Origin of the sequence: Pseudobutyrivibrio sp. JW11 (genome assembly GCF_900115355.1) — a bacterium.
GTDB lineage: Bacteria > Bacillota > Clostridia > Lachnospirales > Lachnospiraceae > Pseudobutyrivibrio > Pseudobutyrivibrio ruminis.
In genome coordinates this window covers 403701-461371 of sequence record NZ_FOWB01000001.1, presented here as the reverse complement: position 1 = coordinate 461371, position 57671 = coordinate 403701, and the positions used below count along the sequence as shown (strand labels likewise).

Genomic DNA, 57671 nt, shown 5'->3' with positions numbered 1-57671 from the left:
AAAAAATAACTATTCAGCCTAATCTGATATACCCCAGATTATTCTGAATAGTTACATATTATCATTATAATAAATATTGTGGCCCTTACTTTTTGTGCCTTTAATGTAAGATTTTTTACATATTATAAATCTCTAGATTTTTCGATACAGATTCGTTCTGCTTCGATAACTGCACTTCTGAATCCTGCTGCCTCAAGAGCTGCAACAGCCTCGATAGTGGTGCCACCTGGTGAGCAAACTGCATCCTTGAGAACCCCTGGATGCTCCCCAGTTTCAAGAACCATTTTGGCTGAGCCAAGAACCGCCTGTGCGGCAAACTTGTAAGCTTGTGTGCGAGGCATTCCCTCTGCAACTGCTCCGTCAGCAAGTGCTTCGATGAACATATAAACATAGGCTGGTGAAGAACCGCTGATTCCAACTACTGCATCCTGAAGACGCTCTGGAATAATTTCTGCCTGTCCAAATGCTTCAAAAAGCTTTAATACAGTGGCTGCCTCGTCCTCTGAAACAAGCTCATTAGGGCTAAGAGCACTCATGCCTTCTCCAACAAGTGCTGGAGTATTTGGCATTACTCGGATGAGCTTGAGCTCCTTGCCAAACATTCCTGTAAGACGTTCCAATGACTGTCCAGCAGCAATACTAACAACAAGCTTATCACTGAAATCCATATCCTTGATGCCATCTACAACCTTAGCTAAAAACTGAGGCTTTACAGCAAGAAAGATGATGTCTGCAAATTCTACTGCGTCTCTGTTGTTAGTGCTTGTGTGTACTCCAAACTCTTCGCTGATTCTATCAAGTGCGGCCTGGAAAATATCTGTAGCAATAACATCAGTAGCTTCTACCATGCCTGAGGAAATGATTCCTCCCATCATAGCACTACCCATGTTACCTGTTCCAATAAAACCTATCTTCATAAAGAAACCTCCTATTCAGCCTTGGCCAAAATAAGCTTTTCAAGATATGCAATACGAGCACAAACTGTAAAGATTTTTGCTGCTTCCTCTAATTCTTCGATTGGTGGAAGAGATGGAGCAAATCTGATGATTGAATCGCTTGGATCCATGTGGTATGGGAATGGTGCACCGGCTGGTGTAAGCTTAACACCTGCCTCTGCTGCCAAATCTACGATACGTGTAGCTGTTCCCTTTGGAGCCTCAAATGTGATGAAGTATCCACCCTTTGGAGAAATCCATGAACCACATCCTGGGCCTGTTAAATCCTCTTCCATTGTCTTGATAACAAGCTCAAACTTAGGACGAAGAATCTTTGCATGTCTTTCCATGTGCTTTGATACAGACTCAACATCCTGGAAATATCTAGCATGACGAAGCATGTTGATTTTGTCGAATCCAATTGTCTGAACTGTAAGTGTCTTCTTGAGCTCCTCACGGTTGTTGTGATTGCATGCGATAGCTGCAATTCCACCACCTGCAAATGTGATTTTAGAAGTAGAAGCGAACTCAAATACGAGATTTGGATTGTCTGCTTCCTCACACTCGTGAAGGATATTTAAAATCTTGCTCTTTTCTTTGTATAAGTGATGTACCGCATATGCGTTATCCCAGAATACTCTGAAGTCCTTAGCTGCTGGCTTAAGATTTGCCATACGTCTAACAACTTCGTCTGAGTATACAATACCCTGAGGATTTGAGTACTTTGGAACGCACCAGATACCCTTGATTGTGTCATCTGCTGCAACAAGTCCCTCAACAACATCCATATCAGGACCATCCTCATTCATAGGGATGTTTATCATATCGAAACCAAAATGCTGTGTGATAGCAAAATGTCTGTCATAACCAGGAACTGGGCAAAGCCATTTAACTCTCTCAAGCTTGCACCATGGTGTGCAGCCATCAAAACCAAACATGTATCCACGAGCAACTGTATCAAACATGATATTTAATGATGAGTTGCCGCATACGATTACCTGCTCTGGCTGGCAATCCATGATTTCTGCCATAAGATGCTGAGCTTCTACGATGCCTTCCAACTGTCCGTAATTTCTAGTCTCAACACCATTCATGCATTTCATAAGAGACTTTCCATCAAGGATGTCGAAAAGTGGCATAGAAAGATTGAGCTGCTCTACAGATGGCTTTCCACGGCTCATATCAAGCTTTAAGCCCTTTGCCTGCCAAGCAACATACTCTTTTCTAAGTAGCTCCTTCTCTGCTTCAAGTTCTTCGGGTGACATTTCACTGTACTTTTTCATTGTTGGTCCTCTTTCATTTACTTTATTTATTATTTCGTACTTTATCTAAGTACTCATTAATAACTTGTTCATAACCGAGATTTCCTGGTCTGTAAAAATCTCCCCTTTCAAGTCCCTCTGGAAGATATCTCTGGTGTGAGAAATGGTTAGGATAATCGTGAGCATATTCATAACCTATGCCATGTCCTAGCTTTCCAGCAGACTTATAGTGTGCATCCTGCAGATGTGTTGGAATTGGTCGCGTGTGGTTGTTTCTCACCTCCTGCATGGCTAAATCAATAGCTCCGTAGGCTGAATTTGATTTAGGTGCACAAGCTACGTATGTAGCAGCGTGAGAAAGAATAATCTGACACTCTGGCATACCGATTCGTTCTGTTGCAAGGAATGCGCTGGTAGCAACTACCAGTGCCTGAGGATCAGCATTTCCTACATCCTCTGATGCACAAATACATATACGTCTTGCAATGAATTTGGGATCCTCTCCTGCGTAAAGCATTCGAGCCAAATAATAAACAGCCGCATCTGGATCTGAGCCTCTCATACTCTTTATAAAAGCAGAGATGGTGTCGTAATGATTATCGCCATCTTTGTCGTATTTGATAACTCTACGCTGAATGCATTCACTGGCAACATCTATGGTGATGTGGATTTTTCCATCATCGGATCTGTCTGTAGTGAGAACGCCAAGCTCAATAGCTGTAAGAGCGCTTCTGGCATCGCCATTTGCAATGTCTGCTAAAAACTCTAAAGCGTCATCATCGATAACAGCATCGTAGCTTCCGAGTCCCTTTTCTGAATCTGTTAAAGCTCTGTTGATGAGGGTTTTAATATCCTCTATATCAAGTGGCTTTAGCTCGAAGATGATTGAACGGGAAAGCAAAGCTCCGTTGACCTCAAAGTATGGATTCTCAGTGGTGGCCCCTATAAGAATGATGGTGCCATCCTCAACGAATGGGAGCAGATAATCCTGCTGGCCTTTGTTGAATCTGTGAATCTCATCGATAAATAGAATTGTTTTTTTGCCGTATGCACCAAGTGTCTGTTTAGCTCCCTCAACAACTGCCTCCATGTCCTTTTTGCCGGATGTGGTGGCATTGATGGAAGTAAACTCTGCAGATGTGGTGTGGGCGATTACCTGTGCAAGTGTGGTCTTGCCTGTACCAGGTGGTCCATAAAATATAATAGAAGAAAGCTTGTCCGCCTTAATGGCTCTGTAGAGGAGCTTGTCCTTGCCAATGATGTGCTGCTGACCAACCACTTCATCAAGTGTGGTAGGACGAAGCCTAGCGGCAAGAGGCGATTCCTTTTTCTTTGCTTCCTGTCTCATGTAATCAAATAGATCCATGTAAAACCTTCCTTATCTTGATACTATCGTACGCATTCATAATAGCACATTTGTTCTGTATAGGATAGAGCTTTCACATTCAAATCTACACAAAAAAAGTATCAAGAGGTCACTTTACTAAACTAAAGTAATCGCTCTTGATACTATACTATAATTTTTTCAGTATTACAATAAAAATTTTTCGTAGGACGGACATTTGTCCGTCGCTGGCAATAATCAATTTAGTTTAGATCGTATTTTGTAATGTTGATAACTGCATCCTCATTTGTGTTGAAATAGATGCCATCGCAAGATACATCAGTTGGAAGCGATGCTGTCATAACGTACATTCCATCCTCGAAGAATACTTCCATGCTGTATCTATCCATTACAATTCTAAGCTTGATTGTCTCGCTCTTCCATGGAATATGAGCTCTACGCTGATGCACTATTGCACGTCTCGAACCAGAAAACTTTCTGTCAATCTTTGCAATGTTTTCCTTTGGACGAAGAACGATATCTGTATGATACTTGTCATCTGCTGCAATTGAGATAACGAATCTGTCATACATAGCCTGAATATCCTTAGGCTTAACTTCTAATTCTAGATCTAAACATCTGCCATTAATGCCTTCTAATGAAACACCACCTGCAACGCTTTCGCTATCACTGTCTTTGATGTTCTTTGTAGCAGTAATATCGTAATTACGATACTCTACTTTATTAGAACGCATATCTTCTACTTCTTTAATTGGCCACTGGCATAATCTACCATCTCTGATAGAAAGCTCTCTTGGAAGTGACATCTGACCGAACCATGGCTCTGATCCATCATGGGCCCCCGTTGTATCCCAGTTCTGCATCCAACCAATCATGACTCTTCTGCCATCTTCTGTGAGAATTGTCTGCATAGCGTAGAAATCAATTCCGTAATCAACTGCCTGAACATTTTCTTCTGTAAATGTATCTGTTGCAGAATCGAAATCACCAATTATGCAGAGGTTACCATTGCCGTTGTGGAATTCAAATCCTTCAGGAAGCATATCCTGTGGACTTGTTAAAAGAACACCTTTGCCTTCTAATTCAAAGAAGTCTGGACATTCCCACATGAGACCATATCTGCGCTCATTCTTTGCAAATATTTTCTCGAACTCCCAGTGAATGCAATCTGCACTCTTAAATAGAAGTAAATGTCCACTTCCATCTGGTGCTCTGTTGGCAACTAAACATCTGTAGCTGCCATCTTCTTTTTTCCAAATCTTTGGATCTCTAAAATCTGTTTTGCTTGACCCATCAGGGATAAGGTCTGAATTAATAACAGGATTATTTTCGTATTTCTCGTAATCTAATCCATCACCGACTGCTATACACTGTGTCTGGAACTCTTTCATCTGACCATTTTCAGCTGTTCTTTTCATAACGCCAGTGTAGATAAGAAGATGTCTGCCATCCTCTAGAGTAATGGCACTTCCTGAGAAGACGCCATCCTTGTCATAGAACTCATCTGGAGCCAAAGCAACTGGAAGAAACTCCCAATGAAGCAAATCAGTACTTGTGGCATGGCCCCAATGCATTGGGCCCCAGTGTGCATCATATGGATGATACTGGTAGAATAAATGATACTTCCCTTCATAATAACTTAATCCATTAGGGTCATTCATCCAACCAACCCTAGGCGATAAATGAAACTTTGGTCTATTCTCCTCAGGTATTAATTTCTCATAGACCTCCTCGTATTTTCTCGCCTCTCTAAGTGTTTGACTGCTCATTGGTATTTCTAATTCCTTCCATGTTTTATTTCTTAATTAGCATAGAAATCATCAAAGTACTTCTGATAGATTTCCAAATATTGATCTAAGCCATAGCTATCAACCTGATCAAGGTATGACTGCCAAGTAGCATCTGTAATACCATCTCTGATAAACTCAGCCTTGCTTGAATTTAAGTATGATACTAAATCTGTCTGGATTGTTGAAAGCTGTTCTGTATCATCAGCTGACATAAATACCTTTGGATATACATACTTGCAGTTCATATCATCTGTGTAGTAGTCCTTAATCCAATCAAGACGATACTGAGCATCATCTGGGCATGTTACATAAACATCATAGTATTCATCCAATATTGCAAGTGGTCCACCTACGCACTCAGCCTCACGAACCTCAACAGGTGAAGCATCACCTAAAGCTGCATGCTTAAGCATTGGCTCGCCGTCTGCATTCTCGCTAAGCTCGAAGATATCGAAATCATCATCCTCGCCGTATGTACCCCAGTTGTTCTGTGGAGACTGGAATGGATCATACATCTGATCTAACCAAGCACATACTAATGCAGGGTTTGAACATACACTTGTTACTACGCAACGTCCTCTATCAAAACCAGAAGTGAATGAACCGTTCTGTGGAGTAACGCTTACTGTATCTGCCTTAAGAGCTGCAAGTGGTACATAGTCCTGAATGTTGTCGATGTTTGCAACATCCCATGAGAAGCATACACCATATCTGTGTGATTTACCCTTTGCAACGTATGTTGACCAATCCTGTGTGAAGCACTCTGGATCGATTAAGCCTTCGCTGTAAAGCTTATGTAACCATTCTACACCATCTCTAAAACCATCTGTAGTTGCAGTACATACAACTTTTCCGTCATCATTTACTGCAATATGCTGACCCATATCTACATCACCGATACCATCGCCAAAACCATTAATCAAAAGGTTTGGATCCTGATCATTTACGATGCAAGACATAGGAATGATGTCACCATCAATATTGAACTCTTTCTGAAGCTCACTTGAGTGCTCCTGGAAAGCTAAAAGGACCTGCTCAAACTCATCTACTGTTGTAGGTGTTTCAAGTCCAAGGAAATCTAACCACTTCTGGTTGATGAATGTCATGTTGTTACCAACAGTCTGGATAGCAGTCTTCTCTGAACCAAGCTGCTCAATCCAAGGCAATGCCCAAATGTGTCCGTTTTCATCTTCGCACATTGTTCGATATTCTGGATACTTCTCGAATACAGAGCTTAAGTTTGGCATGTACTCATCAATGTAATCCTCTACGGGAATGATAACGCCCTGATCAGCGTATCTTAAAAGGTCACTATCACTGAAGCCTGCGTTAAACACGAAATCTGTAAGTGTATTTACATTTGCCATGTTTAATGAAATCTTGTCACCCCACTGATCTGAAGAAATGGCTGTCCATTCAACATGTACATTTGTGTCATCCTCAAGTCTCTTGAAGATTGTACGATTGTTTGGCTCCTCCTCTGTTCCTACTGGATAGCTAGTCATACCTGTGATTGTTACCTTCTCATCCAAAGGAAATGATAGATTTGATACATCTACCTTGTCTGCATTGCTTGCGCTGTTACCCTTTGATCCACAGCCTGTGAATGCTGATGCTGCCATCGTCATTGCAAGAGCGGCTGCTGCGAATCTCTTTACATTTTTCTTCATTTTATCTCCTCCATTTAATATATATAATAGCTGCACGCTACTATTTACCCCTTAACTGAACCAACCATAATTCCAGCATCGAAATACTTCTGGAAGAATGGATACATAACTAAAAGTGGCAAGCTTGAAATAATGATTGTTGAGTATTTTAATAACTCTGCAAGTCTTGCTCTTTCTGCTGTTGACTGCATATCTGCAATCATTCCTGCATCTGGCTGATTCTGAATCAGAATAGCTCTAAGTACCAACTGTAATGGCTGCTTTGAAGCTGTGTTTAAATAAATCATTGCATCGAAGTAGCTGTTCCACATTCCAACGAACTGCCATAAGCAAAGCACCGCAATAACTGGTGTACATACTGGAAGTAGAATCTTGAAGAATAATGTGAGCTCATTTGCTCCATCAACTTCTGCTGCTTCTCTAAGCTCTCCTGGGATTCCTTTATAATAAGTACGTGCAATAATCATGTTCCAAACTGAGAAAGCACCTGGAAGAATTACTGCCCACATACTATCAAGAAGACCAAGATTGCTGATTAACAAATATGTAGGAATCAATCCACCGCCGAAGAACATTGTTATCATAAAGATAACGTTAAATACCTTTTTACCTTTGAAGTCATCCAATGACATTGGGTAGGCACATAGCATTGTAATGGCGACTGATAGGAAGGTAAACAACAACGAATAAATTACGGCATTTCTAAAGCCTACCCAAATCTGTGAATTGGAAATAACTCTTTCATATGCTGTTAATGTCCATTTATCTAAGTCAAATGTGATTCCTTGGTTTTGCAATGTAATTGGATCCATAAATGAAGCAATTACTATGTAAACCATTGGCACGATTATGGCCAATACAAATAATCCTAAAAGTACATATCCAACTAATAAGAATGTTTTATCACCAGCTGAATACTTGGCAAATGTACTTTTCTTCTTTTTCTTATTTTCCATCGTATCCTCCCAATTACAGGCCCTGGCCGTCGTTCATTTTCTCAACAACTTTGTTTACTGATAAAAGTAGGATTAAGTTGATGACTGTATTGAACAAACCAACCGCTGTTGAATAACTGTAGTTTCCATCCAACAAACCCTTTTTGTATACGTAAGTAGCAATGATTTCTGAAGCACCTAAGTTCAAGTCTGTCTGTAAAGCATATGCCTTTTCAAAACCAATGCTCATTATGTTACCAGCCTGTAAAATGAACTGGATGATTACCATATCTTTAATGGCAGGCCATTCAACTGCCTTAATCTGCTGGAAGATGTTTGCTCCGTCAATCTGAGCTGCTTCCTTTAATTCCTGACTAGCATTCGCAAGTGATGCTGTGTACATGATTGATGCCCAACCAGCACCCTGCCAAATACCACTTATAATGTAGATAGGTCTGAACGCCTCTGGAAGTGTAAGGAAGTTGATTGTTGTATGGAACAACATATTAACTGGTCCTGTTACTGAAAGAAGAATTCTTACCATACCGCAAAGTACAATTACTGATATGAAGTTTGGCATGTATAAAACAAGCTGAATCTTTTGTTTGATCTTGCTGCTCTCTATTCTATTAAGAAGAAGCGCAAGAATGATTGGAACTGGGAAGCCCCATAACAATCCAAATACACTAAGCTTTAATGTATTAACCAGATATGACATGAAATCTGGGGATGATAGGAACTGGCTGAAATATTCAAACCCAACCCATTCACTTCCGAAGAAGCCTTTGAAAGGACTGTACTTTTCAAATGCAATCAAAATACCACCCATTGGCAAATACTTAAAAATGATTGTAAGTAAAAGCGCTGGTCCCAAGAAGAAAACATATAGTCTCCAATGATGTGTCACATACGTAATCGTATTGTGAAATTTGCCTTCCTTTTCCATTTATCCTCCTCATATACACCCAAAACATTTGTGTGCGTTTGCACAACTTGTGTATGAATTTACTATACCATTTTTTACATTTGTGTCAATGCGTTTTTGTTTATTTGTAACATTATTACAATACTCTACTTTTCTTTTTGTAAAAATGAACCATCTCAATTTTTACATTTGACAAATATATTTTTACATTTTATAATTCTATCAACGGATTTAGACAATAAATCCTACAGCGGATTTTTACATAAAATAAATAGGAGAATATAATGGCAAACAAAGTTACGATTCAAGATATTGCCGATGCACTTGGCGTTTCAAGAAACACCGTATCAAAGGCAATCAATAACACTGGCATCCTCGCCGATGCCACACGTGAAAAGGTATTAGCAAAAGCTGTTGAAATGGGGTACAAACAGTTTTCATACGCAAATTCAGTTTCCGATATCTTCGGAGGAAGCATAGTAAAGAAGCCAGAGCACACTGGTGAAATAGCTCTTTTTACAGGAAGTTTTTTGGATAACTCCCATTTTGCTTCTACTATGCTTGATAAATTCCAGCACGAAATTACAGATTTGGGATATAGCATGTTGATGCATCGTGTTACTCCTGCCAATATTGCTGATATGGTTTTACCAGCCAGCTTTAACAGAGAGCGCACAAAAGGCATCATATGTGTAGAGATGTTCAATCAGAAATATTGCGAGATGCTTTGTAGCCTTGGCATCCCAATGCTATTTGTGGATGCACCAGTTGAAAGCTACAGCAATCAGCTTGAAGCAGATGTGCTTATGATGGATAATTCAGCGGGCTTCTTTAACTTGATTTCTAATATGAAAGAACGCGGTGTTAAAAAGATTGGTTTCGTTGGCCAGGCTAATCACTGCCGCTCTTTCTTTGAACGATATATGGCTTTTAGAAATGCAATGTATTTAAATGGACTTCCAATAGATGAAAAGTTCTGTCTTACAGATATTCATCCACATGGCCCAGAATATTTTGCAAATCTATTTAAAGTCATTTCAGCACTTGATGAGCTTCCAGAATTGCTTATCTGTGCCAACGATTTCATTGCAATAGACATAATCAACTGCCTCAAGGTTATGGGTCTTTCATATCCAAAGGATGTTATGGTTGCAGGCTTCGATGATTCAGCCGAATCAAAGGTTATGACACCAGCCTTAACCACCTGTCACATTCACTCACAGATTATGGGCTTTACTGCTGCCAATCTTTTGGTATCTCGTATCGAACAGCCTGATTTAAACTATCGCACTGTTTATACCGAGACAAACCTTATTTATAGAGAATCTACTAGGGATTAATTAGTAGGAGATTATATGAGAAATTTACTTAATTACGACGGTCCGGTTCTGACCTTTCTTACCAAGATTGTATACAGCGTCTGGCTAAATATACTTTGGTTTATTTGCTGTATACCAATTGTCACAATCGGAGCATCTACAACAGCTTTGTACTACTGCTGTCAAAAGATAGTAAAAGATGAAGAAGGCTATATTACCAAGGCTTTCTTTAAAGCTTTTAAGGATGATTTTAAGAAAAGCACTATTATCGGATTAATTATGACCTTGCTAGGATGCATCATCATCACAGATGGATACATTCTTTATCATCTTTGTTTTACATCAAAGCTTTGGACATTAATCAGTGCTGTACTTATCATAGCCTCTATCGCATATACGATAGTATTGCTTTGGATTTATCCTTTGCATGCCCACTTCGAAAATACGATAATCAACCTATTTAAAAACTCCATTATGCTTGGCATGCGTTTTATTTTTTGCACCGTCATAATGTTTGGCGTATTTCTAATTATGGGATACATCGTATATTATGTGTGTACACCATGCATCATCCTGGGTGTTGGCACATGTGCACTTATTAATTCCATGCTTATGAAAAATATATTGATTCAATGCGAGCTACAAAGCACTGAGAACTATGAAGAACAAAATTAATACATTTTCACAATTAAACAGAACACAAAAGCTGCAGTACATCTGGGATTACTACAAAATCCACATAATAGTCACTGCAGCTATTATTTGTATTCTTTTTTCTATCATTAGAACTGTACAGAAAAATCATGATATAGATTTATATGTGGCATATGTAAACATCGCCGCAGATGATAGTTTGCTTGAATCTATCGATGATGCGACAGGTCTTAACATTTCTAATTACACAAATCTACTTATCACTGAAGATCCAGCCAGCGACAATCTGGAGTATGCCTATGCATCTTCTATGAAGCTTATGTCTGCCATTAGTGCTGGCAAGCTTGATATTATTGTTGCTGATAGCTACGGCATCGAAATGGCTAATAACGCTGGATATCTTACAAATCCAAAGGATTATTTAGAGTCAAAAAATCCTGCTCTCGCAAACAAATTAGAGAACTATTACATAGAGGATGAAAGCTGTGTTCCATATGCTATCGATTTATCTTACTCTAATATATTTGTTCAAGCAGGTTTTTCTGAACATCTTTATGTTGGCATCGTCGCCTCTGAGGAGGTTTCCCCAGAGGTTTCCGATTACCTGTTATCACTCAACTGATTTGATATTTACCACTAATCTGCCTCCATCCCAGGCATCGTTGCCTTCTGGATCTATGGCAAATAGTATTACATCGCCTTTCTTTACATCTATTGTTTTATCAAATGTGGCTTCTCTTTCTGAATCAAAGTTTCCAGCTGTTTGATTTTCAAAGTATATCTCCTGTCCGTTGACTCTGATTCTCATGCAGGTTCCTGTAGCATTTTCATCTTCACTATTTGCAAACTTCACATAGCTTCCTGAAATATTGATTGTTCCATCTTCTGCTACTACCCATTTGTACGCTGCATTTCTACCATTACCTGGCTCTACAAAATCTGACTTAAGCTCTGGCTTGCCATCATTGTAGTATCTGTTTGCCCCTGAATCATAGCCTAACTCGCTAAAGTTTGCTCCGTCCCAGTCGCACATTCCATAATACCATCCATCAGAGCCCTGCTCACCAAATGCAGATGCAAGATTAGTATTATTTGTTCTGCCATCTGTTTCAGGTTCATCTGATGGCTCTGGGTCTGTGTTTTCACCTGGATTTTCTGGCTCATCCGGATCATCTGGAGTCTCTGGAGTCTCTGGCTCATCCTCCTCATCATTTCCTGTTCCATCAGAAATCTTGATTTCAAGACGTCCACCGTCATAACTATCGTTGCCCTCAGGGTTTACCGCAAATACGATTTCATCTCCTTCATGAACAACATATTCTTCATTGATATCTCTAGTGACTTCGCTTGAGAAGTTTCCTTGAACGCCAATAAACTTCTTTTCCTCACCATTGATAAAGATTCTGATAACTACACCATCTGCTGCAGGATCATCGCTGCTAACAAACTTAGTATATTTTCCTGTTATCTTAATCTTTCCTGTTTCACCTGCAACCCATTTGTATGCAGCGTTCTTACCATTTCCTGGTTCAACAAAATCTGCCTTAAGCTCTGGCTTACCATTGTTGTAGTATCTGTTGTTTTCTGTGTCCATTTCAAGCAATTCAAAGTTCTTGCCATCCCAATCGCACATTCCATAATACCAACCATCTGAACCCTGCTCACCGAATGCTTTTTTAAGGTCTGTATTATTTGTTCTACTTGATGCTGCTTCCTTTGCTTCGTATATGCTAACTGAAAGCTTACCAGCATCATATGCATTATTTCCTTTTGCTGAGATTACAAATGATACCTTGTCTCCTCTGTGAATATCCTGCTTAGTGAACATGAAATCGATTTTGTTATCATTTCCATCACCTGCAAATACTGCAACATCATGCTCAGTTAAAAGCTTATCATTTATGTAGATTTGAATCTTTGTACCATCTGGATAGCTTGGATTTGAATCATTCTGACCAAACTTTACATAATCTCCTAAAATATCAATTTTACCGTCTGAATAAGCTACCCACTGATAAATGGCTGCTCCATCTTTTCCTGGATGAACGTAATCTTTCTTGATTTCCAGACCTTCATTCTTTCCTGAAAGATATGCTGTACTATCATCATTCATGTAGTGAAGAACCTTTGCATCCTTCAGTGATGTGCCATCTAAGAACCACCATCCATCTGTACCCTGTTCGATTGAATCGATAGCGCCAAGCACAGTGTTGTTTGTTCTCTTTTTGTCGCCTACTCCAACCTTTGTTGCATTAGCATCTTCAATGTCAATTTCAAGACGTCCACCGTCCCAGGCATTGTTCTTATTGCAGCCAATATCAAAAGTAATAACATCTCCAGCCTTAACACTAAGCTTTGAAATATTTATATCTGTCTTGTAACTTCTGTCCTCACCTCGTGGGCATGCACAGATTTCATCAAATATATCCTTACCATTCTTGTAAATCGTTACTACCGTTCCATCAGGCCATGATGCATTAGGATCTTCATGTCCAAACTTAACATAGGCTCCAGTTATATCAATTTGACCATCCACAGCAACAACCCACTTATACATTGCATGAGCATTGAGACGAGGCTGAACGAAATCCTTCTTAACCTCTAAGCCCTTAAGCTTTCTAGAAGTGTAGCCTGTACCGTCCTCTGTCTTCTGGCGAAGGACCTCTGCCTTATCTACACTCTTGCCTTCCCAGTAGTACCAACCATTGTTGCCCTGCTCGCCGAAATCTAAAGCAAGATTAGCATAGTTGCTACCACTATTGTTTACCATATCAACAGTTTTTAAATCTGCATCTTCAATTACAAATGTGAAATTACCACCGTCATAGGCTGTATTTTCCTTGCCATCTACCATAAGTGTCAGGCAATCTCCTGCTTTTACATTTACACCTTCTACTGACAAATCCTTTGTTACTTCTTTGTCTGTAAGAGGTTCAAAATCCTGCTGTTTAAGGATTTCGTTATTCTTTTTAAGATATACAGTTACACCATCTGGCCAATCAGGATTTGCATCCTCATTTTTCAGTTTTGTATAGGTCAATGAAATATCTACTGGACCTGTCTGTGCTGCAACCCATTTTACATTTGCCGATCTGCCTTTGTTGGCTGGCATAATGTAGTCTCTTTTTATTTCAATTCCATCGTTAGTTGTGTACTTATCATTTTCTTTGTAAGTCTCAACATTTACCGCAAAATCAGGGTCAAGATAATATCCTGACTGGAATACCCAACCATTGCTTCCCTGCTTTCCAAAATCTTCCTGCATAGAAGCGTTATTTGTTCTAGAACCACCAGTATAAGTAACATCCTTATGAGTCTTTCCTGTAAGAGGAGATAAGCCCTTTATTGAAAACTCATAGCTTCCTCCATCATATGCATTATTGTCCTTACCATTTACAACCATTGTGATGAAGTCATCTTTTTTAACAGACACTTTTTCTACGTTTAATGACTTTGTAATCTCTTTTTTAGTATCAGCTTCAAACTCTTCCTGAACTAGAACTTCATCATTGTGATAGATGGTTACTCTAGTACCATCAGGCCAGCTTGGATTCTTATCTTCGTTTTTGAACTTTGTATAAGTTGCATCGATTTTGATATCACCAGTCTGTGCAACCTTCCACTTAATTACTGCAGATTTGCCCTTTCCTGTGTTTACAAAATCACGCTTTATTTCCAAATAGCTGCTATCAAAATATCTATCTTCTTCAGTTTCGAAGTTTTGCATGTTATATGAACCAGTTGGCTCATCACTAAATCCATCCTGATAGAACCATCCGTTTTTGCCCTGCTCGCCGAAATCATATTTTACATCTGCAAAGTTCTGTCTTGTCTCCGATTCATCTATCTGAACATCTGCTTCTGTAGTTGCTCCTGTTCTATCAATGATATTAATATCGAAGCATCCGCCGTCATATGATGAGTTGATTCCTGCGTCAACCACAAAATATAGCTTATCTTCTGTAGTTACTTCTAAGTCCTTCTCTCTAAAGGAAATGCTGTTTTCTCCCTTAGCTGGAGCAGCCACCTTCTTGTTGAATAGTTTTTCACCATTCTTGTATACAGATACGACTACACCATCTGGCCATGTTGGATCACCATCGTTTTGCTCAAACTTGGTGTACTTTCCTCTGACCTCAATCTTTCCATCCACTGCTGGCTGCCAGCAAAGCATAGCCTCATCATTTATAGCCGGATGGATGAAATACTGGCTAATTGTAAGATTTGGAGATGTAACATTCATGTATGCTCCATCTTTTTCTGTGGATACAAGCTTGGCATCCTTTACACTTTTGCCGTAAAGATACGTCCAACCATTATTTCCCTGCTTTCCAAAATCCTCCTGAGAGTTTGCATTATTATTCTCTCTTGTGGTATCTACCGAAGCAGTTGGCCCTTTAGCGTTTACATCGTTGATTGCAACATAAAGCGAACCACCATCAAATGCATTGTTCATGTTTGGGTCAACGATAAAGTATAGGCTCTCCAATTCCTCCACAGATAAATCCTTGATTGTTTCCTCTACAACCTCTTCCTTATCTGTGCTTACATCTACTTCGTATCTGCCAATTGCTTCATCGCCCTTGTACACATAAAGTGTGACACCATCTGGATAAGAAGGATTCTTGTCCTTATTGGCATTCTTTACGTAAGTCAGCTGTACATTTACTTTACCTGTATCTGCAGCTCGCCACTCAAGAATTGGCGCCGTTCCTTCGGCAGTATGTATAAAGTTTGATTTTATTTCCATGCCCGTTTTACCAAGCTGGAAATATTTCTCCCCGTCATAAGACTCAAGTCTTCTGGATTTAACAGGGTCCAGGGCTGAACCATATCTATAAAACCAACCGTTATTTCCCTGTTCTCCAAAGTCTGCCACATTAAAGGCATTGTTTGTTCTGCTTGGATCATCCACAAATTCAGGCTCTACGTATTCGTCTGAAAAAAATGAATCCGGCCATCCGCCTCCTAAGGCTATTATCTCATCCTTAATTTCCATAGGATGATTCGTCATTACCACTGCAGCAACCGCAATAGCTGCCGTGGTTCCCGATGCAATCAGCGCCGTTTTTACCCTGTGAGCCAGGATAGCCTGAAGCACCTTACTAAACCCCTCTTTTAACATTATTCTCCTCCTACTTACTAATGCTCATATTTTCGAATACCACATTGGAATTTACTGAGAAAATCCCCCATTCCATTCCCTGTGATAAATACATACGAGTTGTAAAAGCCAGCTCATCGTTTACATACATGCAAACAACTCCATCAGAAATAACCATTGATACATGCAGCTCTTTCTCCTTTGACAAATCAAAATCAACATATGATTGAGCGCTTATTTCCATTATGTTGCTGCCGTTGTAAAACTCGATTCTATTATTTGCCCCGTTGAAAATGATATTCAGATTGCCTACATTTTCAGTGTTTGTATTGAAGCAAAAGCCAAACATGCCATCAGCATCAAAATCCTTGATGTCTGCCTTTAACAGGTAGCTTCCCATTAGATTCTTAAAGCCAACCATTTCATATTTGTCACCACTAAAGGTATAGGTTGTACCGTCTGCTTTCACAGTCTCTGTCATTTTCAGTGGTTCCAAATCAAGTTCATGTATCAGCTTCTTATTAATCTCAGGATTCAATACTGGTGATAATGTTCCATCATCATTTTGATTCAAAAGATGAGTGACCATATTTCCACCCCAGTCATATTCTCCTGTATCCTGGTGTTCCTTCTTGGTTCCATTCCAGCCTACTACATAAAGATTTTCTCCATCTGTCTCCAATCTTCCTGCATAGAATCCATTGCAATCAAATGTATCTCTTTCAGGCTTTTCAAATGGACCATCCAAAGAATCTGATACTCGGTAGTGAACAACTCTGTTTGGCCACTGATCAGAAAATGCCAAATAGTATTTTCCTTTATATTGAAGAAGAGATGGACACTCCATATTTGAATCGGTTCCCAAGTCATTCTCAAAAAAGACTCCCCCGTCAGTCCATTTACTCAAATCTTGGGATGTGTATTTTACGATAACTCCCTTATTTTCAAAACGAGTGGTTACAAGCATCTCATAGCATTTATCATCAACTGAATAATAAACATATGGATCTCTGAAATCATCTGTGGAGTACTTGCCCGCACCTGTAAACGTATCTGCTGGAATCTTTTCCCAGTTCTCAAGGTCCGAACTTGTGGCATGCATCACAGCTTCCTTTGGTTCAAATGTATCATTGTGTCCTGTGTAAAATGCATGATAGATTCCTTTGTCATCCTTGATTACGCTTCCTGTACCAAGTGCAATATCCTGACTTTCGACAGTATCTCCATAATTAATCACCACACCCTTGTCATCATACTCTGTAAAATCGCTGGTCTGAATCAAAGCCCATGGATGATAACCCTGTTTTCCATTTCGTTGATCAGCCAAATAGAAAACATTATATTTTCCATCATCATAAAAAGGCATTGTATCTCCAATAAATCCTTCTACCGAAGCTGGAAACAACTCATAATTATCATATTCTTCTCCCAAGTACTTCTCTTCCTCTGCCTCTGCCTCTACTGTTTGATTGCCACATCCTACCATGTTTAAACCCATGATACCGGCCAAAATCACTACCGCTACTTTTCTCATATTACCTCCCTAAGGTGCATTTGCACTATATCTTGCACCATAAATTTTACATTCATGGTGCATATAAATCAATAATGCTTTGCAAAAGTAACATATTTTTGTGCAAATGTAATCAAATGCACCATTCATTTTGTTAGAAATTACATACTAGACTATTTCAAAATGTTACAATTGACACATTTATCACCTTCAAGTATGATTGATATTAGATTAAATTTAGGAGACTATTATGAGTAAAAGGGTTACTTTACAAGAAATTGCAGACGCTCTTGGATTGTCACGAAACACTGTTTCAAGAGCCCTTAATAATACAGGAAATGTTTCAGAAGAAACAAGAAATCAGATATGCCAAACTGCCATTTCAATGGGATACAAACAGTTTAGTATGCCTGATTCAAGAGCCATGTACAATGGTACAGTGAGTGCAAATTTACCTGCTTCAGATGGAAAAACTGAAATTGCTTTGTTTACACATTCCTTCCCAGGCTACTCTCACTCTGGAACCAAGCTTTTAGAAGCATTCCAGCACAAAATCGATAGCCTTGGTTACAAATTAACCATCAACATTATCAGAGATTATGAAATAGACAATCTATGTTTTCCTAGCAATCTTAACATTGATAATATTGCCGGCATTCTATGTATAGAGCTTTTTTCCGAAAAGTACAGCGAGTTTTTGTGCAAACAAAATATTCCTCTTCTCTTTATAGATAGCCCTATATCTCATCGCTGTGAAATAAATGCAGATGTTTTATACATGGAAAATCTATCAAGCTCGTATCACATGCTTGATACTTTGATAAAAAAAGACTGCAAGAATGTCTCTTTCGTAGGTGACCGTTTCCACTGCCAATCATTCTTTGAAAGATGGCAAGCATATGTGTCTGTTCTTGCAGATAGAGGAATTAATATAGATACAGCAAACTGCATATTAGAGGATGACAGTTGTCCATATTCAGATGTTTTATGGCTTAGTGAAAAAATAAAAGCCCTTAAAACCATGCCAGATTTGTTCTTCTGTGCTAACGACTTCTTGGCAATGTCGGTTTTAAAGGCTCTTAGATTATTAGGCAAGGATGCTCCTGCAGATGTAAAGGTGTGTGGCTTTGATGATGCCCCTGAGGCAGCCCTTTTAGAGCCAAGCCTCACAACCGTTAAAATCCATAGCAGTTCTATGGGTTACACAGCTGCAGAAATTCTTCTTTCTAGAATTGCAAATCCTCTTATGCCATATAAGAAAACATACATCGAAACTGATGTTATATACAGGGATTCCACTAAATAAGTGGAATCCTTTATTTTTATTTTATATATTTTTTGAAGAAAGCAGCCTCATCTTGGTTGATTTGTTTGGCCTCTTCAAGATTCATATTGACATGGCACACATGTCCCATGTATTCCTGACCTTCCTCTCCATACAGCTTCCATTCTGTATCGATTCCCTTGTCCTTAAGAAAATTGTACATAGGCTCTGCATTGTCCTTCAGAAAATCGTAGTAGGATGTCATAACATAGGTTGGTGGGAAGTTTTCAGTAATGTGACCTAACACATCAAGCTGTTTCTTTACTTCATCATCGTCTCTTCCAACATACATGTTGTACAAATCCTGAGTAAATTTTTCATTTCCCTTTCCACCTGCTTCAAGGCCAAATTTGTACATGCCACAATTGAGTGCGATGGCCTTTACATTTATTTCCTGTGGGGTGCTGAATGGAAATAGCTTTTCATACTCTGGATTTGTGAAGATAGCTGCATACTGGCTGCACATCTGTGCTCCAGCAGAATCTCCCACTAAGAATACATTGTTAATATCAATATTGTACTGAGTGGCATTTTTCACAATCCACTGCATTACCTGATTAATCTCACTAAGCTGAGATGGGAACTTAGCTTTTGGTGCCAAATGATAGTTGAAATTCACAACTGTGAATCCAAGGCCTGCAAGATATACACAATAGTGTTTGTAAATCTCCTTTGTGCCGTAGATATATCCACCACCATGGATGCTAACAATTGTAGGTTGAATTTCATTTGTGCCCTTCTTGAAATAAACATCTAAAAGATTGTATTTATCATTGTTTCCAAGGTAGTTGATGTTTGTTTCAAGTTGAATATTATCTGGTACTTTCAATGTTGAATCCCTCTTTTTGTCCCCCTTTGCTGCCATATACTTAAACATGAAAGTTTGAAATGACATAATGCATTATCCTCCTGTGTGTTAACTAAACAGCTTGGTTCCATCTGAATCAATTGTGATTGTTGAACCCTCACTTATATCTCCTGCAAGTATGATTTTAGCTGCCATAGTCTCCACATTTTTCTGAATGTATCTGCGAAGAGGACGAGCGCCATATACTGGATCGTAGCCCTGATCAATGACGAACTGCTTTGCTGCTGGAGTAAGTTCGATTTTTAGCTGTCTGTCTTCAAGTCTACCATTCAACTCAGCCATAATCAAATCTACAATTCCACCAATATTGCTCTTTGTAAGTGGCTTGAACATGATGATTTCGTCCAGTCGATTTAAAAACTCTGGTCTGAATGAATTTCTCAAATCATTCATTACCAAATCATTTGTCGCTTGGGTGATTTCACCAGTATTTTCATCGATTCCTTCAAGCAAATACTGAGAACCGATATTGCTGGTTAAAATAATAATTGTATTTTTGAAATCAACTGTACGGCCTTGTGAATCGGTGATTCGACCATCATCAAGTACCTGCAATAAAACATTGAATACATCTGGATGTGCTTTTTCCACTTCATCAAAAAGCACTACCGAATATGGCTTACGACGAACTGCCTCTGTAAGCTGACCGCCCTCGTCATATCCTACATATCCTGGAGGTGCTCCTATAAGTCTGCTGACGCTAAACTTTTCCATGTACTCCGACATATCGAGACGAACCATAGCGTTTTCATCATCAAATAGTGCCTGAGCTAATGTCTTTGCAAGCTCTGTTTTACCAACACCTGTAGGTCCAAGGAAAAGGAATGAACCGATTGGCTTACTTGGGTCCTTTATTCCTGCCTTTGAACGAATTATAGCTTCTGACACAAGCTTTACAGCCTCATCCTGTCCCATAACTCGTTTGTGCAATTCCTCATCAAGATGAAGAGTCTTGCTGCGCTCTGTTTCATTAAGCTTTGCTACAGGAATGCCTGTCCATCTTGAAATGATTCTTGCTATTTCTTCCTCTGAAACATTTTCGTGAACTAGACCTGTATCCCTAGCTTTAAGCTTTTCTTCAGCTTCTGCAAGCTTTGCCTCAAGCTCTGGAAGTCTACCATACTGAAGCTTTGCAGCCTCTTCCAAATCATATTTTTGCTGTGCAACCTTTATCTGGCCCTGCACATCATCAAGTTCTTCTTTGATTTTTGCCACATCTTCAACAAGTTTTTTCTCGTTGTCCCATGCAGCCTTCTTTGTGTTGTATTCGTCACGAAGCTCTGACAATTCTTTTTGTAAATCTGCAAGTCGCTCCTGAGATAATCTATCTGTCTCTTTCTTAAGAGCAGCCTCCTCGATTTCCAACTGCATTACCCTTCGATTCATCTCATCCATTTCAGCTGGCATGGAATCAAGCTCTGTCTTAATAAGTGCACAGGCCTCATCCACAAGGTCGATAGCCTTATCTGGAAGGAATCTATCAGAAATGTATCTATTAGAAAGTGTTGCTGCACTAACTAATGCGCCATCGGTAATCTTTACTCCATGGAACACTTCATAGCGTTCCTTAAGACCTCTAAGAATAGAGATTGTGTCTTCAACTGTTGGCTCGTCAACCATTACAGGCTGGAAACGTCTTTCAAGAGCAGCATCCTTTTCAATATACTCACGGTATTCATCAAGGGTTGTGGCACCGATACAGTGGAGCTCGCCACGGGCAAGCATTGGCTTAAGCATGTTTCCTGCATCAAGACCACCATTACCATTTTTACCAGCACCGATGATTGTGTGAAGCTCATCTATAAATAAGATGATTTCGCCATCTGAGTTTTTTATCTCATCAAGAACAGCTTTCAACCTTTCCTCAAACTCACCCTGGTATTTGGCACCTGCAATCATTGAGCCAATCTCAAGTGAGAATACCTTTTTATTTTTAAGTGCTTCAGGCACATCACCTCTGACAATACGCTGAGCTAAGCCCTCTACAACTGCTGTCTTACCAACACCAGGCTCACCAATAAGAACTGGATTGTTCTTTGTCTTACGGCTAAGGATTCTGATGACATTTCTGATTTCTTCATCACGGCCGATTACAGGATCAAGCTTATTTTCTCTAGCTCTTTCTACCAAATCGTATCCATATTTCTCAAGTGTGTCATAGGTTGCTTCTGGATTATCCGTATTTACGGTTTGGTTTCCTCTGACCGTTGCAAGCACTGCAAGGAATGAATCCCTTGTAATATTGAATGCCTTGAAAATATTCTTAATAGGTGTGCTTGGCTTCTTAATCATAGCAAGCATCAAATGCTCAACTGAGACGTAGCTGTCGCGCATTGATTTTGCTTCGTCCTCAGCATAAGTAAGAACATAATTGAGATGCTGACCTACTCGAAGTTCACCACCCTGAACCTTTACTCTGGCTTGAAGTGCCGCATCTACAGCATTTTTGAATTGTTCCACATCGATGTCCATCTTGCTAATCAATGATGGAATCAATCCATTCTCCTGGCGTAGCAACGCCATCAACAAATGCTCCTGCTCTATCTCCTGATTGCCATAATCCATGGCTATTTTTTCGCATGCATTAATTGCTTCGATTGATTTTTGTGTAAATTTTTGGATGTTCATAATCTCACCTCCACCCGTTATTTATCTTGTAATTATGTTCTAACACAAAAATTAGCACTCGACAAGTCCGAGTGCTAATAATTAATAATTATTTTAGAATTTGTGGAACAGCTTATCAATTAGTTCTATCGTATACACGTAAATCATAGTGGTTGGAATACATATCTTCCAAACTTTCTACATCTACATCCCCACTAATTAGAAGTCTATCAAAAGATTGCGATGTACGATGCTGACGATAGTCTTCATAACACATGTAAGCAAATGCCTCCATTAATGTGGCATTAGGCTTATAAATAGAATGAATATCTATAATATCCGGATTAAGCAAATATGTTTTTGTACCAATAGAATATGAACGAACTGCAACAATTGGCCTTTCTTTTGTGCTGCTTTCATGGAAATATGCAGTCAGTTTATATGCATCAATATTTGCTCCACCGACTACACAGCTACCTAATTCTTCGTATACTGGTGGCTGAGGATCAAAATCGTATTGATTTATATTGCTAAGTTCTATAGCACTAGCCAGCTTTTGCAGTTCATTAAATAATGTCATATTACCAATAGTGATCGCCGTGTGCTTTGCATAGTCCGTTAAAGATACAAAATCATATTTTTCATTTTCATTAAAGCCTGTTGGCTTAACTGCCTCGATAGCAGCATCACTAAAATAATGATCTGGGTAATTGTCTCGAATGTAAGCAAGAAAAGTTTTGAAGTCAGAGAAAGTACAGCGATGTAGGTCAATGTTTTCGATTTCGTCCCGCGTAACTTGCCGAACTTGCTCCTCATCGCTATTAGCTTCAATTTGATAATTTAAATGCGTTCTAAATAAAATATCTGTTGTTTCCATAAATTATAATCTCCCCTTTTACAGCATAATAGCACATATAGTGTCATCTGTATATACCCCTACAAAATGTTGTAAGAACTTTATTAAATTATACTAAAATTAAATATTGGGGTTTATACAAGTTGATTACGCTCTAATGCTTAATACGGCCAAGACTAGGCCACCTCATATGTGGCAAAGCCTCTGGTCAGCACTGGGGGACTACTGCCTAGAATGAAAAATAAGCAATAGGCAGTAGTTTTTAAGGGCAGTGTGGCGTAACTCGACGACATTCTTATTGCCAAGTCGATTAGTCTTTATCTTGCAAAAGTATTTAGCACCAAACTGTCCCAAAACACAAAAAAGACTACTACCTAAACTAGGATAAACTAGTTTAGGTAGTAGCCTTTGAAAAAGTTAAGCCACACTAGGGATTTGAGCTTGAGTTAAACAAGTTATCCTTCAATAGCTATGTATTTTGTTTCATCTTTCTGAGGAATTTCTTCCTTCTTAGGTACGCTTAGGGTAAGAACTCCATCTTTGTATGCTGCATGAATATCTTCCTGTGTGATGTTATCACCTACATAGAAGCTTCTGCTGCAAGAGCCTGTGTAGCGCTCGCGACGGATGTAGTTGCCATCATCGTCCTGAGTGTCGTTGTTCTGATTTGTTTCAGCTTTGATTGTAAGATATCCATCTTTCAACTCAGCTTTAATATCTTCCTTTGAGAATCCTGGAAGATTCATATCTACTTGATAACCGTTTTCGGTTTCTTTCACATCTGTTGTCATCATTCTTGAGAAGTCATTATCGAAATTTCTTCCAAATCCTGTGACACGTGGTACTCCAAAGAAATCATCCATAAAATCATTTGATAAAATACTAGGCATTAACATAATACTTACCTCCTTTTATTTACGGGCTTCTTTGAGCCTGATTGTTAATGTGGTTAAAGAAGAACTTCTTTTGTTCCTCTTTGTGATTATGTTATAACTCTAAAATTAGCACTCGTCAAGTGCGAGTGCTAATAATTTATAATTATTTAATATTTTGTTTATAATTTGTCTGACATTAGAAAAATTACGTATAGTGCACTAGTCCCCCAGTGATGACTTGTGGCTTCGCCACAGTCCCAGTTTCAAACCTGCTTGACTAACATTTATCTGTCCAAAGTTATGAAGTCAAGGGAGCGAAGTTCCGAAGGCTTGCCCTTGACTGAAATAACTTGGCAGATATGATGTGTCTAGCAGTTTGAAACATAAAAGAGACCAGACGCAAGTCTGGTCTCGCATTATACAATTTGCAACTACATTTAATTACTATTTAATGCCTACGAATTCATAGCCTGCAGCTTCTACTGCAGCCTTAAGATCTGCCTCAGCGACATCAGCTGAAGTCTTAAGTGTAACAAGGTTTGCCTCGTGATTTGCTGTAGCCTCTTCTACTCCGTTGATTTTCTCAAGGGCTTCCTTTACGTGTGCTTCGCAGTGAGCGCACATCATTCCTTTTACCGTAATTTCCATTGTTGATTTGTCCTCCTTTATTTCTCCAGCTGATAAGTGCTGGCTGTTTACTAATAATTTTTCATGACCAAGAGATTTCTTGATTGCTTTATCCTTGCCATGCTCATGCATCTTGAATAGATTCAATCGCAATGCATTTGTTACAACGCAGAAGCTTGATAAGCTCATGGCCGCTGCACCAAACATTGGATTCAAAGTCCAGCCGAATGCGTGTATATATGCGCCTGCTGCAAGTGGTATTCCAATAACATTGTAAAAGAATGCCCAGAATAGATTCTCATGAATGTTTCTCAAAGTAGCTCGGCTAAGTCTGATTGCTGCTGCAACATCTGAAAGTCTACTTTTCATAAGAACTACATCTGCTGCATCAATAGCAACATCTGTACCTGCACCAATAGCAATTCCCATATCTGCGCAGGTAAGTGCTGGCGCATCATTGATTCCATCGCCTACCATGGCAACCTTACCATACTGCTGCAATGCTCGGATTACTTCCTCTTTGCCCTCTGGCTTAACTCCTGCTACAACTTCATCCACACCTGCCTCCGTTGCTATGGCTGATGCAGTCTTTTCATTGTCACCAGTAAGCATTACCACGTGGATGCCCAAGTTTTTCAAATGTTCTATTGCTTCTACAGAATCTTCCTTAATAACATCTGCAACAGAAATAATTCCTAAATACTTGCCATTCTTTGCAAAGAATAATGGTGTCTCGCCCTTTTCTGCCAGTCTATCTGCAAGTTCAATTATTTCTTTACTAACAGTCGCATGCTGTTTTATAAGGTCAAGGTTTCCTCCGTAGACTTCCTCTCCATCCAAAATAGCTGTGATTCCATTTCCAGATAGAACCTTAAAGTCTGTAACCTCAGCTGGCTCCATACCATTTTCCAGGCCATTTTCTACAATAGCTTTAGCCAGCGGATGCTCTGATTTATTCTCTACTGCGAAGGCAACTCGAAGAAGATCCACATCATCCACATCATCGGCTTCAAAGATACCAACCACCTTTGGTTCACCTTTTGTGATTGTACCTGTTTTATCAAGGGCGACAATCTGAGCCTTTCCTGTTTCTTCAAGAGATACAGCTGTCTTGAACATAATGCCATTCTTGGCACCCATGCCATTGCCTACCATGATGGCAACAGGTGTAGCTAGACCAAGGGCACATGGGCAACTGATTACAAGGACAGAAATTGCTCTAGCAAGAGCATAGCCCACAGGCTGTCCAACAAGCATCCACATAATAAATGTGATTATCGCAATTACGATAACTGTTGGAACAAATACGCCTGATACCCTATCTGCGATTTTAGCAATTGGCGCCTTTGTAGCTGCTGCATCACTAACCATCTGGATAATCTGAGAAAGTGTTGTATCTTTACCAACTCTAGTGGCTTCGCATACCATGTAGCCACTTTCGTTGCTTGTGGCAGCCGAAACCGAATCACCTACTGTCTTATCAACAGGAATACTTTCACCTGTAAGGGCAGATTCATTAACTGCACTACTTCCATCTACAACGATTCCATCCACCGGGATATTGTCACCAGGCTTTACAACAAATCTGTCTCCTATTTTGACCTGTTCGATAGGGACTTCTGTCTCTACTCCATCCTTTAATACAACTGCTGTCTTGGCAGCAAGCTTCATTAAATCCTTTAGGGCATTGGTGGTTCTTCCCTTTGAAATAGATTCCAGTAACTTGCCAACTGTAATCAGTGTAAGAATCATAGCCGCTGATTCAAAATAGAACTCCATCATATATTCCATGACTTTGTCCATATCACCATCAACCATAGCTGATGTCATTGCAAATAAAGCAAATACACTGTATCCAAAGGATGCTGTTGCGCCAAGGGCCACAAGAGTGTCCATATTAGGTGCACCATGCATGAGCCCTCTAAATCCGCTGACAAAAAACTTTTGATTGATAATCATAATCGCGATTGTAAGAAGCATTTCATACAATCCTATAGCGATATGATTTCCATCCAGAAAACCTGGCAGAGGCCAATCCAAAAGCATGTGCCCCATCGACACATACATGAGAGGAATCAGTAGTATCACTGAAGCGATTAATCTATTTCTAATCTTTGGCGTCTCTGTATCAGCAAGCTCATTATCATAATTTGGCACTGAAGCACTTGCTCCTGCAGAACCATCTACCTTTAAGCTGGCACCATAGCCTGCATTCTCGATAGCCTTTATGATTTCAGCAGAATCTGCATTTCCCTCAACTCCCATTGAATTCGTTAGAAGGCTCACTGCACAACTGTCCACACCAGGAACTGCGGATACAGCTTTTTCCACCCTAGCCTGACATGCTGCGCAGCTCATGCCTGTCACATTATATTGTTCCATATAACACCATCCTTATTTCATTAGTTTTTGTAGAACCGTTACAAGCTCGTCTACCACCTCTTCGTCGCCATTGCGAATATTGTCTGCAACGCATGTCTTTACATGATTTGCAAGCAACACCTTATTGAAGCTATTCAAAGCAGATGTGATGGCAGAAACTTGCATGAGAATATCTGTACAATACGCATCCTTCTCAAGCATGCTTTCCACTCCGCGAACCTGCCCCTCAATTCTTTTGAGACGATTCATCAAATCCTTAAATTCTTTATCCTCGCGACTTTTGTGCTTGCCAGAGCAACAGCATTCGCAAGTTTCCTCTATTAATTCGTCCTTATTTCCCATGATTAGTACTCCTTTATATACCCCCGAGGGGTATCTTCCTCGTTAAGACGATAATATACCCCCATAGGGTATTTGTCAACAATTAAATTTTATACAATGAAAAAGGACCACATCACCTACTGGCAATGTGGTCCCAACACTATTTTTATTTAGTTCTGTCCGTAGTAAGCGTTTGCTCCGTGCTTACGATAGAAGTGTTTATCTCTGATGCAATCTGGAGCTGGCTCAACCTTTGGGTTAACCTGCTCTGTGAAGAGTGCCATCTTTGCTACTTCTTCGAGCACTACTGCATTATATACTGCCTGGTCTGCATCCTTGCCCCATGTGAATGGGCCGTGGTTCTTGCAGATAACGCCTGGCACGTACTTTGTGTTAACGCCTCGCTCCTCGAATGTCTCGATGATTACCTTTCCAGTGTTTACTTCGTATGCTTCATCAATTTCTTCTGGAGTGAGATTTCTAGTGCATGGGATAGGTCCACAGAAATAATCTGCGTGAGTTGTTCCATACAAAGGAATATCTCTTCCTGCCTGTGCCCAAGCTACTGCGTATGTAGAATGTGTATGAACTACACCACCGATGTTTTCATACTTTTTGTAAAGCTCAACATGTGTAGCAGTATCTGAACTAGGCTTATATTTGCCTTCTACTACCTCGCCATTAAGGTTTACAAGTACCATATCCTCAGGTTTAAGCTCATCATATTCTACACCTGATGGCTTAATTGCAAATATTCCAGACTCTCTATCAATTCCTGAAACATTGCCCCAAGTGTATGTAACAAGACCACGCTTTGGCAACTCCATATTAGCCTCATAAACCTGCTTCTTTAATTCTTCTAACATATTTCTATACCCCTAGTCCGTTCGTTACGGTGACAAGCCTTGTTATGCTCCGCTCGACAGCACGTCTCGCTAAAGCATTAACAAGAGCTATTCACCTACGAACTCATCTAAGTAATTTAATTGTCTAGTAGGCTACTCAGCCTACGTTGTGTTAGCGCCATTCGGTTACGGCGCATGCCTCAGCCTTAAGTGCCTTGCGGTAGTCAACCATCCACTCATCGTAGCCCTTTACCATATCAGCATCTGGCTCCATTGTTGTAGATTCCTGACCTGCAAATACCTTTTCATCAAGATAATCCTGTAACTTCTTGCTCTTGTCCTCACGAAGAAGATAATTAGCAAGAACAGCCATACCCCAGGCACCACCTTCGCCTGCTGTAGCCATTACAGTGATAGGTGCGTTGAGCGCTGCTGCAAGAACAGACTGACCAACACCCTTTGTCTTGAAGAATCCGCCATGGCCTGTGATAGACTTAACCTTCACATGCTCTTCCTTAAGAAGAATATCATTACCAATCTTTAATACTCCAAGTGCACCGTAAAGGTTTGAGCGCATGAAGTTTGCAAGACTAAACTTGGCATCTGGTTGTCTAACTACCATTGGACGACCTTCGTTTACATTAACTACAGGCTCGCCACCAAAGTAGTTGAAAGAAACAACACCACCGCAATTTGCATCTTCTGTAAGTGCCTTGCGATAAAGTGTGCCGTAAATATCGTTCATTGAAACATCCATTCCAAACGCATCTGCGAACTCTTTGAATATTCCAACCCACGCATTTAAATCAGATGTACAGTTGTTGCAGTGAACCATTGCAACTGCCTCGCCGGTAGGAGTTGTAACCATATCGATTTCCTCGTAAGGCTTTGATAATGGCTTGTCCAAAACTACCATCGAGAATACTGATGTACCAGCAGAAACGTTTCCTGTACCTGCTGAAACTGCGTTTGTTGCAACCATACCTGTACCTGCATCACCTTCTGGTGGAGCAAGTGGGCAGCCTGGCTCAAGCTCTCCTGTAGGATCAAGAAGCTTTGCACCTTCCTCTGTAAGTGTTCCTGCATCATCACCTGCCACAAGAACAGCTGGCATTAAATCTTCTACCTTTGTTGTTACACCATGAGCAGCTGCAAGCTTGTTGAACTTTTCAAGCATTGCTGTGTCATACTGGCATGTTTTTGAATCGATAGGGAACATACCAGATGCTTCACCAACACCTGCAACCTTCCTGCCAGTCATCTTGAAATGAACATAGCAAGCAAGTGTCATGAAGTATGCAACATCTTTTACATGTGGCTCCTTGTTAAGGATGCACTGATAATAATGTGAAATACTCCAGCGCTGAGGCATGTTGAAGTTGAGCTCTTTGCTAAGCTCTGCTGCAGCCTGACCTGTAATAGTATTTCTCCATGTTCTAAATGGAACCAAAAGATTATCATTCTTATCGAATGCAAGATAACCATGCATCATAGCTGAAAATCCAATGGCACCAATCTTTGTAAGCTTAACATCGTATTTATCATTTACGTCTTTTTTAAGCTTTGCATAGCAATCCTGAAGTCCAGCCCACACTTCATCAAGAGGATATGTCCAAATTCCATTATCTAAATGGTTCTCCCATTCATGATCCCCCTGAGCCAAAACCTTATTCTCCTCATCAACGAGAACAGCTTTGATTCTTGTCGAGCCAAACTCAATACCCAAGGCTGTCTTCTTGCCCTCAGCAATTATCTCATTAATATTCATGTGTAAATTCCCCCAATATATCTCGCTGGTTACGGCTACAAGCCTACTGATTTCTCCGCTCGGTGACATACCTCGCTTGAGAAATAGTAGAGCTTGATGCCTACCAGCTATTTATACTTTATGAAAAAATTACTCTCCAAAGACCGCTACGTAGTCCTTCTGGAATTTTTCAATACCAGCAGTTGTAAGTGGATGATTAATCATCTGCTCGATTACCTTGTATGGTACTGTTGCAATGTCAGCACCTGCAAGAGCGCAGTCTGTAACGTGGATTGGGTTACGAACTGATGCAGCGATGATTTCTGTATCATATCCATAGATATCAAAGATTTCTGCGATGTCGCGGATAAGGTCGATACCTGGCATGTTGATATCATCCAATCTTCCAAGGAATGGAGATACATAAGAAGCACCTGCATTAGCTGCAAGAATTGCCTGGTTTGCAGAAAAGATTAATGTAACGTTTGTCTTGATGCCCTCAGCTGAAAGAACCTTTACAGCCTTAAGTCCTTCTGCAGTCATAGGAATCTTTACTACCATGTTTGGATGCATTGCTGCAATCTCACGGCCCTCTTTAATCATACCTTCTGCATCAACAGTTGTTGCCTTAACCTCACCTGAGATAGGTCCGTCTACGATAGATGCGATTTCCTTAAGGATTTCTTCCTGGCTACGTCCACCTTCCTTAGCAATCAATGATGGGTTTGTTGTAACTCCACAGATTACTCCAAGATCGTTAGCCTTCTTAATGTCCTCAATTTTTCCAGTGTCAACAAATAACTTCATTTTATTTCTCCTTCTTTCTGTGCTGGCAATTTTGCCAATTTCTTCTAGTTTTTAACTACTAAAAGTTTAATGCTTTTAACCTTTGCCTTCAATCAAATTTATGACTTTCTAATGGCAATTTATTTACCGTATACAAGATTTCCAAGTGCAAGATCACGCTTGAAATCACGAATTTTTGTATCCTTATCAATGTAAACAGCTTCGATTCCCATTGCTGCAGCCCAGTCGCCCATCTGCTCTGCTGTCAAATCATAAGAGAATGCTGTATGGTGTGCACCGCCTGCAAGTAACCAAGCCTCTGTACCTGTGTAGAAATCTGGTTGTGGTGTCCAGAAGTTGATAGCTGTTGGAAGCTTTGGAAGTGGCTTTTCAACCTTCTTGCAATCAACATCTTGAATGATAAGACGGAATCTATCACCAAGATCAATAAGAGATGTAGCAATACCCTTGCCTTCCTTTGACTGGAATACAAGACGAGCTGGATCCTCTCTATCACCCATTGAAAGAGGCTGAACCTTAATCTGAATAGGACCATCAGCAAGTGTTGGGCAAACCTCCAACATGTGAGCCTGGATAATTCCTTCCTTGCCCTTTACAAGGTTGTATGTGTAATCCTCAAGCATTGAAGTTCCCTTAGCATCCTTCATACCTGTTGTCATAATCTTCATAAGACGAACCATTGCAGCAACCTTCCAGTCACCTTCTGCGCCAAAGCCATATCCCTTTTCCATAAGTCTCTGGATTGCAAGACCTGGAAGCTGTTTGAGAGAACCAAGATCACCAAAGTGTGTAACGATGGCCTGATAGTTCTTCTCCTCAAGGAATCTTTCAAAGCCAAGTTCAATCTGAGCCTGAACTGCAACATGCTTTTTGAATTCCTCTGGGTCTCTACCTTCAAGGCAGATATCATATTTGCTGTAATACTCATCGACAAGAGCATTTGTATCAGACTGAGAAACAGCTGCAACTGCCTCAGCAATTTCATTTACAGGGTAAGCATCAACTTCCCATCCGAACTTAAGCTGAGCTTCTACCTTATCACCTTCTGTTACAGCAACATTCCTCATGTTGTCAGCTACTCTCATTACACGAATGTGGCTAGATTCAACAACACCAACTGCTGTACGCATCCAAGAAGCAAGCTTGTCCTGAACCTCAGCATCCTGCCAATAGCCAACAATTGTCTTTCTCTCGATACCCATTCTTGAAAGAATATGAGCATACTCTCTATCACCATGAGCAGCCTGATTCTCATTCATGAAATCCATATCCATTGTTGCGTATGGAATCTCACGATTGTACTGTGTGTGAAGATGGCAAAGTGGCTTTCTGTATTCCTGATGTCCAAGAATCCATGACTTTGCAGGTGAGAATGTGTGCATCCATGTGATGACACCTGCACATGTTGGATCATTGTTTGCCTCATTAAATGTACGTCTGATTACCTCGTTTGTAATCATTGTTGGTTTCCAAACTACCTCGAAAGGAAGACGTCCCGACTTGTTTAAAGTCTCAACAATCTCCTTTGAGTGTGCTGCAACGTGCTCTAAGCACTCGTCTCCATATAAATCCTGAGAACCTGTGCAGAACCAAAACTTGTAGTTAAGCTGTGTTTTCATAAGATTTACCCTCCTCCTAAAACGTTTACCATATATAAATAAAATACAACTTGTCCAGAGGTTGGCACAAGTTGTATTTCTTCGATTTAAAATATTATATTTTAGCCCTTTAGAGAGAGTGTACAAGTTGTGAAATCACTGTACAAGTTCTGCCTTTTCTCCATTTCTTTCTATTTCCAAGCTCCAATACATACTTTTAAACTCTGTAGGAGTGCATCCCTTTTGGAGCTTAAACATTCTAATAAAAGAAGAAATAGACATGAATCCGCAGTTAAGTGCTACATCAGTAACAGAATTTCCCGGTTCAATCAAAAGCTCTGACGCCTTAGCAATACGCTTTTGATTTACGTATTTATAGAAGCTGGTACCCGTAAACTGTTTGAACAGTCTTTCAAAATAGAATTTACTAAAGCCACTCATGTCTGCCACATCATCCAACTTCAAATCTTCTGAGCAGTGTGCATCTATATAATCGCAGATTTCCACAAATTTACTTGCATAATCTTCCTTCGAAGAAATACTATAGTCGTTTGTTTTGGTAGTCTTGCTTGAATAGTTTTGTCCGATAAGCTTAAACATTTCCAAAATCTTACTATATATACTAAGTTCTGAAAAAGATGTGCCTGCCATATACTCCTCTTTTATTTCTATCAGCATCTTTACAAGCTGCTCATGAATGTTTGGATATTCCTCTGGCGTGATGATTGCATATGGTGACATAAACGAGATTAAAACCTCGAATTCTCTAAGGAATCTCAGATATGTAGTATTTGGTTGAAAGATGATTCTACGACCGGTTTCAGGTGCTTTTATAGCATGAACACATCCAGGACATATAATGCAGATATCCTTCTCCCTTAAATACACTTCTGAATTTGAAAACTGCATTGTATATCCATTTTCCACTGGCATTATTATTTCAATAGCAGGATGCCAATGCTTTGGATAATCCTCATATTCTCTATTGTCATAAAGCTTAAGCGTGGTGCTTTGCTTATAATGGACGGTTTCAAATATGCCATCTAATGTCTCGATCATTGTAAATTCCCCCTATAGCAACAATTAGCAATAAATCTTGTTTTCAATTTTTGCTCTAATTATCAAAAAAATCAAGACATTTTTTATCAAATTCAATTTATATTTCTCTCATTTTGTGCATAATGCATATTTTGCGTTATAGCCTTTCGGAAATCATATACAAATCACCGATAGAGCGCCGTACCACTATGGCAAGATTTGATAATCAAGAAACAACAATTTATAAGAATGTGAATAATCTGTGTGCTACATTTAGGTTAACAACAACGAAGCAGTTTATTTGGGGTTTTTATAACAAACTGCTATCTAAGAAAAAAGGAGAAAGGTATGAGAAAAAAATTATTATCAGCAATCTTATCAACAATGATGGTCGCTTCTTTATTTGCAGGTTGTGGCCAGTCAGGAAGCTCTAGCTCATCAACATCTGCTGATGGAGTAGAGGAAATCACTTGGATGTTCTGGGATGACTTAAATGCAACTGAGGATCTTATCTCTCTCGGTTACAAAGATGTTATCGACAGATTCAACGCCGACTACGAAGGTCAGTATCACGTAAATGTAGTTACAACAAACCTTGAAGAGTACTACGCAAAGTTAAATGCTCTTGTAGCTGCAGGCGATACACCTGATGTATTCATTGTCAGCCCTGGTCCAAACCTTACAGATTATGTAGAGCCAGGCGTTGCTGCTCCACTTGATGATTATCTTGCACAGGATGGTTGGAAAGATACATTCACAAGCGACGCAGTATTTACACAGCAGACATATGATGGAAAGATTTACGCAGTACCTCTTAACACAGCTGCAGCTTGCTGCTTCTACAACACAGAGATGTTCGAAGAAGCTGGTGTAGAAGTTCCTACAAACTGGGATGAAATGCTTGCAGCATGTGACAAGCTTCAGTCAGCAGGTTACACACCAATCTCAATCTCAGCTGGTACAGCATGGTGCCTTTCAATGGTAGCTGGTTACCTTTGCGAAGAGGAAGGCGTTGACCTTGCAGCTCTTGCAGACGGTAGTGCTTCTTGGGAAGATGGAAAGCTCGAGTCAGCTGCAACAAAGCTTGTTGAACTTTCTAAGTACTTCCAGCCAACAGCTGCTGGTGATACAAATGATGTAGCTACAGCAAACTTCTACAATGAAGAAGCTGCTATCCTTATCCAGGGTTCATGGGCAATCGCACAGATCAATGGTTCAAACCCAGACTTCGAGTCTAAGTGTGGTGTATTCCAGTTCCCAGGTTGCGATAGATTAATTGCTAAGTCTGATTCACTTGCTATGAGCTCAACAACAGAGCATCCAGAAGCTTGTGCTGCTCTTATGAAGTACTTCACAGATGACACAGCTCAGAAGTACACAGCAGAAGTTGGTGGAAAGATTCCTGTAACAAACGTTGAGTACGATGCATCTAAGGCTCCTGCACAGCTTGCATACGTTATGGATGTATTCCAGAACGCAAAGGGAACATTCGGTTTCTACAACGAGTCAATGCCTACAACTGAGACAGGTTCTCACTTCGATGACACAATGGTTTCTGTATTCCTTGGCGAAATAACCCCTGCTGAGGCAGCTACAGACATGGAAGAATATTACGAGGCAAACTGTAGATAAAAACTAACTTCTTCTTCATAATCTCATTCTTTTTGGGGCACTTTAATGTGCCCCAATTTTAAAAAAGAAACCAATTCAGACTAACTAATTAATAAGGATATTGTTATGGATAAACTATTAAGAAATAAAAAAGCCATATTCATCTTTATGGCGCCAGCATTTATACTTTTTACATTTGTTCTATTTATACCTATTTGTCAGTCAATCTATTATTCATTCTGTGACTACAATGCACTCACTCCTCCTAAATTCATAGGACTTGAGAACTATAAAAACCTTTTACAAGATAAGACTTTAGCAATTGCATTAAAGAACTCATTGTTCTTTCTTATCTTCTCATGTGTAACACAGCTTATTATGGGTCTGTTTCTTGCAGCCCTTCTCACAAATATAGACAAAGGAAGAAACGTATTTAAAAACATTATTTACTTGCCATGCGTTCTTTCTTCTGCAGCATTAGGACTTTTGTGGATGTTCATCTTCAGTCCTAAGCTTGGTATCAACCAATTACTTGCAAAGCTTGGTATCGAAGGCCCTCTGTGGCTCATGGATATAAACGGATTCATAATCCTTCCTATGTGGGTAATCGCTTTCGTAGCCCTTTGGCAATATGTTGGTCAGTCTATGATGCTTTACATGGCCCAGATATCAGGCATTAGTAAGTCTCTTTACGAGGCTAGTTACATTGACGGATGCAACAAGGTCAAAAGTTTTCGTTACATCACACTCCCCCTCATCAGACCTATGGTTGCAACCGCAATGTCACTTAATGCTATTGGTTCATTAAAGTTCTTTGATTTGATCTTCAACATGACTGAAGGCGGACCAAACCACAAAACTGAAGTTCTTGCAACACATCTTTATCAGCAAGGCTTCAAATACTTTAAATACGGTTATGCAAGTGCCATCGGTGTACTCTTACTAATCCTGTGTCTGCTTGTAACAGCTTTCATTAATAAAGTTGTAAAAACCGAGCAGTACGAAATGTAATAGGAGGGTTTAGTAATGAAAAAAATATCAATTCCTAAAATTATAATTTATATATTTTTAGTACTCATGGCTGTGCTTTATCTTGCACCACTACTTTGGGTATTTAACGTATCTTTTAAAACAAATGCAGAAATATTTACAGCACCATTTGCTTTGCCACAGGCTCCTACCTTTGAAAACTTTACATTTGCCTGGACAGCTGGAAAACTTGGCATTGCCACATTAAACTCTTTCATTGTCTGTGTAATCACACTGGCATTAAGCATGATTATCGGTTCAATGGCTGCTTTTGGAATCGCTAGACTTCGCTGGAAATTTGCAAAGCTTTCACTTACATATTTTCTTCTTGGAATGATGATTCCTGTTCACTGTGTAATGATTCCTTTGTTCACTCGTTTTGCAAAGGTTCATCTTACAAACAGCCTAACCGGTTTGATATTGCCATACCTTACATTTGCACTTCCAGTTACTATCTTCATCATGGTTGGCTTCTTCGAAGGTATGCCAAATGAACTTATTGAAAGTGCTTGTATCGATGGCGCTACTATTTACCAGATTTTCTTTAAGGTTTGTCTTCCACTTGGAAAGACTGGCTTATTTGTAACAGGTCTTATGACTTTCATTGCAAACTGGAATGAACTTCTTTTAGCTATGGTATTTATATCAGATGATTTGAAGAAAACCCTGCCAGTTTCACTTTCTAAATTCGTAGGACCATATAATACTAATTATTCCCAGATGTTTGCTGCAATCATTATCGCTATCGTTCCTACAATAATTGTGTACTGTGCATTCTCTAACCAAATTGTTGACGGATTGACCGCTGGTGCAGTTAAGGGCTAAAGGAGACAAAATGAAAAAACAAAACACACCCCTAGTGACACACATTTTTACAGCAGATCCATCTGCACATGTTTTCAACGACAGAATTTATATTTATCCATCCCATGATATTCCTCATGATGGTGAAGACAACGACAATGGTGATGAATACCAGATGCGTGATTATCATATCCTATCAATGGATGACAAAAGCGATGAGGTTATAGATCACGGCGAAGTTCTACATCAAGATCAGATTCCTTGGGTTAAGGAACAGCTTTGGGCACCTGATGTAGTTTACAAAAACGATACTTACTATTTAGTTTTCCCAGCAAGGGATATGGATGGAATATTTAAACTTGGAATTGCAGAAAGCAAGAATCCAGAAGGCCCATTTACTCCAAGAAAAGAGCCAATTCCAGGAAGTTTTAGCATCGATCCATGTTCTTTCATGGATGACGATGGAAAGGTTTACATCTACTTTGGCGGTCTTTGGGGCGGCCAGCTTGAAAAATACAGAGAAGGCAGCTTTAATCCGAACGGAACAGAGCCTGAGAAAAATGAACCAGCTGTATGTCCAAAGGTTGCTGTTATGACCGATGATATGGAAGGCTTCGCTTCTACTCCTGCTGATGTTGTAATCCTTGATGAAAACGGCAAGCCTCTTTTAGCCGGAGATGAAAACCGTAGATACTTTGAAGGCCCTTGGATGCACAAATACAATGGTAAATACTACTTCTCTTACTCTACAGGCACAACACATACCATTGCATACGCCATCGGAGATAATCCACTTGGTCCATTTAAATATGCAGGCAAAATTCTTGAGCCTGTTATCGGTTGGACAACTCACCACTCAATTGTTGAGTATCATGATAAATGGTATCTCTTCTATCATGATTGTGAGTATTCAAAAGGAATCAACCATCGCCGTTGCGTAAAATACTGCGAACTTACCTACAATGCAGACGGCACTATCCAGACAATAACTCCTCAATATAATTAATCAAAAAACTCCTAGCAATAACGCTAGGAGTTTTTTGTATCTTCTTTTAGTTTTTAAATGAATGAATAGGTGCTGGGATTCTTCCCTTACGATTTACAAAATCAGCACATGAGAATTTGTTAACTGGCATGATTGGAGCATATCCAAAGAGACCACCAAACTCTACTGTATCGCCTACGCCCTTTCCGATTACAGGAATAAGACGAGCTGCTGTTGTCTTTTGATTTACCATACCAAGAGCCATTTCATCAGCAATCATACCTGAGATTGTTGTAGCTGGAGTATCACCAGGGATTGCAATCATATCAAGACCTACAGAACATACGCATGTCATGGCCTCAAGCTTCTCTAGAGTGATTGCACCTGCCTCTACTGAGTTAATCATACCCTGATCCTCTGAAACAGGAATAAAGGCACCGGAAAGGCCTCCTACGTATGAGCTTGCCATTACGCCGCCCTTCTTAACCTGATCATTAAGCATAGCAAGAGCTGCTGTTGTACCAGGAGCGCCTGCATACTCAAGACCAATTTCGCAAAGAATATCAGCAACGGAATCACCGATAGCTGGTGTTGGAGCAAGTGACAAATCGATAATACCAAATGGAATGTTAAGACGCTTGCTTGCTTCTTGTGCTACCAGCTGACCTACACGTGTAACCTTGAATGCAGTCTTTTTGATTGTCTCGCAGAGAATCTCGAAGCTTTCACCTCTAACCTGCTCAAGAGCCTTCTTTACAACGCCTGGGCCAGAAACACCTACGTTGATAATAGCATCTGCTTCTGTTACGCCGTGGAAAGCACCTGCCATAAATGGGTTGTCATCAGGAGCGTTGCAGAATACCACAAGCTTCATACAATCAACTGAATCTCTGTCCTTTGAACGGTCAGCCACCTGAAGAAGAATATCTCCCATAAGTCTGACAGCATCCATATTAATACCAGTTTTTGTGGAAGCTAAATTAACTGAGCTACAAACTCTTTCTGTTTCGCAAAGAGCCTGTGGAATTGAACGAATAAGTAATTCATCAGCTGTTGTCATTCCCTTTGAAACAAGAGCTGAGTAACCACCAATAAGATTTGCACCAACTGCTGCAGCTGCCTTGTCCATTGTGTGAGCCAAAGTAACAAAGTCCTCTGGTTTCTTGCAAGCTGAACCGCCAATTAAAGCCATTGGTGTAACAGAAATACGTCTATTAACAATAGGAATACCGTAATCACTTTCAATTTCCTTTGCGACTTTATCTAAGTCCTTTGCAACTGTAGTGATGCGGTTGTAAACCTTTTCATTAAGCTTATCTATATCTGAATCTATGCATTCTAAGATACTGATACCAATAGTAATAGTACGAACGTCAAGGGTCTGTTCCTCAACCATTTTGTTTGTCTCAAGTACTTCCTGTAGATTAACCATATTCCCTCCTATAATCTGTGCATTGCGTTGAAGATGTCTTCCTTCTGAGCTTTAATCTGAACTCCAATTTCATCTCCAAGCTTTTCCAAATCACACTGAATATCGTCAAAAGCACGTGAGCTTGAATTGATATCTACAATCATCATCATATTGAAGAAGCCTTGAACTATAGTTTGAGTAATATCCAACACATTAACACCGCTCTCTGCCAGATAAGTACAAATACGTGCAATAATACCTACTGTATCTTTGCCAACTACAGTAATAATAACCTTATTCTCCATCTTTTCCTCCTATAGTCCATTATCTACTAGTTATATAACCACCAATTGGGAAACTTCGCTGCGACTTGCAACTGTGATATTGAAATCATTCCCCTTGTATGGAGTGGTTTCATCCATGGTAACTTCGAGTCGGACAGTCTCGTAAGCTAAATCTGGATAATTATTTTCATGGCTTAAATGCCCTAAAAATACGTGTTTAACGTTGTCATTTAAAACCTTGCTTAAAAGCTTACCACTGGTTTCATTTGACAGATGACCATAATTTCCAAGAATTCTTTGTTTTAAATGATATGGATATGACCCAACTTCTAGCATGTGGATATCGTGGTTTGCCTCTAAAAGCATAGCGTCCAAACCTGTGAGATTCTCCACAATATTGTTGTCATAATACCCTAAGTCAGTGCAGACTGCAACCTTAGATTTATCATTTTCTATACGATATGCAACTGGATCAGCCGCGTCATGGCTGATGTGGAATGGGTGAATTTTAAGACTACCTAAGACGAAGTCCTCATCGGGCTTGATAACATGGAAAAGAGTGTCATCGATAGCCCCAAGGCTCTTCATAGAACGTATTGCTCTGATGGTACCAGCTGTAGCATAAATTGGAATGTGATATTTACGAGAAACAACACCGAGACCAGAAACATGGTCTGAATGTTCGTGAGTCACAAGAAGACCAGCCATATCTGCTGTGGTGTAATCGTACTGATTCATACCTGCTTCTATGCGTTTTCCAGAAATACCAGCGTCAATCATTACGTGGGTGCTGCTGTCACCCACGCAAATGCAATTACCGCTGCTACCACTTGCAATACTAAAAAAATCCATTACTAAAATACTTCCTTACTAACTTTCGCTCCATCTAATTTCGACTTCATCGCCGGCGTTAAGATCCTTGGCGTAGCCGCATGGCTGTCCATTAACCTTTGTAATGAGCTGTCTACCGCCACCTGTGCTTGGGTCGAAATTGATGAGATTGTATACATCTACAAAGATGTAATCCCTTTTACCTGCCAAGACCATGTCCTTGCCATTGACCTTGATAGGGATTTCAACGGTTTCGATTTTCATTCTTGTGCGAGCATCCTCTGCTGGTGCCTCAGGTGCTGTTGGAGCTTCGTAATCCTCTGGCAAGCCTTCTGAATCATCAACAAGATAATCTGCTCTGTATGCGATTTGATTTGTAGTTGTCCATTCGATTGCAAAGTTTTCATACACAAGGGATTCCTTGGTAGATGGACGATTGTTTACAAGGATTTCGTATCTGTCATCGATTGTAACATCCATAAACTCTGCCAATTGGCCAACTGTGTAGAATGGTCGAGTCTCGATAACATCTCCATCCTTAACTGAATATGTAGGTGGTTCCATAGAACCATTAACCTCAACAAACTTTGGACACTTTACTCTGTGACCACAAACATTGAAATAAAGGTATTCAGTAGTGAACTCTGCCAAATCAGCAATTGTACCACGTCCACCTTCGCCAACTGTAGAAGGCACAACTGTAACATCTGCATTGAACTCAAGTGGAGTGTTAATTCCAACTGTTTTACCATTCATTGTAACAACTGCAGATTCCCCTTCTGTTCCACGAATCATACGTGATACACCATTGACTGTGAAGTTGATTTCACGGCCACGTCTTGGGAACAGCTGATCAGCAGAGAAACCTGCCTGCATAGCTGCATCTACAATTGTAAGCTGTCCATTATCGTAAAGCTTCATCATCTCACCATTGAAGTGAATCATAATGAAGTTGTTCTTTGTCTCGTAGTAATTCAAGCAGATACCGATTGGTGTAACAAGAAGAGAATCCTTTGCAATATCCTCCTGCTCGAATACAATGTTTTTCATTACTTCCTCGCCACGAAGAGCAACACGTTCTGGGACGATTTTCAGGTCTGCTGCAAGAGCTTCTGTGAAGCCGTGGATTTTTCCACCACCACCAACAACAAATGCTGCTGATACTGATTTACCTCCATTAAGCTCTTTAATCTTTTCTGCAACCTCAGAAGCAATTTTCTTCATAACCGGCTCTGTAAGCTTCCAAACATCCTCAGATTTGATTGTATGGCTAAGACCCATAATATCCTCGTATGTGATTTCTCCGCCTTCGGTTGAAGCGCGCTTAATTTTCTCTGCTGTAGCAAAATCTACAAGGTATTCATGAACCAATACCTCTGTAAGCTCATCACCAGCCATAGGAATCATGCCATATGCGATGATGCTGCCGTCTCTGGTGACACAGATATCGGATGTACCTGCACCAACATCGATAAGGGCGATATTAAGCATTCTGAAGCTCTGTGGGATTGCAACATTGATAGCTGCGATAGGCTCCAATGTAAGGTTGGCAACTGAAAGATCAGCCTTGCCAACTGCTGAATAAAGGCCATCAACAACATCCTCAGGAAGGAATGTTACGATGATGTCCTCTCCGATTGTATCGGCCTTGTGGTCCTCAAGGGATGTGAAAACATCTCCGTTTAAGTAATATTTAACAGTAGAATAACCTACACAGAAGAACTTGTATTTATTGTCCTCGTCGCCTTTGATTTCCTTACCAGCCTGCTCGATACCCATCATATCAAGTGTATGTAAGTCCTCTCCGGTAACAACTGTTTCCTCTGGGAATTCCATCTCTACATGAGTAGTGATTGTACGAAGCACACGACCAGCGGCAGCGATACATACTTCTGATAATGCAAGACCTGTCTGTGCTTCAAGGTCCTTTTTCACCTCATCGCAAGTAGCACCTACTCGACCGATGTCGTGAATCTGACCGTCAAGCATGGCTCTGGTATCGTGTTCTTTAAGATTTTGAGCGATAACATGGAATTCATCGCCATCAAGATATCCTACTGTACCAATGACATTTCTGGTACCAATATCAAGTCCAAATACAATATCTTTCTTCTCCATATAAGTTACTCTCCTCGGGAATTATTCGTGAATAATCTGGCGCAGCTGAGCAAGTGTCTGCTCCTTTGTGCCACTGTTGTCTATGATTCTGTTGCAGTGAGCTCTGAAGCTCTCCTCACTGCGTTGTGTACTGATTGTTTTTGCGATTCGTTCTTTGGAATATCCGCGAGTCTCCATAAGGCGTTTTTCCCTTACTTCCTGGCTTGCATAGATATACCACATCTCATCCACAAGTTTACCATAACCGCATTCTATGAGCAATGCAGCTTCAAAGAAAAAATACTCTATATTGTGTTTTTCTTTCTCAGCTTCCACTTGATTTAGTACTTCTGTTTGTACTGCTGGATGTACTATTCCATTTACTGCCTCGCGAAGACTGTTGTCAGCAAACATAAACTTTGCCATCTTAGGTCTGTCAATTTCACCCTGAGAGTCTAAAATGCTTTCTGGCCATGGCAATGCCACTACCTTATCAAAGCATTCTTTTCCAGGCCTCATTAAATCCGCAGCAACTAAATCTGCCAGTAAGACCTTACAATTAAAATTTTCCTCTAGTAAAGAGAGCACCGTGCTTTTTCCAGCACCGATGCCCCCTGTAATGCCAATAAATTTCATTAGTGTGCCTCTGCCCAATTCATTCCGGTTTTCATATCGATTTCCAAATCAACCGCCAGTGAAGCAGCATGCTCCATCTCTTCTGCAACAAGCTTTTCAACCTGTGCCTGCTCGTCCTTGAATGTCTCAATAAGGAGCTCATCATGAACCTGAAGCAATAGCTTTGATTTAAGATTCTCTTTTAATAATCTGTCATGAACATTTACCATGGCAATCTTGATAATATCTGCAGCTGTACCCTGAATTGGAGAGTTCATAGCTACTCTCTCGCCAAACTGTCTTGTCATAAAGTTTGAGGATTTAAGCTCTGGGATTGGGCGACGTCTTCCGTACATAGTAGTAACGTAGCCCTTTTCATTGCCCTCTGCCTTTAATCCCTCTAAGAATTCATGCATCTTTGGATATGCAACAAAATAATTATCGATATATTCCTGAGCTTCTTTTCTGCCAACTCCGATGTCCTTTGCAAGACCGAACGCACTGATTCCATAAACGATTCCGAAGTTTACAGCCTTAGCGCTGCGGCGCTGAATATCTGTAACCTCATCAAATGGTGTGTTGAATACAAGTGAAGCTGTAGAACGGTGAATGTCCTGTCCAGCCTTGAACGCCCCGATAAGATTATCATCCCCAGACATATGTGCCAATACTCGAAGCTCTATCTGAGAATAGTCAGCATCAATGAATACGCAGCCATCCTTTGGATAGAACACCTTGCGGATTTCACGGCCAAGCTCCATTCTAACTGGAATATTCTGGAGGTTTGGCTCAGTAGAGCTGATTCGTCCTGTAGCTGTAACTGTCTGCATAAATGTAGAACGAATTCTGCCGTCTGAATCTAAGCAATTTGCAAGACCATCTGCATATGTGCTCTTAAGCTTTGCGAGCTGTCTATATTCCAAAATATCATTAATGATAGGATTTGCAGGAGCAAGCTCTTCAAGAATATCTGCTGCTGTAGAATAACCTGTTTTGGTCTTCTTACCGCCTTGGACTCCAAGCTTTTCAAACAAAATCACACCAAGCTGCTTAGGAGAATTGATATTAAACTCCTCACCAGCCTGCTCATAAATGCTCTTTTCAAGCTCTGTGATACGCACTGCAAGCTTGCTTCCATATGCTGATAGGGCCTCAGCGTCCATTGCAATACCTGCTATTTCCATATCAAACAATGTGTAAACTAAAGGAAGCTCAATATCCTCGTAGATATGAAGCATTCCCTGGTCTTTAATTTCAGAAATAACCTTTTCGTATGATGCATAAGCTACATAAGCATTGTAACAAGCATAGGTTGTAATATGCTCAAGCTCTGAATCATCTTCTAAGGCTGCCTCAAGCTTTTTCTTGCCAAATAAATCTGCCACTGCAGGGATGATTACGCCAAGCATCTCGCTTGCCACGTCATCTGCTGTGTATGCATTCTTTGTAGGGTTTAGAAGATATGCTGCCACTGCAACATCGCAGGCAGTTGGGAATATTTCAGCCTTTCCACCATTTGCATCTACCTGCGCTTTTTCCTCTGTAGAGAAAAGCTGATAGATGATGTGCATTGCATTCTTTAAGTCCCAGAAGCAAAGCTTCACGCCCGCCTTGCTGATTTCTACAAGCTTGTGACCTAGATAATCAGGAGTAATAAAGCCTGCGCAATCAACATAAACAGTCTCATCACCTACAGAAAGAGCAACGCCCTTTATAGATTTATCTGCACCAGCCATAATGCTTGCACCGATAAAGTCTTTTCCACTTTTGCTTAAACCTGCAAAGAAATTTTCCACATCTGATAAATCAGAAATGTGCTTAAATGTTTCCGATGTAGTATCCTGCACCTTTGAAGTATCAGTGTTTTCAAATCTTGGAAGAAGCTTTTTAAGCTCATAGCGCTTGCAGAGAAGATATGCTTCCTCTGTAAATAAGTTTTCAAGCTTTGTTGAGCCTTCCTCAAGCTCTATTGGAGCGTGTACGTTGATTGTAGCAAGCTCCTTTGATAAAACTGCAATATCCCACTGAGCAATGAAATTATCAAGGACCTTGCCTTTTTTCATTTCATCCACATGGGCATGGCACTCTTCGATTGAGCCATACTGAGCAATCCACTTTTCAGCTGTCTTTGGACCAACGCCTTCAACGCCTGGAATGTTATCGCTGGCATCACCCTGAAGTGCCTTTACATCTATAAACTGCTTTGGTGTAACACCATAAACTTCCTTAACATCAGCAGCGTAATACTGCTCGATTTCGGTGCCACCTTTTTTTGTCTTTGGAATTGAAATCTTTACTTTGTCTGTAGCAAGCTGAAGAAGATCTCTATCTCCGGAAACGATAGTTACGTCGAATCCCTTTTCCTCACCAATTCTAGAAAGAGTTCCAAGAATATCATCTGCTTCCCAGCCCTCTAATGTGATTACAGGCACACCCATGGCTTTAAGCATTTCCTGAATACGTGGAATCTGTTCCTTTAACTCTGGAAGCATTGGCTTTCTAGTGCCTTTGTATGCATCATACATTTTGTGGCGGAACGTTGGAGCTGAAACATCAAATGCAACAGCAAAGTTGTCAGGCTTTTCGTCGTCGATAAACTTGAGCATCATATTCAAGAAGCCAAAAATGGCTCCTGTATGCTCTCCCTGACTATTTGTAAGATCTGGAACACCATAGAATGCGCGGTTAGCTATACTATGGCCGTCAATCAGTAATAATTTTCCCATTAAATGTCTCTTGTCTCCTTAGCAAGCCATGCATTTTCCTCATCGGTTAGGTATGGCTTAAGTGTCTCACGAACAAATGCGTGATATTCGTTAAGAGTCTTCTTTTCTGCCTCTGTCATCATCTCTGGAATAACTGGATCAAGGTCGATTGGACAAACTGTAAGTGACTCGAAGTGACGGAAATCGCCGTACTCTGTTGTCTCACCAGCTACGCAAAGAAGCTCATTTTCAATTCTGATTCCGAAGCCGTCTTCGATATAAAGACCTGGCTCGTCAGTTGTAATCATTCCTGGCTGAAGCTCTGCAGCGTTCTTGCCCTGTGGAACTCTCCAGCGGAAGTTGTTTGGTCCCTCGTGTACATTGAGGATGTGACCAACGCCGTGACCTGTACCGCAACGGTAATCAAGTCCCATATCCCAAACTGGACCACGTGAAAGTACATCAAGGTTTGCTCCTGTAACTCCCTTAGGGAAGTTTGCAGCCATAAGTCTTAAGTGACAACGAAGAACTACTGTGTAGTACTCCTTCATCTGCTGTGTAAGCTCACCAAGAGCGATTGTTCTAGTGATATCTGTAGTACCTTCAAGGTAGTGGGCTCCTGAATCAACAAGAAGGAATCCTTCTGGCTTAAGTGTTGCTTCTGAGCCTGGCTTAGCGCTGTAGTGCATCATTGCAGCGTTTGGACCATATGCTGAAATTGTATTAAATGATAAATCTACAAAGTGCTCCTGCTCACGACGTCTAGCTTCAAAGTAATCTGAAGCTGTGATTTCTGTCATTGGCTCCTTTGTAATGTTTTCTTTGATGTATTTGATAGCCTTTGTGCAAGCTACACCATCTTTGATGTGCGCTAATCTTGTGTTCTTAATTTCTGTCTCGTTCTTAACTGCACGCATAAGCTCTGAAGGGTTCTTACCATCAATAATCTTTGCTGAGCCCTTTAAAGCCTTAACGATGTTGTAGTTAACGATTTCCTGATCAAGAAGGATGTTTCTGTTAGCCATATCAGCGCTCTGCATGTAGTGGTAAACCATGTCGTATGGATAAAGCTTTACGCTGTTGTCGTTGAGGTATCTCATAGCCTCCTCTGGCCAATTTGTTGTGTCTGTAAATAAGATTACGCTATCATCTGTAATAAGAAGGAATGAAAGGAAAACTGGTACGTTTGCAATATCATTTCCTCTGAGATTAAGGATATATGCAATATCATAAAGGCTTGTTACTAAGTGTGCATCTGCCTTTTTCTTTTTCATTTTTTCGCGGATGCGGTAAATCTTTGCCTGCATGCTCTCACCTGAGAACTCATCCTCAAGTACCCATGTTGTAGCCTTTGGAAGCTCTGGTCTGTCTTCCCAGATAATATCAACTAAATCCTCTGTTGTAGCAAGCTCACCGCCCTTGTCCTGAGCAATATCAAAATACTTTGCTGCATTCTTTGCTGATACGCATCTGCCATCAAATCCGAGACATCCTCCCTCAGGGAAGTTCTTCTCGATAAATTCTTCTACCTCTGGAACCTTTGGCTCACCCATTTTTTCAAGGATAACCTCTGAGCCTGCAATCTGCTTTGCAGCCTGTACAAAGTAACGTCCATCTGTCCAAAGATGAGCCTCTGTCTTTGTGATAACAGCTGTTCCTGCTGAGCCTGTAAAGCCTGTCATAAAGCTACGAGCCTTAAAGTGCTCTCCTACATATTCTGATGAATGGAAGTCGTCTGTTGGAATCAGGTAAAGATCGATTCCTCTCTCATTCATTAATTCTCTAAGTTTTGCGATTTTCTCATTTGTTGTCATTATCTCTTTTTCTCCATATTACTTTTTTCTTCATTGAGCTTTTGCTCTTTTTCATTTATGTCTTCTGATGTTTCATCAGAGATTTCTTCATCATCCTGCTTGCTTGTATCTATTGATTGAAGCATATTGACGAAATACTGGCCTTGTTCAGAAAGCTCCTCTTCCTCCCAGTCAGCTGTCTTGTCGCAGTCTGAACTAATCAAAGCAGAACCCTCTGCCTTATTTGAAAGATTCCAGATGCAAGTTGAAAGCTGATACTCATCAATAATATCCTGCCATTTAGCAGCTTCCTTTGTATCAACAGAACCATCGCCATCAGCTGAAACAAAGCCATACTCAGAAATGAATACTGGAAGGCCTGCATCTAAAGCGTCTGTAAGGGTATTTCTAGCGCTGGATTTGTGTGTGCCTGCATAGAAATGATATGTGTACATGATGTTGTCATAATCAAGTGGAGCTTCCACAACTGAATCAAGGTCACTAGACCAGTTTGGAGTACCGACTAAAATCGCTGCATCACTATCCACATTTCTGATTACAGGAATTACTTCATCCGCATAAGCACAAATATCTTCCCATGTAGTGTCACCGTTTGGCTCATTGCAAATCTCGTAGATAACATTTTCGTTGTCTTCGTATTTACGAACCATCTCTCCAAAGAACTGAATAGCCTGTGCTTTGTATTCATTTGGATTGCTATCATTTAAGATATGCCAATCGATGATGACATACATATCGTTTTCTGTTGCAGCTTCGACTGCAGCATCGATGTTGTCCTTTAATGTATTTTGAACATCCTCTCCTGCCACGCAATAGCCATTGTAATCGCTTGTGTACATAGCAAGGCGGATAACATTGATTCCCCAGTTATTTCTAAGAGATTCGATAGTCTCTGGTGTGACATATTCCGGATACCAGCTAAGACCATGTGAGCTAACACCCGTAAGCACTGCTACATCGCCTGATTCATCTACAAGCTTGCCATCCTCTACATGAAGGGCTCCATAATAATCAAGTGAAACACCTGTAGTAGCTGCTGAAGTCTCTGGCTCTTCTTCAACAGGTTCTTCTGGTTCTTCTGGCTCTTCTACCTTTTCTACCTCTTTTTCAAGCTCTTCCTCTTTAGCAGTAGCCTCCTTAACCTTTTCAGCTTCCGGCTCCTCAGCAACCTGCGGCTCCTCTTCCTGCTTTGCAGTTAATTCCCAAGGAAATACCACACTGCCCTTGGCATAGCTTACTCCAAATACTCCAGCGATAATTGCTATCGCAAGAATTATTATTAACAATACTGTTCTGAATTTCTGCTTTTTTGAAACCATACCATTCTCCTTATTTTTAATTTAGTCGAAAGTTACAGCAGCCTCTCCATTGTGAGCATACTGAATATAATCATAGAGGCGTGAACTGGTTAAAAGATCTGTAGCCTCAAGGTCAAAATCGTAATCAGCAAAATCTACTTCTTCGATAAACTTATCTAACTCTTCATTGCTAAGTGAGTTTACATATTCTTTTATTTCTACAATTGTTTTTCCTGTTAAATCGTACATACATAACCTCTTTTCTATAAAACATTCTTCTTAAGATTATAGTACATTCTCCCCTTTTAAAAAAGAATGTTTTTGTTGTGAAACTCATTGTAGTCTGTTATCATATATGATAACATTATAGTATCGAATTGGTGGGTAGCTAATGAAGGAAAGATATTCAGATGGAATCATTTCATCTCAAGCCATAGCAGCCCGGCGTTCCATTGCAAAGCAGCTTAAGGACGCACGCAAATCCCTGCATCTCACGCAGGAGGTTTTAGCTGATATGGCCGGCACGAAAAAATCAAATATCTCCCGCATGGAAAGCGGTAAATACAATCCCTCATTGGATTTTCTAGTGAAGGTTGCAAATTCTATGGGTAAAGAAATAAACATACACTTGGATTGATAGGAAATTGTTATGAGAAAGAAACCAAAGCTTGCCAAAAACATTGATAAAGACGTTGTCTTATGCGAAATTACAAACAGAATAGTATCAAATCGTACTTCTAATCTACTTCTTCATGAATCAGTACCTTTTTCAAAGAACTGGCACCGAGTGCCATTCTTCAAGCGCAGAACTTACAATGGAGCCAGAAACGTCTGTGTTATTTCAATTAGTCGTACACAATATTCAAGAGCCCGCCGTGTCCTTAATCTTCTAGAAGACCGTGACTACAACAGACTCTTACTTAACATCATTTAAATTAATGCCAGGTTCAGTTGAACCTGGCATTTTATTTAATCTCTATTTCTTATTAATTTATATATACCTATTATAATTCCTCGTATCAGGGCATATATCAAGAACATCAGCATAAAGCCCCACACGCCAAACACGATATCCTCAAACTCCATTGCTCCTGAGCCTGTAATCTTTTGCTCGATTTCGATGGCAAAGGTAAGAAGAAGAATTAACGTAAATACGTATATCCAACTGATTACAAGAACGTGACCTGTTTTGGCCAAAAGTGAGAAAATTGGCTGAACAATAAAAATCATAGCCATGCCAATTGCGCCAATCACAAGGAAATGTAGCTCTTTATCTGTGAAATTTGCCTCATATGCATCATTCAGAGAAAGAAGATATGTGTGCATGTCGTTAATAAAATCCAAAATAGCGTATAAAAAGGTGTTCATAGTATCTCTCCTTATGTTAGAATAATCCCTAGAAGCTTAATTATAAGCATACGTTCGGGAGGTAATCAAATGGGAAACATCATCGTCGCACAGTCGGGCGGACCAACTGTGGCAATCAACGCCAGTCTTGCTGGTGTTATCGAGGGAGCCTTGTCTTCTAAATACGACAAGATTTACGGTTCCATCAACGGAATTATCGGCATTAAGGATGACAACATCATCGACTTAACCGAAACAATAAAATCTGATTCTAATTTTCTAAAAAAACTTAAAGTTACTCCAGCCATGTACCTTGGCTCATGTCGTTTCAAGCTTCCAAGCGTCACTTCAAACGACCCTATCTATAATACCCTATTTCAGCAATTTAAAAAATATGATATCGAAGCATTTTTCTACATCGGTGGAAACGACTCCATGGATACTGTAGACAAGCTTTCAGCATATGCAAAATCAATAGAATCTCCTATTAGGTTTATCGGTGTGCCAAAGACTGTAGACAACGATTTGTGTGTAACAGATCATACTCCTGGTTTTGGTTCAGCTGCTAAATACATTGCTACCACCACTATGGAGGTTATATATGACGCTAAAATCTACAACTCTCCTAGTGTTACTATTATAGAAGTAATGGGACGAGATGCCGGATGGCTTACAGCTGCCACATCTCTTGCAAGAAATAACTGCTGCTGTGGACCAGATTTAATCTATCTTCCAGAGGTTCCATTTAACACAGAGGTATTTGTAAACGATTTATCTCGTCTTTTAAAGGAAAAGACAAATATAGTTGTAGCTGTATCCGAGGGAATTCGCGATGCTAATGGTGAATATATCTCTGCATCTACAGGCCAATTAGACAACTTTGGTCACGCACAGCTTTCAGGTGCTGGCAAGACACTTGAATATATTGTAAAGGATAGACTTGGCGTAAAGGTTCGTTCAATAGAAGTAAACGTTTTACAAAGAGCTGCTGCTCATATGAGCTCACTTACTGATTTAAAAGAATCTGTAGAGCTTGGTAAGCACGGAGTGCAGTATGCAGAAGAAGGTGTAACAGGTGCAATGGTAGTTCTTAACCGCACAAGTAACGCACCATACACTGTAGACTACAGCTATGCTACTATCCATGATATTGCAAACGAAGCAAAGGAAGTTCCTCAGGAATGGATCAATGAAAGCCACAACTGGGTTACAGATGAAATGGTAGAATACCTCAAGCCTCTAGTAATTGGGGAGCCTGAGCTTGAATACGAAAATGGCCTACCTGTTTACGTAACAAGATAATTTTGCACATTTCACAAAATTAACACTTACATTTTGTTGAAAATCATGTTATCATTGCTGACGCAACAAAAGATAATATGGTTTAATTGGAAACGCACATCCTCCGGATGATAACGAACAACACATGTAATTTTATGTATTATTCATTATCAGAAGGAGGATTTATTATGCCTAAAAACAAATTTCAAGACGTAGTATTAACTATAATTATGGCCACTATTATGGTTTACGGAATGGTGGTTTACAACGTTGCCTTAAACACAGGTGGAGTAACAGGTCAGACATTCTTTTTAGCACTCCATGAGCTTCCTATCATGGTGCCTATCGCATTCATCCTTGAGTTTTTCATCGTTGGTAAGCTTGCACGTGCCCTTGCATTTTCTGTAATGAAACCTACTGACAGACCTCAGTTCATTACATACGCTATCTCAATTTGCATTTGCTGCATCATGTGCCCAACAATGAGCCTTGTAGCTACTATTCTTTTCAAGGACACTCACACATTTGGAACATGGATTCAGACATGGGCTATGAACTTCCCAATGGCACTTCTTTATCAGTTGTTCTATTGTGGACCATTTGTAAGACTTATTTTCAGAACTATATTCCGTGAGAAGAAAGTAGAAACTTCTAATGAAATCGAAGCTGTTGAGGCTGCGTAAGATTTATAGGGAATAAGATAAGAGCTGTCACTTTTAAAATGTGGCAGCTCTTTTTGTTCTTGCTTTTGAGTCGCAGCATGTGGGGTTGTGGCTGTTCTCTTTTTACATGCCGCTATTTAGGGCTAGATTTTTCTATAAATAATTATTATTCTGTTTCAAAGGTATATGTATCAGATATTGTTAATCCATCGTCACCTTCTATAGCTACATTAACAGTAACACTTTCTGCTGAAGATTCAGCAAAACCAACTCCTACAGTATATTCTGTACTTGTTGTTCCATTTTCATCTGCAACAACAGGTGTATTTCCAAAAGAAGATGTAACTGTTGTTTCCACACCATTTGTTTCCCTAGTATTAGGTTGCACTTCCTCTGTTCCAACCTCTGCACTTGTCATAATATAAACAGCTGCTGTTGAATTATTTAATGTTTGATATGAGCTTGCGTCTTCTGTCGCCTTTACTAATACAGGTATTGTAGCTTTTTCTTTAGCTGGATCTGGCATACCTTCAACAGAATCACTCATCACTGCGACATATCCATTTGTACTTGTTATGAGTGTATATACACTATTAAGATAATCCTTTTCCCATGCGCCATATGTACCTGCTGTTTGTCCCTCATATATTCCTATATGAATACCAGAACTATCGCTTGTGGTAAGTGTACCAACTTTTTCCAATCCTTCTAATGCTGATCCCCCACCAGCTGCATCATCTGCAACTATAACAACTGAACCGCCTGTGGCTGCTGCCCTCTGCTCTGCAATTGCGATAGACTGTCTTACAGCCCCGTAATCATTTGTTCCTAGATAAACAGCAACTCTATATACATCAGGAGTGATTACTATAGAATCGTTAGCAAGGCCGATTACTGTAATGCCAGCTTCTGCGCAAGCTGCAATTGTTGTGATATCTCTGCCGACGGCTTTACCTTCCGTTGCATAGTGTCTATAGTAGCTTAAAATATCAGCACCAAACTGGGCTTTCAAATCACCATATGCACTAGCGTATGCCGCAGGGTCGAAGTCTGCGCTACCTGTTCTTCCTTCAAACACGCCCTTAGTACAGAAATGATTAAAGAGTGCTTCATAGCTATCTCCGTATTGTTCAACTACATCAGGATTTTGCTCCTTATAGTATTCATAATCAAAGAAGCTCTTTAATATCTGAGCATCCTCATCAGTGATTATTCCATAATGAACAAGTTCTGGAAACTGTGCCTGTGTCAAACTAGCTGCACTAACCTCAAACCCAGAGAATGCCACCATTGCCACCATGGCAATCGCCATTGCAAACCCCAAAACATTTTTTCTATTCATAGACTGTCTTCTCCTTTCCATCTTTGCCTTGATGCAAAGATTTTGCTACGAATGAGTTGACTGTTAGCATAGATGGAATTAGTGAAAAAACTGCGAATAATCCGTGCTCCCGGGGGATAGTTTTAGTATAGGTATCAGAACAGAAGCCCACAAATTCAATATTTCTTTACCTATCCCAATTGGAAAGTGCTAGAATTATTTCATGAGAAAAAAGATTGCATTTACAAGTATTTTAATAGGAATATTGTTCTTTTTAAACAGCTCACAGTACCTATCCTGGTTCTATATTTTGAACCAATGCAACGAAGGAAATTATGTTGATTTTATTGGACAATTTTTAGGAAAGATTTTCCAGGCACTGGGTATTCTATTATTCTGCGGATACGCGTATTTCGTCAAGGAAAAGCCATCTAAAATAATCGAATTCTCCATCCTTATTGCTGTCAATTTTCTGCTCACTGTTGTAACAATAATTCCCCAGTTCAGGGATGGTATTGAGTTAACAGGATTGCTGATGAATATAGCGATAGGTCTGCTATACGCATGGTATGTGGCAATAATAGTAGATATTATTGATAAAAATAACTATGGTCTCACCTTTGGTGCCGGTATAGCCCTAAGCTGTGTCTTTTCCTATATTCTTTACTTTTTCGACAAAGATTATAGCTTTATTACCAGTATACAATGCCTGTATTTATATGCATTGATAAGTATTGGCGCTACTGTCCTATATGTGCTGACCTTGCATTCTTACATAAACACAACCAGACTTGTGGAGCAATCTTCTACTTATAAAGTTACCAGCCCATTTGGCAAAAATTACATTTTAATTATATTTTCTGCCCTTCTGTTCGTAAGTATTGTTAACGGACTGGGATTTTTCCAACCTAGCAGCGATATCTCTTCCTTCCATATAAGTGTGGAGGCTATGAGGTTGTTTTACACACTAAGCTTGGTTATTGCAGGTATCCTTAATGATAAAAGCCGTGGGCTGGGATTCATCCTTTGCCTTGTGGCATTATCTTTTGCATTCGCATTACCAATTATGCATGACAATACTGCAGGTGTTTATGTGACTTGGGTGCTTGCTTATGTGTTTATTGGTTTCATCTCTGTATGTCGAACCGTAATCTTTTTAGATATTGCAAAGGAGAATAACAAGTACTATTTAGCTCCAATTGGCCTTTTTATAGGTCGCGTTGGCGAACCAATAGGCATGCAATTCAGGTTTTGGCTGGCAAACAACAATGCACTTTTGCTTGTTGTTATTTCCATTTTGTTTGCCGTAACAATCGTACTGTTTGCAATACCCTTCGCACAGTTTTATGGAGTGAATACTCGTTCAGATGAAGAGATTGATTATCATGGAGTTTTTATTGACAGATATCAGCTATCCTCAAGGGAAGTACAGATTCTTGATGAATTACTATCTGGTAATGCTAACAAAGAAATTGCAGCAAATCTGTATATTACAGAATCAACAGTAAAGTTTCATGTAAAGAATCTAATGAAGAAGACCAACTGCAAAAACAGAAATGAACTTATAAAACTCTATAACACAGAAAATCGACTTAACAAGTAACACACCTTTCGGTGTAGTAATCTAACCTCATTTGGCGGTTTTATTATTTATGTCATCGAAATCTAATAATTCAAAATCAGTTACAGGCATAGGTTTATAAAAATAATATCCTTGCATTCGTTCGTAATCTATATTTAAAAGAAATTGAGCCTGTTCTTTGGTTTCGACACCTTCAGCAATAAAGTTGAATTTAAGCTGCAAAAGCATTTTGATTATATAGTTAATAATGATTTTGCTTTTTTCTTTGTTCTTCTCGTCCTTTAAAAAGATGTAATCTAGCTTTATTCCGTCAACAGGAACCTCTTTAAGCATATTTAATGAAGAATAGCCACTACCAAAATCATCCATTTCAACAATAAAACCATATTTTTGAAGGGCAGTAGTTGTTTTTAGTAGAAGCTCAGTATCTTCAACATATGCGCTTTCAGTAATTTCAATCCTTAGCTGCGACGGAGCGATATTATAATTTCGTACCATATTGTTGAAATAGTCAGCAATGTTGTTATTTTTTTCAATGTCATAACGTGATAAGTTTACCGAAATGGAATGTTGGATACCTTTTTCATTCCATCTATGGAGGTCTTGACATACTTTATCCCATATTAAGCAATCTAAATCATAGATAAGCCCTGCTTGTTCCAACATAGGTATAAATATGCCAGGACTTATCCAGCCTAACTTTTCGTGCTTCCAACGGCACAATGCCTCGGCACCAACTATTTTGCCTGTCTTATAATTAACTTGTGGTTGGTACCATACTTGTATTTCATTATTCTTTACGGCTGTTGAAAAATGACCACAGATGTCGGCAACCATTTTACCTTTTTCCCATTGGTCAGTATTGTATATTTCATATCCCCCACCTGAGACAGAATTGTGAGCTTTCTTTTCTGCTAAATGGGCATAATCCAACATCTTATCAACATTAATATCTGAGTAATCATCACTTGTTAGAACGTATACACCACTGCATAACTGGACTGTATAGTCGATACCCTGATTTATATAATAGTTTTTTACAGGTTCAAATACAGTCTTTTCTTGATTGAAAAGATTATTGTCATCTGGAACTAGAGCTAAAACTGCAAAATGATCAGCCCCTATTCTTGCAACAGCTTCTTTTTCAGACAGGTAATTCATTGTTTTATCAGCCCAGAAAACTAAAAGTTCATCACCTGAATTCATACCCATTTTATCGTTTATAAATTTAAAGTTTTTAATATTGTTATAAGATATTAAATACGTTAAAGTTGGGTTCTCCCTTAATAGCGTTTTAACTTTTTTACGAAAACCATCAAGACTTAAGGTTCCAGTAAGAGCATCATACTCAATTAATTGGCGGATTTGCTCATCTTGCTCTTTTCTTATTGCATATTGTTTTGAAACGAAATGCAGAATAATAAAAACCAATAATAATCCAAATATAATGATTAGATTGCCATAGATATATAAGTAGTCAAAGAAATCATTTTTATACAGACGCCGAGATGTATAATCCAATATAATCGCCTGACGTTGATTATCATTAATCTTAGAAATGCCCAAATTAATCTGGTTTATTAGCTCCTGACTTTTGGGGGTATCAACAGCACCAACTCTAAAATCCATTGAGAACATTGTTGTTGGTTGAACTTCTAAATCTGAATATGATGGTTTTTGAAGCACATAACTCCATACATAAGAGTTGTAAAGTAATGCGTCAACATCACCTTTTCGAAGAGCATTCACACAATCAGGCATAGTTTCATACAAAACAAGATTCATACTTGGATACAAAGTGTGAACAGTATCAGCAACACCTGCCATTGATTGTAGCATTCCAACCTTTATTTGTTCTAAAGATTGAATGTAACCGCTACTCAAAGTGACAAGCGTGAAAGGTGTTGTCATAAGATTATCTGATACGATTGAAGGTTGTCCTGAGGTACTATTTATAGAACTGCCAAAAGGCATTACCAAATCATAATTAGGGTTGTCTAGTGCGTCTTTAAGTGATGATTCTTCTATGATCTTAAAATTCACATTATAACCAGCATTTTCTGCCGCAAGACTCATTAAATCAATTCCAATACCTACAATATTTTTAGACGAATCATCAGTATAAAAAAGAGGGCATCTATCTGAAGGTACACCAACTATTATGGTTTCCTTATCGGCCAAATCTGTAGCCAAAACTGCCCCATTAAACATGGAAGCAATCATTAATGAAATAAGTAAAAGCACTATTATATTAATTTTTGGAAATGTCTTCATATTAAATCAACCCTTGTAAAATTAACATTATTTAATAAGTAGGTTTTACATGGTTCCAAACAATCCACCCACTATATACCGTATCTATGTAAGTGTAGCAAATATTTATGAATACTTTGTTAATTACCAGTCTGATTAATTCGTCCAATGAAGAATTGAAGAAAAGATTGAAAGGTTTTCGGATATAATTACTGTTGAAAGAAAAAAGAGAGGATGCTGCAAGCTTTGCTTCGTCTTGCAGCATCCTCTTTATCTACACGCTGATATATAGGAACTAGATTCCCATATCTTACTCCCCAAATCCTTATATTAAACTAACTACTAGCTAGCCTTCTGCGCTGTCATAACTCCAACAATTTTAATAGTATTTCTC

46 protein-coding genes (1 of these 46 only partly in view) are annotated in these 57671 nt (G+C 39.7%); 13 read left to right on the top strand and 33 right to left on the bottom strand.

Annotation, left to right across the window (positions count from 1 at the left end; genetic code table 11):
• Positions 1-122 precede the first annotated feature (122 nt).
• The 7 genes from proC to BM102_RS01925 form a co-directional block, all read right to left on the bottom strand.
• On the bottom strand, positions 123-917 hold the full coding sequence (gene proC / locus BM102_RS01955) for a pyrroline-5-carboxylate reductase (RefSeq protein WP_090478407.1): 795 nt from the start codon (positions 915-917) through the stop codon (positions 123-125).
• Positions 918-928: 11 nt separating this feature from the next.
• Entirely contained in the window at positions 929-2218 is a 1290-nt protein-coding gene (locus tag BM102_RS01950) for an aspartate aminotransferase type Ic (protein WP_090478405.1), read from the bottom strand.
• A gap of 22 nt (positions 2219-2240) precedes the next feature.
• A complete protein-coding gene (locus tag BM102_RS01945; RefSeq protein ID WP_044936011.1) occupies positions 2241-3563 on the bottom strand; it encodes a replication-associated recombination protein A in 1323 nt (440 codons plus the stop codon).
• Between the two features lie 221 nt (positions 3564-3784).
• On the bottom strand, positions 3785-5311 hold the full coding sequence (locus tag BM102_RS01940) for a glycoside hydrolase family 32 protein (RefSeq protein ID WP_074790212.1): 1527 nt from the start codon (positions 5309-5311) through the stop codon (positions 3785-3787).
• A gap of 32 nt (positions 5312-5343) precedes the next feature.
• Positions 5344-7002 (bottom strand): ABC transporter substrate-binding protein, encoded by a 1659-nt coding sequence (locus tag BM102_RS01935; protein WP_090478402.1) that lies wholly within the window; start codon positions 7000-7002, stop codon positions 5344-5346.
• 44 nt (positions 7003-7046) lie between these two features.
• The gene (locus tag BM102_RS01930; protein WP_074790207.1) at positions 7047-7958 is read right to left on the bottom strand and encodes a carbohydrate ABC transporter permease; all 912 of its coding nucleotides are present in this window, start codon (positions 7956-7958) and stop codon (positions 7047-7049) included.
• A 13-nt stretch (positions 7959-7971) separates the two neighbouring features.
• Positions 7972-8883 carry an ABC transporter permease gene (locus tag BM102_RS01925; protein WP_044936003.1) on the bottom strand — a complete coding sequence of 304 codons (912 nt, stop codon included), beginning with the start codon at positions 8881-8883 and terminating at the stop codon, positions 7972-7974.
• 263 nt (positions 8884-9146) lie between these two features.
• Between BM102_RS01925 and BM102_RS01920 the strand changes: the two genes are divergently transcribed.
• From BM102_RS01920 to BM102_RS01910, 3 genes are read left to right on the top strand one after another with little or no spacing between them, the layout of a single operon-like run.
• Positions 9147-10202 (top strand): LacI family DNA-binding transcriptional regulator, encoded by a 1056-nt coding sequence (locus tag BM102_RS01920; RefSeq protein ID WP_044936000.1) that lies wholly within the window; start codon positions 9147-9149, stop codon positions 10200-10202.
• Between the two features lie 15 nt (positions 10203-10217).
• Positions 10218-10856 carry a YesL family protein gene (locus BM102_RS01915; protein ID WP_090478400.1) on the top strand — a complete coding sequence of 213 codons (639 nt, stop codon included), beginning with the start codon at positions 10218-10220 and terminating at the stop codon, positions 10854-10856.
• The gene (locus tag BM102_RS01910) at positions 10840-11457 is read left to right on the top strand and encodes a hypothetical protein (RefSeq protein WP_090478396.1); all 618 of its coding nucleotides are present in this window, start codon (positions 10840-10842) and stop codon (positions 11455-11457) included. Before BM102_RS01915 ends, BM102_RS01910 begins: the two co-directional genes overlap by 17 nt.
• Here BM102_RS01910 and BM102_RS01905 read toward each other — a convergent pair.
• Positions 11446-15960 (bottom strand): hypothetical protein, encoded by a 4515-nt coding sequence (locus tag BM102_RS01905; RefSeq protein ID WP_090478393.1) that lies wholly within the window; start codon positions 15958-15960, stop codon positions 11446-11448. The two genes, BM102_RS01910 and BM102_RS01905, sit on opposite strands and share 12 nt — an antisense overlap.
• A gap of 10 nt (positions 15961-15970) precedes the next feature.
• The gene (locus tag BM102_RS01900; protein WP_090478390.1) at positions 15971-17473 is read right to left on the bottom strand and encodes a glycoside hydrolase family 32 protein; all 1503 of its coding nucleotides are present in this window, start codon (positions 17471-17473) and stop codon (positions 15971-15973) included.
• A gap of 229 nt (positions 17474-17702) precedes the next feature.
• Between BM102_RS01900 and BM102_RS01895 the strand changes: the two genes are divergently transcribed.
• The gene (locus BM102_RS01895) at positions 17703-18758 is read left to right on the top strand and encodes a LacI family DNA-binding transcriptional regulator (protein WP_044935991.1); all 1056 of its coding nucleotides are present in this window, start codon (positions 17703-17705) and stop codon (positions 18756-18758) included.
• Positions 18759-18774: 16 nt separating this feature from the next.
• Here BM102_RS01895 and BM102_RS01890 read toward each other — a convergent pair whose 3' ends face one another.
• From BM102_RS01890 to BM102_RS01840, 11 genes are all read right to left on the bottom strand, one after another.
• Positions 18775-19671: an alpha/beta hydrolase gene (locus BM102_RS01890; RefSeq protein ID WP_090478386.1), complete on the bottom strand. Its 897-nt coding sequence runs from the start codon at positions 19669-19671 to the stop codon at positions 18775-18777.
• 21 nt (positions 19672-19692) lie between these two features.
• A complete protein-coding gene (gene clpB, locus BM102_RS01885) occupies positions 19693-22272 on the bottom strand; it encodes an ATP-dependent chaperone ClpB (RefSeq protein ID WP_090478384.1) in 2580 nt (859 codons plus the stop codon).
• Between the two features lie 115 nt (positions 22273-22387).
• Complete coding sequence (locus BM102_RS01880; RefSeq protein ID WP_090478381.1) at positions 22388-23128, bottom strand: hypothetical protein; 741 nt, start codon at positions 23126-23128, stop codon at positions 22388-22390.
• A gap of 434 nt (positions 23129-23562) precedes the next feature.
• Positions 23563-24003, bottom strand: coding sequence for an Hsp20/alpha crystallin family protein (locus tag BM102_RS01875; protein WP_090478378.1), 441 nt, complete (start codon positions 24001-24003; stop codon positions 23563-23565).
• Between the two features lie 423 nt (positions 24004-24426).
• Positions 24427-26991 (bottom strand): heavy metal translocating P-type ATPase, encoded by a 2565-nt coding sequence (locus BM102_RS01870; RefSeq protein ID WP_090478375.1) that lies wholly within the window; start codon positions 26989-26991, stop codon positions 24427-24429.
• A 12-nt stretch (positions 26992-27003) separates the two neighbouring features.
• Positions 27004-27333 (bottom strand): metal-sensing transcriptional repressor, encoded by a 330-nt coding sequence (locus BM102_RS01865; RefSeq protein WP_177175699.1) that lies wholly within the window; start codon positions 27331-27333, stop codon positions 27004-27006.
• Between the two features lie 149 nt (positions 27334-27482).
• Positions 27483-28178 (bottom strand): L-ribulose-5-phosphate 4-epimerase, encoded by a 696-nt coding sequence (locus tag BM102_RS01860; RefSeq protein WP_090478372.1) that lies wholly within the window; start codon positions 28176-28178, stop codon positions 27483-27485.
• Between the two features lie 151 nt (positions 28179-28329).
• Entirely contained in the window at positions 28330-29925 is a 1596-nt protein-coding gene (locus BM102_RS01855) for a xylulokinase (RefSeq protein WP_090478368.1), read from the bottom strand.
• Positions 29926-30054: 129 nt separating this feature from the next.
• Positions 30055-30711, bottom strand: coding sequence for a fructose-6-phosphate aldolase (gene fsa / locus BM102_RS01850; protein WP_090478366.1), 657 nt, complete (start codon positions 30709-30711; stop codon positions 30055-30057).
• A gap of 119 nt (positions 30712-30830) precedes the next feature.
• A complete protein-coding gene (gene araA / locus BM102_RS01845) occupies positions 30831-32330 on the bottom strand; it encodes an L-arabinose isomerase (RefSeq protein ID WP_090478363.1) in 1500 nt (499 codons plus the stop codon).
• Between the two features lie 135 nt (positions 32331-32465).
• A complete protein-coding gene (locus tag BM102_RS01840; protein ID WP_090478360.1) occupies positions 32466-33368 on the bottom strand; it encodes an AraC family transcriptional regulator in 903 nt (300 codons plus the stop codon).
• A gap of 327 nt (positions 33369-33695) precedes the next feature.
• Between BM102_RS01840 and BM102_RS01835 the strand changes: the two genes are divergently transcribed.
• From BM102_RS01835 to BM102_RS01820, 4 genes are all read left to right on the top strand, one after another.
• On the top strand, positions 33696-34979 hold the full coding sequence (locus BM102_RS01835) for an ABC transporter substrate-binding protein (protein WP_044935955.1): 1284 nt from the start codon (positions 33696-33698) through the stop codon (positions 34977-34979).
• 105 nt (positions 34980-35084) lie between these two features.
• Positions 35085-35969: a carbohydrate ABC transporter permease gene (locus BM102_RS01830; protein WP_090478357.1), complete on the top strand. Its 885-nt coding sequence runs from the start codon at positions 35085-35087 to the stop codon at positions 35967-35969.
• A 15-nt stretch (positions 35970-35984) separates the two neighbouring features.
• On the top strand, positions 35985-36812 hold the full coding sequence (locus BM102_RS01825) for a carbohydrate ABC transporter permease (RefSeq protein WP_033151568.1): 828 nt from the start codon (positions 35985-35987) through the stop codon (positions 36810-36812).
• 10 nt (positions 36813-36822) lie between these two features.
• Positions 36823-37797, top strand: a complete 975-nt coding sequence (locus BM102_RS01820) for a glycoside hydrolase family 43 protein (RefSeq protein ID WP_090478354.1) — start codon at positions 36823-36825, stop codon at positions 37795-37797.
• A 46-nt stretch (positions 37798-37843) separates the two neighbouring features.
• Here BM102_RS01820 and BM102_RS01815 read toward each other — a convergent pair whose 3' ends face one another.
• Genes BM102_RS01815 through BM102_RS01775 form a run of 9 tightly spaced genes read right to left on the bottom strand, consistent with a single transcriptional unit; the run spans position 37844 to position 49080 of the window.
• On the bottom strand, positions 37844-39208 hold the full coding sequence (locus BM102_RS01815; protein ID WP_090478352.1) for a PFL family protein: 1365 nt from the start codon (positions 39206-39208) through the stop codon (positions 37844-37846).
• Between the two features lie 8 nt (positions 39209-39216).
• Entirely contained in the window at positions 39217-39492 is a 276-nt protein-coding gene (locus BM102_RS01810) for an ACT domain-containing protein (protein WP_033151571.1), read from the bottom strand.
• Positions 39493-39522: 30 nt separating this feature from the next.
• Positions 39523-40323 (bottom strand): MBL fold metallo-hydrolase, encoded by an 801-nt coding sequence (locus BM102_RS01805; RefSeq protein WP_090478349.1) that lies wholly within the window; start codon positions 40321-40323, stop codon positions 39523-39525.
• Positions 40324-40341: 18 nt separating this feature from the next.
• A complete protein-coding gene (locus BM102_RS01800) occupies positions 40342-42420 on the bottom strand; it encodes a cell division FtsA domain-containing protein (RefSeq protein ID WP_090478346.1) in 2079 nt (692 codons plus the stop codon).
• Positions 42421-42441: 21 nt separating this feature from the next.
• Positions 42442-43035: a dephospho-CoA kinase gene (gene coaE / locus BM102_RS01795; RefSeq protein ID WP_090478343.1), complete on the bottom strand. Its 594-nt coding sequence runs from the start codon at positions 43033-43035 to the stop codon at positions 42442-42444.
• A complete protein-coding gene (gene polA / locus BM102_RS01790; protein ID WP_090478340.1) occupies positions 43035-45740 on the bottom strand; it encodes a DNA polymerase I in 2706 nt (901 codons plus the stop codon). Before polA ends, coaE begins: the two co-directional genes overlap by 1 nt.
• The gene (locus BM102_RS01785) at positions 45740-47533 is read right to left on the bottom strand and encodes an aminopeptidase P family protein (protein WP_090478337.1); all 1794 of its coding nucleotides are present in this window, start codon (positions 47531-47533) and stop codon (positions 45740-45742) included. Before BM102_RS01785 ends, polA begins: the two co-directional genes overlap by 1 nt.
• Entirely contained in the window at positions 47533-48852 is a 1320-nt protein-coding gene (locus tag BM102_RS01780; RefSeq protein WP_090478334.1) for a glycoside hydrolase family 5 protein, read from the bottom strand. Before BM102_RS01780 ends, BM102_RS01785 begins: the two co-directional genes overlap by 1 nt.
• Positions 48853-48873: 21 nt before the next feature.
• The gene (locus BM102_RS01775) at positions 48874-49080 is read right to left on the bottom strand and encodes a hypothetical protein (protein ID WP_033151577.1); all 207 of its coding nucleotides are present in this window, start codon (positions 49078-49080) and stop codon (positions 48874-48876) included.
• A 142-nt stretch (positions 49081-49222) separates the two neighbouring features.
• Here BM102_RS01775 and BM102_RS01770 point away from each other — a divergent pair, with 142 nt between their 5' ends.
• Positions 49223-49468: a helix-turn-helix transcriptional regulator gene (locus BM102_RS01770; RefSeq protein ID WP_033151578.1), complete on the top strand. Its 246-nt coding sequence runs from the start codon at positions 49223-49225 to the stop codon at positions 49466-49468.
• A 12-nt stretch (positions 49469-49480) separates the two neighbouring features.
• Complete coding sequence (locus BM102_RS01765) at positions 49481-49765, top strand: hypothetical protein (RefSeq protein WP_090395304.1); 285 nt, start codon at positions 49481-49483, stop codon at positions 49763-49765.
• A 35-nt stretch (positions 49766-49800) separates the two neighbouring features.
• On the opposite strand, the gene BM102_RS01760 is transcribed toward BM102_RS01765, so the two are convergent.
• Complete coding sequence (locus tag BM102_RS01760) at positions 49801-50199, bottom strand: hypothetical protein (RefSeq protein ID WP_090478332.1); 399 nt, start codon at positions 50197-50199, stop codon at positions 49801-49803.
• Positions 50200-50268: 69 nt separating this feature from the next.
• On the opposite strand from BM102_RS01760, the gene BM102_RS01755 reads away from it, so the two are divergent.
• The gene (locus BM102_RS01755) at positions 50269-51480 is read left to right on the top strand and encodes a 6-phosphofructokinase (protein ID WP_090478329.1); all 1212 of its coding nucleotides are present in this window, start codon (positions 50269-50271) and stop codon (positions 51478-51480) included.
• 167 nt (positions 51481-51647) lie between these two features.
• The gene (locus tag BM102_RS01750) at positions 51648-52142 is read left to right on the top strand and encodes a DUF2798 domain-containing protein (protein WP_090478326.1); all 495 of its coding nucleotides are present in this window, start codon (positions 51648-51650) and stop codon (positions 52140-52142) included.
• Positions 52143-52287: 145 nt separating this feature from the next.
• Here BM102_RS01750 and BM102_RS01745 read toward each other — a convergent pair whose 3' ends face one another.
• A complete protein-coding gene (locus BM102_RS01745; RefSeq protein ID WP_090478322.1) occupies positions 52288-53463 on the bottom strand; it encodes a hypothetical protein in 1176 nt (391 codons plus the stop codon).
• A 934-nt stretch (positions 53464-54397) separates the two neighbouring features.
• Here BM102_RS01745 and BM102_RS01740 point away from each other — a divergent pair.
• Positions 54398-55045: a helix-turn-helix domain-containing protein gene (locus BM102_RS01740; protein WP_207646561.1), complete on the top strand. Its 648-nt coding sequence runs from the start codon at positions 54398-54400 to the stop codon at positions 55043-55045.
• Positions 55046-55072: 27 nt separating this feature from the next.
• Here BM102_RS01740 and BM102_RS01735 read toward each other — a convergent pair whose 3' ends face one another.
• Positions 55073-57298 (bottom strand): EAL domain-containing protein, encoded by a 2226-nt coding sequence (locus BM102_RS01735; protein ID WP_090478319.1) that lies wholly within the window; start codon positions 57296-57298, stop codon positions 55073-55075.
• 321 nt (positions 57299-57619) lie between these two features.
• Positions 57620-57671, bottom strand: the end of a protein-coding gene (locus tag BM102_RS14225) for a hypothetical protein (protein ID WP_167541192.1). It continues 98 nt past the right edge of the window; 52 of the gene's 150 nt are visible here — the last part of the coding sequence; its start codon lies off the right edge, out of view; its stop codon occupies positions 57620-57622.

Bases quoted from the DNA above. Each gene is read 5' to 3' on its own strand.
- clpB (WP_090478384.1), bottom strand. From the start codon at position 22,272: ATGAACATCCAAAAATTTACACAAAAATCAATCGAAGCAATTAATGCA.
- BM102_RS01755 (WP_090478329.1), top strand. From the start codon at position 50,269: ATGGGAAACATCATCGTCGCACAGTCGGGCGGACCAACTGTGGCAATC.
- BM102_RS01810 (WP_033151571.1), bottom strand. From the start codon at position 39,492: ATGGAGAATAAGGTTATTATTACTGTAGTTGGCAAAGATACAGTAGGT.
- BM102_RS01925 (WP_044936003.1), bottom strand. From the start codon at position 8,883: ATGGAAAAGGAAGGCAAATTTCACAATACGATTACGTATGTGACACAT.
- BM102_RS01910 (WP_090478396.1), top strand. From the start codon at position 10,840: ATGAAGAACAAAATTAATACATTTTCACAATTAAACAGAACACAAAAG.
- BM102_RS01785 (WP_090478337.1), bottom strand. From the start codon at position 47,533: ATGACAACAAATGAGAAAATCGCAAAACTTAGAGAATTAATGAATGAG.
- BM102_RS01840 (WP_090478360.1), bottom strand. From the start codon at position 33,368: ATGATCGAGACATTAGATGGCATATTTGAAACCGTCCATTATAAGCAA.
- BM102_RS01775 (WP_033151577.1), bottom strand. From the start codon at position 49,080: ATGTACGATTTAACAGGAAAAACAATTGTAGAAATAAAAGAATATGTA.
- BM102_RS01865 (WP_177175699.1), bottom strand. From the start codon at position 27,333: ATGGGAAATAAGGACGAATTAATAGAGGAAACTTGCGAATGCTGTTGC.
- BM102_RS01760 (WP_090478332.1), bottom strand. From the start codon at position 50,199: ATGAACACCTTTTTATACGCTATTTTGGATTTTATTAACGACATGCAC.
- BM102_RS01945 (WP_044936011.1), bottom strand. From the start codon at position 3,563: ATGGATCTATTTGATTACATGAGACAGGAAGCAAAGAAAAAGGAATCG.
- BM102_RS01770 (WP_033151578.1), top strand. From the start codon at position 49,223: ATGAAGGAAAGATATTCAGATGGAATCATTTCATCTCAAGCCATAGCA.
- BM102_RS01825 (WP_033151568.1), top strand. From the start codon at position 35,985: ATGAAAAAAATATCAATTCCTAAAATTATAATTTATATATTTTTAGTA.
- BM102_RS01905 (WP_090478393.1), bottom strand. From the start codon at position 15,960: ATGTTAAAAGAGGGGTTTAGTAAGGTGCTTCAGGCTATCCTGGCTCAC.
- BM102_RS01780 (WP_090478334.1), bottom strand. From the start codon at position 48,852: ATGGTTTCAAAAAAGCAGAAATTCAGAACAGTATTGTTAATAATAATT.
- BM102_RS01900 (WP_090478390.1), bottom strand. From the start codon at position 17,473: ATGAGAAAAGTAGCGGTAGTGATTTTGGCCGGTATCATGGGTTTAAAC.
- BM102_RS01815 (WP_090478352.1), bottom strand. From the start codon at position 39,208: ATGGTTAATCTACAGGAAGTACTTGAGACAAACAAAATGGTTGAGGAA.
- araA (WP_090478363.1), bottom strand. From the start codon at position 32,330: ATGAAAACACAGCTTAACTACAAGTTTTGGTTCTGCACAGGTTCTCAG.
- BM102_RS01880 (WP_090478381.1), bottom strand. From the start codon at position 23,128: ATGGAAACAACAGATATTTTATTTAGAACGCATTTAAATTATCAAATT.
- BM102_RS01875 (WP_090478378.1), bottom strand. From the start codon at position 24,003: ATGTTAATGCCTAGTATTTTATCAAATGATTTTATGGATGATTTCTTT.
- fsa (WP_090478366.1), bottom strand. From the start codon at position 30,711: ATGAAGTTATTTGTTGACACTGGAAAAATTGAGGACATTAAGAAGGCT.
- BM102_RS01895 (WP_044935991.1), top strand. From the start codon at position 17,703: ATGAGTAAAAGGGTTACTTTACAAGAAATTGCAGACGCTCTTGGATTG.
- BM102_RS01915 (WP_090478400.1), top strand. From the start codon at position 10,218: ATGAGAAATTTACTTAATTACGACGGTCCGGTTCTGACCTTTCTTACC.
- BM102_RS01835 (WP_044935955.1), top strand. From the start codon at position 33,696: ATGAGAAAAAAATTATTATCAGCAATCTTATCAACAATGATGGTCGCT.
- BM102_RS01920 (WP_044936000.1), top strand. From the start codon at position 9,147: ATGGCAAACAAAGTTACGATTCAAGATATTGCCGATGCACTTGGCGTT.
- BM102_RS01930 (WP_074790207.1), bottom strand. From the start codon at position 7,958: ATGGAAAATAAGAAAAAGAAGAAAAGTACATTTGCCAAGTATTCAGCT.
- BM102_RS01935 (WP_090478402.1), bottom strand. From the start codon at position 7,002: ATGAAGAAAAATGTAAAGAGATTCGCAGCAGCCGCTCTTGCAATGACG.
- BM102_RS01750 (WP_090478326.1), top strand. From the start codon at position 51,648: ATGCCTAAAAACAAATTTCAAGACGTAGTATTAACTATAATTATGGCC.
- proC (WP_090478407.1), bottom strand. From the start codon at position 917: ATGAAGATAGGTTTTATTGGAACAGGTAACATGGGTAGTGCTATGATG.
- BM102_RS01860 (WP_090478372.1), bottom strand. From the start codon at position 28,178: ATGTTAGAAGAATTAAAGAAGCAGGTTTATGAGGCTAATATGGAGTTG.
- BM102_RS01800 (WP_090478346.1), bottom strand. From the start codon at position 42,420: ATGGAGAAGAAAGATATTGTATTTGGACTTGATATTGGTACCAGAAAT.
- BM102_RS01870 (WP_090478375.1), bottom strand. From the start codon at position 26,991: ATGGAACAATATAATGTGACAGGCATGAGCTGCGCAGCATGTCAGGCT.
- BM102_RS01855 (WP_090478368.1), bottom strand. From the start codon at position 29,925: ATGAATATTAATGAGATAATTGCTGAGGGCAAGAAGACAGCCTTGGGT.
- BM102_RS01805 (WP_090478349.1), bottom strand. From the start codon at position 40,323: ATGGATTTTTTTAGTATTGCAAGTGGTAGCAGCGGTAATTGCATTTGC.
- polA (WP_090478340.1), bottom strand. From the start codon at position 45,740: ATGGGAAAATTATTACTGATTGACGGCCATAGTATAGCTAACCGCGCA.
- BM102_RS01890 (WP_090478386.1), bottom strand. From the start codon at position 19,671: ATGTCATTTCAAACTTTCATGTTTAAGTATATGGCAGCAAAGGGGGAC.
- BM102_RS01830 (WP_090478357.1), top strand. From the start codon at position 35,085: ATGGATAAACTATTAAGAAATAAAAAAGCCATATTCATCTTTATGGCG.
- BM102_RS01735 (WP_090478319.1), bottom strand. From the start codon at position 57,298: ATGAAGACATTTCCAAAAATTAATATAATAGTGCTTTTACTTATTTCA.
- BM102_RS01940 (WP_074790212.1), bottom strand. From the start codon at position 5,311: ATGAGCAGTCAAACACTTAGAGAGGCGAGAAAATACGAGGAGGTCTAT.
- BM102_RS01745 (WP_090478322.1), bottom strand. From the start codon at position 53,463: ATGAATAGAAAAAATGTTTTGGGGTTTGCAATGGCGATTGCCATGGTG.
- coaE (WP_090478343.1), bottom strand. From the start codon at position 43,035: ATGAAATTTATTGGCATTACAGGGGGCATCGGTGCTGGAAAAAGCACG.
- BM102_RS01765 (WP_090395304.1), top strand. From the start codon at position 49,481: ATGAGAAAGAAACCAAAGCTTGCCAAAAACATTGATAAAGACGTTGTC.
- BM102_RS01950 (WP_090478405.1), bottom strand. From the start codon at position 2,218: ATGAAAAAGTACAGTGAAATGTCACCCGAAGAACTTGAAGCAGAGAAG.
- BM102_RS01820 (WP_090478354.1), top strand. From the start codon at position 36,823: ATGAAAAAACAAAACACACCCCTAGTGACACACATTTTTACAGCAGAT.